The sequence below is a fragment of the Lysinibacillus sp. NPDC095746 genome (genome assembly GCF_044763535.1).
Taxonomy (GTDB): domain Bacteria; phylum Bacillota; class Bacilli; order Bacillales_A; family Planococcaceae; genus Lysinibacillus.
Genome location: NZ_JBIWGL010000001.1, coordinates 115,344 through 173,014, shown reverse-complemented (window position 1 = coordinate 173,014; position 57,671 = coordinate 115,344). Strand labels below are relative to the sequence as shown.

Below are 57,671 nucleotides of genomic sequence, written 5' to 3'. Positions count from 1 at the left end.
CAAGCGAATCTCGAAGTAAATAAAAACCGGCTAATCCCGCATACACATTTAAACGAGTTAGTGCCATTGCATGATCATGGTACCACAGAGTTGCGCCGGGTTGATGATTAGTATATTCATGTATTTCTTTAGTGAATTTTGGACCTGTTTGTGCATAATCTCTTGTATACCATGCATCGGGATGTCCGTCACTCTCCCAATCTACATTTGCGCCATGTAAATGTGTAACAGTTCTTACTTCCTTTGAATCGTTTGCCGCATGCAGTGAAAAATCAACGGGTAAAAAGTGATTTAAGGGCAATTGATTTATATATCTAACATAAATGCTTTTGTCTTTTGTAGCCTCAATTGTCGGTCCGGGATAAAGTCCGTTATAGCCCCATATGATTGATTTTGGGAAATCTTTATGGAAAGAATGCTCTGCTTGCATCATTTTAAGTTCATAATAATTTTTTCTCTGTTGGCCTTTATAATATTTAGGTTTAGCGGTAACCGGTTTTGGTAGCTCATCCACAAATTTTGGTATTGTCTCTGGATCTGTAGGATTAACTTCTTTAGTCAAAACATCACGTCCCTTTTCAATTCTTAAAATTGCTCATTACCTCATCATATGGGTAAAAACAATAGGCAACTAGGACAATAATGGAGATAATTGTACTTATAAAAAAATATCTCCATTTTAATTATTTCAGCAAATATCATTTGTGCCGAAAGCGAGGGATAGGACAATGTCTCCACCTCGATAGGTGGTGAGATAATTGCGAATAGAAGTTGCTTTTCAGACGGTGCCCTAACATTTGCTGAAATAGAAGAACTCAGTCTAAGAACGCCACGGCCCGTGGCAATTTATGTGTAAAAGCGAAGCGACAGCAACAGGTGTGGGCATGCCCGTTTGTATCAATTACAAAAAATTTTATATCAATGCTTGTAACAGTGCTAAATGACCGTCGTCCTACTTTGTTTTTTTATAGATTATCATAGGATTTTAGCGATAAATTTTGCTTCCTATTTGCAATTGTGAATAGGAATTTTTCCATTGAAAGGGTTTTCTTTCTTAAGGGCTGCACGAAAAAGAAAAAAATTACTATCCGAATCATTTGAAAACGTTATTCTATCAACGTACAATATATGAAATTAAGAAACACGACAGCACAAAATTGTTGTATAATGTTGTGGTATGAGGAAAGAAAGCAGGTTGGCAAAAATGGAAAGCAAAATGAATGTACACGCAGTTATAGACATGCAGAAGCATCAGGCAATCGTGTTAAAGAATACGCTAGATGTGAAACTTAAGGTGAATATATGAAAAACTGGTTGATTTTCATTTCTGTCTTTATGGTTTCATTGTCACTTGTCATTAGTATTTTAGTACTCTGGAAAGCCGAGGCTCCATTCCGTTCAATTGAAGAGCAGGCTGAACAGTTGGCACTCGATGCCAAAGCCCTCGCAATTGTCTCGGAGTCTTACACATATAATGGCAAACATTCGTATGTCACTGTGTTCGGGGCAGATGAATATGGTGATAAAAAAGCTGTCTTTGTTCCGACGAATCTAAAAGCAGATTCAATTAAGGAAGTACTTTTAAAAGATGGTATTACGGAAAAGCAGGCATTATCGGTTTTGAAAAAAGAAGGCAATGTACAAAAAGTCCTTAATATCAAATTAGGCTATGAGGAGCCAGGTGCTGTTTGGGAAATTACATACCTAAACGATCACGATAAGCTCAACTATGTCTATATTATGTTTAAGGACGGCGACTGGTGGAAGCGCATTACGAATTTATAAGAGGAGTAGATCTCGTATGAAAAATTTATTAGCAAACCGTGTAAAAACTTTAACACCTTCTTCAACTTTAGCAATTACTGCGAAAGCAAAGGAATTAAAAGAACAAGGTATTGACGTTATTGGTCTAGGTGCTGGTGAGCCTGACTTCAACACGCCACAAAATATTTTAAATGCTGCCATTGACTCGATGGAAAAAGGTTTAACAAAATATACACCTGCTGGCGGTCTTCCAGTACTTAAGAAAGCGATTATCGATAAACTTCAACGCGACAACAATCTTACATACAAGCCGAATGAAGTAATTGTAGGTGTTGGAGCAAAACATATTCTGTATACTTTATTCCAAGTGATTTTAAACGAGGGCGATGAAGTTATTATTCCAATTCCTTATTGGGTATCTTATCCTGAGCAAGTAAAATTAGCGGGCGGTGTACCTGTTTATGTTGAAGGAACACGTGAGCAAGACTATAAAATTACTGCGGATCAATTAAGAGCTGCTGTGACAGATAAAACAAAAGCAGTTATTATTAACTCTCCTAGCAACCCATCAGGTATGATTTATTCTCGTGAAGAGATTGCTGAAATTGCTGCTGTGGCAGAAGAAAAAGATATTTTAATCGTGTCAGATGAAATTTATGAGAAGCTTGTATACAATGGTATTGAGCATTTTTCAATTGCACAGCTATCTGATGCAGTGAAAGCACGTACAATCGTTGTAAATGGTGTTGCAAAATCTCACTCTATGACAGGCTGGCGTATCGGATATGCTGCAGGGGATGCGGACATTATTAAAGCAATGACCGATCTTGCATCGCACTCTACATCGAACGCAACAACAACTGCACAGTATGCAACAGTGGAAGCGTATAATGGACCACAAGACGCTGTAGAAGAAATGCGTCAAGCATTCGAATCTCGTCTTGAAAAAATTTATCCACAGTTAAGTGCAATTCCTGGCTTCAACGTTTTAAAACCGCAGGGTGCATTCTATTTATTACCAGATGTAGCAGAAGCTATGGCTCACACTGGTTATGATTCAGTAGATGCATTCGCTTCGGATATTTTAACAGAAGCAAACGTAGCAGTGATTCCAGGTTCTGGCTTTGGTGCACCAACTACAATGCGATTATCTTATGCTACATCTTTAGACTTATTAGAAGAGGCAGTCCGTCGAATTGATACATTTGTAAAATCAAAATGGCAAGACTAATCCTTTTAACATCTTTCAGCAGATCTTTTTTGTACCGAAAGCGTAGCGACAGGTACAGAAGTCGCCCACCTCTATAGGTGGTGAGATGAATGCGAATGTAAGCTATTTTTCAGAGGGGGTCCAAACGCCCGCTGAAATAGTGGAACTCAGTCTAAGAACGCCACGTCCTGTGGCAACGACTGAGTGACCAACATCTTGTTGGCCTAAAGCCTCCGGCGGATGTCATGGAATCGGAAAGGAGTTCTTAGGGGATGTTAGCCTAAAACCATCGCATCCATGCGATAACGGCTAACTGACCTGCGTCATGCAGGCCTAAGCACAAAGCCGATTCCAGACGCAATTATGCCAAGGCACAATTGATTGAACTTTGGAGGATTTCTATGAAAAAAATTATGATTCAAGATATGCCAAAGCATATCGGTGAAACCGTCAAGCTAGGAGCTTGGTTAGCAAACAAACGATCAAGTGGGAAAATTGCCTTCTTACAATTACGTGATGGGTCTGGCTTTGTTCAGGGCGTTGTTGTAAAAGAAGAAGTAGGCGAAGAAATTTTTGCCATTGCAAAAGGTATGTCCCAAGAAACTTCAATGTACATTACGGGCGAGGTTAAAGCAGATGAGCGTTCAAGCTTTGGCTGTGAAATTGCTGTAACTGGTATTGAAGTACTACATGCTGCAACTGATTTCCCTATTACGCCAAAAGAACATGGTCCAGAGTTTTTAATGGACAACCGCCACTTATGGCTACGTTCTCGTAAGCAACATGCGATCATGAAAATTCGTAACGAAATTATTCGTGCAACTTACGAGTTTTTCAACGACAATGGCTTTACAAAAATGGACCCACCGATTTTAACTGGGTCAGCTCCAGAAGGTACTTCTGAGCTATTCCACACAAAATATTTCGATGAGGATGCCTATCTTTCTCAATCTGGTCAACTTTATATGGAAGCGGCTGCGATGGCATTGGGTAAAGTGTTCTCATTCGGTCCTACATTCCGTGCAGAAAAATCTAAAACACGTCGTCACTTAATCGAGTTTTGGATGATTGAACCAGAAATGGCATTTGTGGAATTTGAAGAAAACCTAGAAGTGCAAGAACAGTATGTAGCGCACATTGTGCAATCAGTTCTGGCAAACTGCAAATTAGAATTAGAGCGACTTGGCCGTGATACTTCAACACTTGAAAATATCAAAGCACCATTCCCTCGTATTTCTTACGATGATGCTATTAAGTTATTACATGAGCAAGGATTTGACGATATTGAATGGGGCGATGATTTCGGTGCACCACATGAAACAGCAATTGCTAATTCATTTGATAAACCTGTATTCATCACTTGTTACCCAGTAGGCATTAAGCCATTCTACATGCAACCACATCCTGACCGTGATGATGTAGTATTATGTGCAGATTTAATTGCACCAGAAGGTTATGGTGAAATAATTGGTGGTTCTGAGCGTATTCACGACTATGATTTATTAAAAGCACGTCTTGAAGAACATCAATTATCTTTAGATGCTTATGCATGGTATTTAGAGCTACGTAAACAAGGTTCTGTACCACATTCAGGCTTCGGTCTAGGATTGGAGCGTACGGTGGCATGGATTTCTGGTACGGAGCATATTCGTGAAACGATTCCATTCCCACGTTTACTAAATCGTTTATACCCATAAGTAATACCTAGTTTTGGTTTAGGTTTTGCTGCACGTCAAAGCAGTTAAAATTAAAAAAAGTCGCGTAGTGATGTGTCTACGCGGCTTTTCTACTTACGATAGAAAAAGGAGTCAAGTATAATATGAGCACAAATAACGATCGACTCCGTACATGGACTGAGCAGAGAATGATTCAAATTCCTCAGCTGTTTTTTCAGTTTTATAAGGAGTTAAATATTGAGGATGATGAGGCACTTATTGTGATGCATTTACTTGCGTTCCATATGGAGGGGAATGATTTTCCTACGCCTAATGACCTGATGAATCGTCTGACAATGCCTGACAATGACATTACTTCACGACTACAGCGATTAATGCAAAAAGGTTTCCTTGAAATAACAAGCGATGTCGATGCAAATGGCAAACTATATGAAAAATATTCGGTATACCCACTTTGGGAGCGTATTATGCAGATGATTGAAATGAAGGAACATCAAAAATCAGCAGCTTCACTTCGACAAGAAGAGGGTGAAATATTCCGATTATTTGAAGAGGAAATGGGGCGTCTTTTATCTCCTTTAGAGCTAGAAAAAATCGGATCTTGGTTAGATGAGGATAAGCACAGTCCGGCGCTTATTAAGGAGGCGCTTAAGGAGGCTGTATTTGCTGGCAAGCTAAGTATTCGTTATATAGATCGAATATTACTGGAGTGGAAAAAGAAAAATATTGCGACACCACAGGCAGCACAGAAGCAAAGCGAACAGTTCCGGGAAAAACAAACATTTAACCGACCGCCAGTCCGAACAATGCAGCAAGAAACGCAGTCGACAAATAAAGTACCATTTTATAATTGGTTAGAAGAAAGAGAATAGGAGGCTTCCGACATGTTAACAAAAAAACAATGGGAGCATTGTCTAGCGGAAATGGATCGTATGTTTCCTGATGCACATTGTGAGTTAGTACATGACAATCCGTTTGAACTAACTATTGCCACGTTATTATCGGCACAATGTACAGATGTACTTGTAAACAAAGTAACGAAAACATTGTTTCAAAAATATAAAAAGCCGGAAGATTACTTAGCTGTATCCTTAGAAGAGCTACAACAGGACATTCGCTCCATTGGCTTGTATCGAAATAAGGCAAAGAATATTCAAGCATTATGTCAAAGGCTATTAGAGGAATACGAGGGAGAAATACCTGCAAGTCGAGAAACACTAGTCACATTGCCTGGTGTTGGTCGTAAGACTGCTAATGTCGTGTTGTCTGTTGCTTTTGAAATTCCTGCACTTGCAGTAGATACACATGTAGAGCGCGTCTCTAAGCGATTGGGGCTTTGTCGCTGGAAGGATTCAGTGCTTGAAGTCGAAGAAACAATTATGAAAAAAACACCGATGGACAAATGGTCGAAAACACATCACCAGTTAATTTTCTTCGGTCGTTATCATTGTAAAGCCCAAAACCCTAACTGTCACACTTGCCCTTTACTTGATGATTGTAGAGAAGGGCAAAAACGTTTAAAGAAAGGGTTGGTGAAGGAAGCGTGAATGTAGAGGCACTCGAAAAGGAAAAAGTAGATGCTTGGTTTGCAGAGTGGGCAGAACTAGAAGGCAAAATTCATGCAGCTCATGATACAAGGAATGGTGAAGCAAAAGGATTGATGGAAATGGCCATTTTATTGTTTGAGCGCTTAGTGCAAGGTGCAGGGGATGAAGTGTTGCCTATTAATGGTGTCGAACGCTTAACCTTTATAAAAGCAAAGCCTGGCCAATATGCTTGTTATCGTCAGATCGATGAATTATTTAAGGAAACAAAAAAGCGAGCAGCACGGCTACGCTTGCAGGCTGCAAAAAATAATACAGACAGATAGACCAAGCAAACTGAAAGATATAAAAAGAGGCTCACAAATGCATTTCAGCCAAAATACCGAACTATCCAATGAAACTCTTATGAAGTGTTTTGGAATAGTTCGGTTTTTCTGTTTATCGTATTTTGTTTTTTAGAATTATTCGGCTTTATGAAGGAACCATATAGTTATATCCCGGCTTTTTTTGTGATCAATTGATTGCATTAACTGTCAAAAAATCGTTAATACTTTCTTTATTCTCGACCGACGAAGAGACATACTTTTTTTGTGACTTAAAGACATATAGTTTTTCAACAACAAAAAAGCAGAGTAGCGTTATTGCTACTCTGCTTTATTTTATTCAGTACTACCGGTACCATCATCCGGTGCGGTTGGTTCAGTTGGCGTTGTTGGTGGCTTGCTACCATTATTGTTGCCGTTGTTGTTACCTGGGGGGGTACCGTTATTTCCTGTATTGCCGCTGTTACCGTTCCCACCGGCGTTACCATTGCCACCAGTGTTAGCATTGCCATTACCATTGTTGTTGTTATTGCCATTGTTACCATTTCCGTTACCATTGTGGTTACCGTTGTCCCCGTTGTTACCATTTTCATCAGGTGCTGTTGGCTCCTCAACATCAGGTTTATCCGGAGTATCTGGCTCTTTATCTTTATCCTCTTCATCAGTCGTACCTGCTATTTGGAAGGTAGCTGTACCTGGTTTACTGCGTGTATCCTCAACAACTGCTACGACAGAAATCGTGTAATTGCCATCTTCTAGTTCTTTGCTGCTAATTGATAAGTCTTTGCTTTCCGTTGTACCAAGAGAAATAGTTTTTCCGCCTTCTCGTTTAGCAGATACCTCGAAGGTAGTTGGTAGCGGTTCATTTGTTTCCGGATTAAGCATTGCATCATGCTCCCAAGAAATATTGATTGATTGACCTTCTATATCAAGGTTTGCACTTACATTGTAAGGTGAAGCAAGTTCCGGCATTGCGTATTCATCTGAAACATCCTTAGGCTCTGTACCACGGACAAATAGCTCTGTTCGACGTTTCTCACTTGGAGTAAAGTTACTTGCTAATTTAAGTGGCTTTGTGCCTGCTTCAATTGTAGCTTCCACAACTGAGCTTGGTTTTTTGAAACGTGGTGTTTCAACGTTCGCCGAAATCTCTTTCATAATTTGTTTAAATAAATGTTGTGGTAAACGACGTTCATCCCAAGTTGTAATAGGATCAAAGTGTTTTTCATAACCACTCCAAATAGCGATTGAATAGTTTGATGTGTAACCAGCAAACCATGAATCAGGTACACTTGTATCCGGTAAATTATGCTTGTTAAAATCAGCGCGTGAATAGTTTGTTGTACCTGTTTTACCTGCGATATCTAATCCAGGTACATTGGCTGCAGTACCTGACGCATCAGGTTTATTACCGACAACATCACGTAACATATCTGTCACCATATAAGCTGTATAATCGCTCATTGCTACATTAGACTCTGGTTTGTAGTCTTTTGTTGTTTTACCGTCACGGTAAACGATTTTTATAATTGAATGAGGATCAGTGTAAACACCATTATTCCCAAATGCTGCAAAGGAAGCAGCCATTTGCGTAGGAGACATCGTAATATCCCCACCACCGATCGCATCAGATTCGTAAACATTTTTAGCATCAATACCTAAACGGCCAATAAATTCTTTAGCTTTATCAATACCAACTTCTTGTAATGCTTTCACAGCTGGAACGTTACGTGAAGCATATAAAGCTTTACGTGCTGTTATTGCTCCCATATACTTATTATCCCAGTTTGTGATAGTTTGATCGGAACTTGAGTATTTCATAGGTTCATCCACAAGTGTTTGACCTGTTGACCATTTTAAATTTTCAATTGCTGGACCATAATCTAGTAATGGTTTCATAGTTGAGCCTGGTTGATGATGCAAGTCATATGCATAGTTCCAACCGCGTTCAGCCCCGTAATTGCGTCCGCCACCGATTGCTTGAATTTGACCACTTTTCGTATCAACGACAGTTACACCAGATTGAATCTCTTTAGTTGGGAAGTTACTGTCATCATTCATAATGTTTTCAACAATTTGTTGTGCTTTTGGATCAAGTGTTGTATAGACTTTAATTCCTTCAGCCATTGCACTACCGTCACCGTTTTTCTCGAGTTCATTAATAACAACATCAAGGAAGGCATCATATTTAGAGCCAGAAAATTTTTGACGTGTCGCATCGTCAGCTAGGCCAGCTTGTACGTTTACTTTCTTAGCTTCCTCCATTTGAGCTTTTGTAATTTTACCATGTTGATACATTAATCCTAGAACTGTATTACGACGTTTTTCTGCAAGTTCAGGATTTTTCAATGGATTGTAAGCATTTGGACGTTGTACTAAACCTGCAAGTAATGCCTCTTCATCTAAAGTTAAATCTTTTAGCTCTTTTCCATAGAAATATTGGGCTGCTGTACCGAAGCCATAAACACGACCTGACATCAGCATTTTGTTAAAGTACATTTCAAAAATTTCTTCTTTTGTATATTTACGTTCTAATTGGAAGGAAAGCCAAGCTTCCTGTGCCTTACGTTTTAATTTTTTCTCATTTTGTAAAAATGAGTTTTTAACAACTTGCTGTGTTAATGTTGAAGCCCCTTGTGCCCCGAAGCCATCACGGAAGTTAGCGAGTATTGCACCACCCAGGCGATAAAAATCCATACCACCGTGCTCGAAAAAACGTACATCTTCCGTTGCAAGGATCGCATTAATCATATCCTCTGGTATATCTTCATATTTTACATATTTACGATTTTCTGCACCAATTGTTGCAAATAAATCACCGTTTTTATCATAGAACTCTGAGGAAACTGGGTCCTTCAGTAAGTTTTCATCTAGTTCAGGTGCGCTACTTGCATAATAGGCGAATAACCCAGCACCTCCAATAAAACATGCAGCTATAACAGCTACTATTGTTAACGTAATGCGCTTGAACCATTTTTTCTTCGATGGTTTCGGAGCGCTTTTTTTATTTTTTTGAGCGAGAGCCTTTTGATGCTCACCGCGTGTTGGACGACGTTCAGTCATTCTACTATCTCCTCACTTTCAGAACCATGGCTTTTTGCTTCAATTAGCTTTTGAACAATCGGTAAATAATCGATCCGTGGATAATAGCTTGTAGGAATTTCAAAAGCTTCCTTTTCTATAGTAGTAAAGGGAATCGATTTACGTTCACCGTTTTCCATCGCTAGCCAGGCCTTTTGTAAAACATCGTATGGCACGATAAAATATCGTTCAAAAGCTGAGAAACGAACGATAATAAAAGCCACACCATTTTGTTCCGTCACTTGCTGCATATGTGTCATTTGATGTACGTGAATATTCTTTAGGGGAAAACTGGTCTTTGAAGCAGTTTCCTTTGCATCAAAATCAATATAATGCCCATTCCAAACACCATTGTAATCTGTTGTTGACGGTGCTCGGAAATAAGCCTCACGAATAACTGCAGCACTTCGTGATGGGTACTCTACTTTGACGATTTGCACGGGAACAGGTTTCTTATGAATGATAGCAAGTCGCCTTTTTACATAATAATCATTTGCTTCATTAATTTCATCTTCTAGTGTTTTCCCTCGATTACTAAAAGAAAAATCCTTGTCCTTTCCCTTTTTTGCTGTTTTTTGAACAGTTGGATTAGGGGAATATAATTTCCCATTCGGATAACGAATTGTCACTTAGTTCACCCTCTATAATACTGCTATTATACAATAGTTTACCATGATTAAGTAGCAGTTCTCCACTTCCAATAATAGTATGATTGATGCTAGATTAGCGGTAGTTTAAATTACCATTAAATAACCGATCTTTGGGCAATTTTCGCCTCTTAAAGTCGAAAAATATCATGTAATATAACTCGAGAATCGTCAAAATAACTGATGAAATTTCCAAACGAATTTATAGAAAAACCTGGTCTCTCGTTAGTTTCTCTACTTAATAGACGATTTTGAAGACTACGAAAATAGACTAGTTCAATTAAATTTTATCGAAATACTTCTTCTTTCAGCTAACTTACGCTTATTTTGTCACGCATGAAGGGTATTTTATACATGCGAGGAATACATAAATTAAAGCAAAGGAGGCGTTATTTTGAACAAGTTAAAACAATTAGTTGCGCAGTTGGATCTGGTCAATCAATTACTGTTAACGAGAGTGTCTTTGGAAAACAACGCACAGAGCATGAATTTTTTTATGCAGCTTAAATCTGTTAGCCAGAAAGTAAGCTTAGCAGAAAAGAACTGGCAAGTAAAGAATGCTTGTTCGCCTATTAGTAGTGAAAAATGATAGACTTTGGTACACTTATCTCATATGCAATATAAATAACCCAATATGAGTATTTTTCATACATTATCTACCACAATGAGTGATGTACCTTAAATAGTACTCATCACCAAAAGCTAGGGATGTCATTTTCTTGAAATATATGCCATTTATATGGGCAGATTTATGTGATGACTGGGCAACGCTTTAGTCACTGGTAAGACCTCGAGAATGCGCTAGTAGTGGACAAGACTAAAAACATTATATGTCCTGTGATAGCTCTTTTAAGACCAACATTGTGCGCTGTCGTTGCTCTTCCCACAGTCGAACGAAAATCAATCTCAAGTTTATGGTGATGAGCCATAAATAGAGCTTTTATTCATCATTGGGAGTAATATAACTCATATAATATAAATAATTTTGTAGACTAAGGTAGAACGAAATTTAGAATAATAGGTTCGCTTGCGCTCCTGTAAATGCAGGTGAATCTTTATTTTAAGGATGGATTCAACCTAAATACGATAAAATTCTAAGGTTCATCACCAAAAGTTGTGTTGAAACATGTGACATGTAATGCGTTAGAGGCTTCCGCACAGAAGAACCTTGGTTGTTCCATTCGGATGCTCAGGAAAGTGCTTAGCCGAAACGGATACAACCCAACTTTATGGTGATGAGCCTTCATTAATGAGATGAGGTGCGAAATTGTTGTTACTGCAGCAAACTTCCCAATTAATAGATGAATGTGAAAAATGTGTTTCACGCTTTTGGCAAATGCGTGAGGAGAATCGTTCTCCTGACTTTTTTGTGGAGGTTAAGCCACACGCTGATGTCATTCACCAGCTTTTAAAGGAATGGCAGCAAGAGGCGAATAAGTGGATTCAAAAAAATCAGCCAAAATATATGCATACACAACAAATTGCTTCAGCGGTGGAATCGATGGAGCAGTTTGTTGTGCAATCCTTTTATAAAGAAACGAGTAAAAAGCGTTTTTTAGATGCGATTCATTCAACGTCTTATACATTAAAAATTTTTGAAAGGTTAGTGAAGGAGATAGAAACAGATGTTATCGAAAAAAAGGACCATTAGTGAACTGTTAAACGAGTGGAGATATGATGAGGAGTTAAAGGAACGCATTTTACACTGGCAAACGCTTGAAGGGCGTGAAGCTAAATATGCACCTTTACCAGAGAATTTACATCCTTCACTTGTAAAGGCTCTTCGCACAAGAGGGATAGAACAACTGTATACCCATCAACGTCAGGCGTTTGATTATGCGATGGAGGGTGTTTCCTTTACTGCCGTTACACCAACAGCTTCTGGAAAATCATATTGCTACCATTTACCGGTACTACAAAAAATATTAAATGATAAAAATTCACGCGCGATTTATTTATTTCCAACGAAAGCTTTGGCGCAGGATCAGAAAAATGATTTAAATGAATTAATCGAACAAAGCGGTGAGGAAATTTTAAGTTATACGTATGACGGGGATACCGCGCCTGGCATTCGCCAAAAGGTTCGTAAGGCAGGGCATATTGTAATGACAAATCCTGATATGCTTCATTCAGGAATTTTGCCACATCATACGAAATGGGTTTCACTATTTGAAAATTTGCAGTATATCGTCATTGATGAGTTGCATACATATAAAGGTGTGTTTGGCTCGCATGTTGCGCACGTTATTCGAAGATTAAAACGTATTTGTGATTTTTATGGCAGTAAGCCGATTTTCATTTGTACATCAGCAACGATCAAAAATCCAAAAGAGTTAGCGGAAGCTTTAACGAATGAAAGCCATGCCTTAATTAGCGATTCTGGAGCGCCAGTTGGGAAAAAGACATTTCTTTTTTATAATCCACCAATCGTCCATAAAACATTTGGCGTACGTCGAAGTGCTGTTTTAGAGGTGAGCGATCTCGCGAAAAGATTATATACAGCAGGTATTCAAACGATTATTTTTGCTAAAAGTCGTGTGCGAGTAGAAATGATTGTGACGTATTTAAAAGAGCTTACACGCAATAAGCTTTTAGATGAATCGGTGAGAGGTTATCGTGGTGGTTATTTACCCTCTGAGCGACGTGTTATTGAACGAGGGCTTCGTGATGGTACTATTCAAACGGTGGTTAGTACAAATGCGCTGGAATTAGGCGTTGATATTGGCCAATTACAAGCATGTATCATGACAGGATACCCGGGAAATATCGCTAGTGCTTGGCAGCAAGCTGGGCGTGCTGGCCGTCGTCAGGACGAGGCGCTAATCATTTATGTAGCGCAATCGGCAGCACTTGACCAGTACGTAGTGAACCATCCACTTTTTTTACTTGGCAGTGCACCAGAGGAGGCGCGTATTTATCCTGAAAATATGTTGATTTTAATGGATCATTTGAAATGTGCAGCGTTTGAGCTACCATTTTCCGTACACGATATGTATGGTGAATATGAGATTCAGGAGTTACTGGCCTATTTAGCGGAGGAAGGCGTTATTTTTAAAACGAGTGAGAAGTGGCATTGGATGAGTGACCGTTTCCCGGCACATGACATTAGTCTTCGTTCTGCTTCACAAGAAAATGTTGTGATAATTGATATGACTGTTCCTGCACAAACAAAGGTAATCGGTGAAATGGATCGTCATAGTGCGATGACATTACTTCATGAAGAAGCGATTTATTTGCATCAGGGCATTCAATTTCAAGTAGAAAAGCTTGATTGGGAAGAAAAGAAAGCGTATGTACGGGAAGTAGATGTCGATTACTATACTGATGCAAATTTAGCAGTAGAGATGAAGGTGCTAGAAGAAGATCGGAGTCGAGATTATCAGGGTGGAGTTATTGGCTTCGGTGATGTAGGGTTAGTCGCACAGGCAACGATCTTTAAAAAAATACGCTTCGGTACACACGATAATATCGGCTCTGGTCCTATTCATTTACCACCAGATGAAATGCATACAAGCTCATCGTGGCTATCATTCTCTGCGCTAGAAAAATGGTCGGAGGCGGAACTAACAGACGCCATGACTGGAGCTGCCTATGCGATGAATGCGTTCATACCTTTGTTTATTCAGTGTGATAGTAGTGATGTAGCAGTTGTCCCACAAGTAAAGGCAACTCATAATGAGCAACCGACGTTTTTTGTTTATGACAAGTATCCTGGTGGTATTGGTCTGAGTGAAAAAGTTTATGAACTATGGGAAGAGCTATTATCGAGAACTCAGCACCATGTAGTAAGCTGTGCTTGTGAATCAGGTTGTCCATCGTGTATAGGAGCTCAAGATAGCTTGCAGCAGGGGAAGAAGAAAGTAATAGAGCTGCTTCAAGTTTTAAATTAAAGTACAAAGAGGGCTTGATAGGAAAAAGTCTAATACTATTCCTAAGTCCTCTTCTTTCATTCGTGTATAAACCAATTCCCGGTTGCTCAATTTCAGCGAAAAATCTACTCTTAGTCGAAATAGATTTTAATTATTAACTTTATCCACTAAATTGGCCTGTACTCTACGACGAAATCAAAACGACAAGAGTACTCGTCTAGCCCTTCTAAAAATCACGTCCTTTTTAGCTAAAAGTTGCACTATGATTACTATAAGTTATACTTGTGGTAAAAACTCAAAATAGTTTATAGCAAGCAAAGAAAAACGTACACAAATTTTAGCAATTTTACATGCAGAAAATGAGTGAAGGAAATGTCTTACGAAAATAAAATTTTACAAATGAAAAAAATGCTCGGTAAAAAAACGACAACAACTATAAAAAAAGAGGAAAAACCTGTTTATCAAAAGCCTATTGCTCCAAGCTATACAGAGCGGTGGGAAAAAGCGGGCTTAACGGTTGTAGAAAATGATTTCGGTCTTGTTTTTAAACGACAAGTGCGTTATCCATTTAGTTATCAGCATGGTCATTATAAATTGCAGTCATTTTTTGATGCATTAGGAAAATGGCAAAAGGCAAAGTTCGAACATCCATATGCGTTAGCAATGAATGAAAAAGTATTGTTTTTTGATACGGAAACGACTGGGTTAAAGGGTGTAGGTACACAAATTTTTCTTCTGGGCTTTTTAGAAGTGTCAAAAGAAGATGAAAGCTTTATTTTAACGCAATTTATTCTAGCCGATCCTGCTCATGAGGCGGCGTTACTTTTTGAATCGAAGCTTTGGCAAAAAACAGCAACGGTGATTACCTACAATGGAAAAAGCTTTGACTGGCCGCAACTTGAAACCCGTTGGACACTCCATCAAAAAGAATTACCTAAATTGCGTACACAGCGGCAAATTGATTTGTTGCATAGTTCAAAGCGTTTATGGAAAAATGATATGGAACGAATGAAATTAAAATCTGTGGAAGAAGAGAAGCTTGGCTTTTCCCGTATTGGAGATATACCTGGATATCTAGCACCAATCATTTATTTAGATGCCATTAAAAGCGGTGTACCAGATGCACTTATGAAAGTCCTTCTTCACAATGAATGGGATTTACTTTCACTGATTACGCTTTATGTCCATTCTACAAATTTGCTATTTGAGGAGGCAAGCGAAGAATCGGCAAAAACGTTTACAAATATCGGGAAATGGTATGCTGATTTAAAAGAGGGTTCACAGAGCGTAAAAGTTTTGGAAAAGGTAACGACCCAATTTGATGCACTTGAAGCAGGAAATGCACAATATTATTTAGCAATCCAGCATAAAAGAAATAAAAAGTTTAGTGAAGCAATCGATGCATTTGTGGCTGCTCTTCATTTCGTTGATTCACAAAAAAAGTTGCATGTATTAGAACAGCTCGCTATGATATATGAACATCAAATGAAAGATTATAACCAGGCCATTTATTATACGCAAGAGGGCATAAAATTAATTAAAAAGAATGAGCAATGGAGAGTAGAACAAAAGGAGAAATGGGAAATTTCTTGGGAAAAGAGGTTACTCAGATTAGGAAATAAGAAATAATTTCCCGGGTAAGCGCAAGAAACGACAAGTTTAGCCTTACATTTGATGTTTCCAAACGATATAATATGATGAAGTGTGCTATAATGTAACGTATGTAGTGTGAGGAAGGGCGATGTGAATGGATATTAAATTAACGTCAAAAATGATCCTTGAAAAGGAATTTAAGAAAAATTTTAAAGGCTACAATGTTGAAGAAGTCGATTCATTTCTTGATGAAATAATACAAGACTATGAAACGTTTGAAAAAGTGGTGGCCCAACTTCGTGAAGAAAATAAACAGTTAAAAGAAGAAATTGATAATACTCCTAAGAGACAACCTGTTGCATCTGCTACTGGTACGACAAACTTTGATATTTTAAAACGTCTTTCGAATTTAGAGAAACACGTATTTGGTAGTAAGTTGTACGAATAATTTTTTGTCAAATATATTGTATTTATCATAAAACTCTAGTATAATCTTTTTATCATCATGAAATTCTGGTAATCGCTGCGGCGCTAGACGTCGTAGAGGAAAGTCCATGCTCGCACGGTTCTGAGATGACCGTAGTGTTCGTGCTTACTGAAAAAATAAGGTAAGGCAGCTGTAAAGGCTGACGGCGGAAGGAAAACCTAAGTCTTAATGATATGGTTGAAACTTCCTGAAAGTGCCACAGTGACGTAGCTTGCTTGGAAACATGCAAGGTGGAACGAGGTAAACCCCACGAGTGAGAAACCCAAATTATGGTAGGGGCACTCTCTTGAAGGAATTGAACGGATAGAGGGACAGAGCTTGCTCTGTAGATAGATGATTACTACCCGGTCGTACGAGGCGATAGCTGTTTGAGTACTCGGGAACAAAACATGGCTTATGGAATTTTATTGATGCTTATTATGAAATGACAAGCGCTCTCCAATTTGGTGGAGAGCTTTTCTTTTGAATACAGTAAGAAAAAGTTACTTGTTAATCATGTCTAGACATGCGCGATATACGTTTGAGAATAAGGCTGTACACTATTGGTCATGCCCCTGTCCCTACGATTCAAAACATAAACATCTAATAAACTATTATCGCAACGATGTACATATTGTCTACATACGAGTAGACTGACGCAAAAGCGCTTTTCTGAAAAATAAGGGTAGTAAAGAGAGATAGGATGGAGCGGAAACATGAACGGAGTGAACGATAGTCTGGAGAAGCTAAATTCGATTTCCAAATATCCTACTGCTTTAATGACAAAAATCTTCGAAAATGTATCTGAAGGCATTATGATTACGGATAAAGAGAAAAGAATAGAATTGGTCAATCCTGCATTTGAATTTGTTACCGGCTATAAGCGTAATGAAGTTATTGGAAAAACGCCAGCCGTTCTACAGTCAGGTGTTCACGAATTGCAATTTTATTTAGATATGTGGCAAAAGATACGACAAGAAGGCAATTGGCAGGGGGAAATATGGAATCGTCGTAAAACAGGAGACGTATATCCAGAATGGTTAACAATTGTTGGTATAACCAATGATGAAGGAGAAATTACAAATTACTGTGGTATTTTCACAGATTTGTCTGAGAGAAAAATAGTAGAAAATGAACTAGAAAAGCGTTTATTAACTGACTCATTAACGGAAGTATCAAATCGATTTGCATATATTGAAAGAATGGATAATCTACTAGAATCAACTTCTACTATTTCTCATTCAGTACAGCATGCAGTCTATTTTTTAGATTTAGATCGATTTAAGCAAATTAATGATACGTTAGGTCATGCGGTCGGAGATACCATTCTAGTAGAAGTGGCAAAGCGCTTAAAAACATTATTGAAAAATAAAGATATCATTGCTAGATATGGCGGTGACGAATTTATTATAACGTTAACAAACGTGAAGAATGCCAAAGAAGCCGCAAATTTTGCTGAACAAATTATTGGGATTATTGAACAGCCTTTGGATATTAATGGTCAAGATATTTTTATTTCTACGAGTATTGGTATTAGTATGTATCCATTAGATGGTGAAGCAACGGAGCAATTGATTCATTGTGCTGACAAGGCAATGACATATTCAAAAAAGAATGGCCTTAACGACTATGCTTTTTATTTTGATGAATTGAAGACTGACTCTCAGCGTGTTTTATTATTAGATTCAGAACTACGAAGAGCAATCGAAAACCGGGAATTTGATCTGCACTTCCAACCTAAAGTATCTATGGAAAATGATGAAATTCAAGGGTTAGAGGCACTGGTTCGTTGGAATAGTGAAAGACTAGGATTTGTTTCTCCAGCAGAATTTATTCCGTATGCTGAGGAAACAGGATTAATCATTCCTTTAAGTGAAGTGATTATAGAAAAAGCTTGTGAGGCAGTTATAGAGATGCGTCAATGTGGCTACAAAACGCCAATTGCTATTAATATTTCAAGTATTCACTTTAAGCAACAAAACTTTTTAGACTCTGTTCAGTCAATATTAGAGCGTTATAACACGCCTGCTAACAATTTTGAAATCGAAGTTACAGAACGTACTGTGATGAACAGTGCCAATGAAACAGTTAGCAAACTTGTGCAACTGAAGAAAATGGGCTTTAAAATTTCTATTGATGATTTTGGGACAGGTTATTCATCCCTTAGTTATTTGGTGCGCTTCCCCCTGGATTATTTAAAAATCGACCGAAGCTTTATTCAGCATATTGGCTCACTCGATGAAAAACAGGCAGTAGTGGATGCAATTATTCAAATGTCGCATCGTCTAAAAATGAAAGTTGTTGCTGAAGGTGTAGAACAAGCACAACAAGTGGATATACTACGTAAAATGAACTGTGATATAATTCAAGGTTATTATTACAGCAAACCGTTGCCACTTCACGAACTTATTGAGTTTATGGAGTATTGGGAAATTGAACATCAAGGAAGGAATTAGTGTATGGCAAACTATAAATTAGTAGCAACTGCAGCAATGGGACTAGAGTCGATTGTAGCACAAGAGGTACAGGCATTAGGCTATGAAACAACAGTCGATAACGGCAAAGTGTATTTTGAAGGTGACGAAACGGCCATTGCACGGACAAACTTATGGCTACGTGTAGCTGACCGTGTAAAAATCGTTGTAGGACAGTTCCCCGCTAAATCTTTTGAACAATTATTTGAAAGTGTAAAAGCGCTACCTTGGGAAAAATACTTACCAGTTGATGCAGCTTTTCCGGTATCGGGGAAATCTGTTAAATCCAAATTATTTAGTGTACCCGATTGTCAGGCAATTACTAAAAAAGCAATTGTAGAGCGCATGAAACAACATTACAAGCGTTTAGGATTTTTAGATGAATCAGGTGCAACGTATAAAATAGAAGTTTCAATTTTAAAAGATGTGGCGACACTTACTATTGATACTTCGGGTGCTGGCTTGCATAAGCGTGGTTATCGTCAAGCACAGGGCGAAGCACCATTAAAAGAAACATTAGCAGCAGCACTTGTACAAATTTCAAAGTGGAATCCGAATCGACCATTTGTTGATCCATTCTGCGGTTCAGGGACAATTGCATTAGAAGCAGCAATGTTTGGCCAAAATATTGCACCAGGCTATAATCGTGAATTTATTTCAGAGAATTGGCCATGGATGAAGGCGAAAATTTGGGATGCAGTGCGAGATGAAGCGGATAGCTTAGCGAACTACGATCAGCCATTAGAAATTATCGGGTCTGATATAGATCATCGTATGGTGAGTATTGCACAAGAAAATGCATTAGAAGCGGGCTTTGGTGATATGATTACGTTCAAGCAAATGCAAGCACGTGATTTTACAACACAGCTAACAGATGGTGTTATGATTGGTAATCCACCATACGGAGAGCGTATTGGTGACATCGAAGTCGTGGAGCAGGTCATTCGTGATTTAGGAAAAGTCATGAAAAACTATCCGACTTGGTCTGTATACATGCTGTCTTCAATGAAAAACTTTGAGGAATTGTACGGTCGTCAATCGACGAAGAAGCGTAAATTATTCAATGGCTTTATTGAAACAAATTATTACCAGTTCTGGGGACAAAAGTCTAAAAGAGATTAACAAACGGTAACGGAAGATAAGATTTTTTCTTATCTTCCGTTTCGTCGCGTATAATAGGAGCAGATAGTTAGAGGGGGAACGTCAATTGCGTAAATCTTTACCATTTGTATTAACGAAGGACCGCTCATTTTTTGAGTCATTAGGTGACTGGATGGGGGACGTCCTTTACGATGAATTACCAGAAAAGGGCTTTGAATGCCGTGATGAACAAATTTTTATGGCATATCAAATTGAGCAAGCTCTAAAAGAAAAAAACGTGCTTTTTGCTGAGGCAGGTGTAGGAACTGGAAAAACAATTGCCTATTTACTACCAGCTGTATCCTATGCACGTTATACTGGAAAACCAGCCCTAATCGCATGTGCTGATGAAACATTAATCGATCAGCTAGTAAAAGAGGGCGGCGATATTTATAAGCTACAAAAAACGTTAGGTCTTGAAATTGATGTTCGCTTAGCAAAGTCACGAGATCAATATTTATGTTTAAAGCGTTTTGAGGATGCGGAAAAAGTGGTGTCCGATGAATGGATCGACGATATTGCGTTTTCTATACCTGATGGCGTATATGCACAGGGCTCGATGATTGCTATACAACCTTATGGTGAGCGTAGTGATTATCCAACAGTTAGTGATGAAGATTGGCAAAAAGTAAACTACAACTCGATTATGCAGTGTTCTGTATGTGAGCTACGTAATCGATGTGGTCAAACATTACATCGTGCACATTATCGTAAATCGGCGGATCTCATTATTTGTTCACAAGATTTTTTAATGGAACATTTAGCTACAAAGGAATCTCGTGAACGTGAAGGGCAATTAGCTTTATTGCCTGAAGTGTCAATGATTGTGCTAGATGAAGGCCATTTATTAGAATATGCCGCACAAAAAGCAATGACGTATAAAGTACAGGCGACAACAATTGTTACATTGTTAGAGCGTTTAATGGTAGATGGTGTGCGAGAACGTACATTATATGCGATGGAAAAATTACAAGATAACCATGAGTTATTTTTTGACCAGCTACGAGATGATCTAGTAGCTTCTGAAGAAGAGCGGAAACGTATTAATAAATCGCCAAATTTATTGAAATACGGTAAACAGCTTATTGCTAATGTTGAAACATTACTCGAAGAATTTGTCTTTGAATCTGAAATGTATATGATTCCAGAATATGAATTAAATATGGCAGAGGAGTATTTAGAACAATACGAGGCATCCTTACGTATTTTCATAGCGCAGGGAGATGCAGTCGATTGGTTAGAGGAAACTGATGGAGAGGAAACGCTCGTAATTATGCCGCGCCTCATCACAGAAGTTTTAGCAGAAAAATTATTCTCTAAAAAACTTCCAATAATATTCTCTTCAGCAACTTTATCAGTCAACAAAGATTTTTCCTATATTGCTTATAGCTTAGGAATTCGTGATTATCAATCATTTTCTGTTCCATCACCATTCGATTATGAAGAAGTTATGCGAATTTATTTACATGAGCTATCACAAAAAGGGAAAACGGCGCGTGTTCAACAGCTATTACGTGACGGAGAAAAAACATTAATTTTATTTAAATCAAAACAAGCGATGTTAGATTTCAAAGCAGAGTTACCTCTTATGGAACGGATGTATGTAGCGTTTGAGGGGGACCGTGAACTATCAGGAATTGTGCGTGATTTCCAAGAAGGCACGATCAAAACATTATGCTCCTATCATTTATGGGAAGGTCTAGATTTGCCAGAGGAGGCATTAACACGAGTTATTATTTATGATTTGCCTTTCCCTCCACATGATCCATTATTTGATGCGAAACGTACATTTGCTGAAAATCCATATGAAGAAGTGGAATTACCGTTTATGCAACTTCGATTACAGCAAGGAATGGGGCGTTTAATTCGTACTTCAAATGACCATGGAGATATTCATATTTTGTTAAATGAAGAAGAAGCAAAGCAACGTGAAACATTTGAAAATATATTAGCCGTTACACCAGAAATTAAGTAGAAAAAAGCGAGTTTGCATCTGATGCAAGCTCGCTTTTTTTGTATATTAAAATAATATTTCTATCGCAAGATAATGATGAAGTTGAAAAAAGTGTTGAATATTTCTCTTTTAAGCTATATAGTTCTTTGTAATGCAACGAAAATTATTAAAATAAATTATTTTTTATATTGAAAATAATTTTGCAAAAGGTTTATAATGATGACAAGAAATTTTAAGAATAATCAAAATTAATTTGTTTCAGCGGAAGACCAAACTCCCGCTGAAACAAATTAAAGTCTCCGGCGAATGTCACGGAATCGGAAAGGAGCTCTTTGTGCGAGCACAAAGCCAATTCCGGACGCAATTATACCGAGGCATAATTGATTTTTTGGTTATTCCGTGATAGGGGGGTTGAGCCTGTCGAACATTCAATCGCTGTGCCAAAAATATACGAGCTTATCTGCCACAGATGTAGAGAAGTTAATAGAAATAGAAGCTACATTATCGTATTATGCTGAGTTGACAGATTGTTATATGTTCATAGATTGTATGCTGGAAAACTTACCACATGCAATTGTTGTGGCAGAGGCTTTCCCAAAAACAGAAAGTGGCTTATACGAAAAATCTGTAATTGGCAAATTTGTCTTTGAAAGCTTCGAACCAGCAGTATTTGCTGCGTTTAAAAATAAAGAAAAATCATCAATTACTAGAGCGATCACACAAGAAGGTATAACGGTTGAACAAAACGTTGTCCCTCTCTTTAATGACCAACAACAGGTGATTGCAGTGTTAATTCAGGAAAAAAAGGTGGAAATGCAAACAACACCTATAGATGATTTTCGACATATGCCTTTTGCATTAATTGAGCATATTGTAGAGCCAAATTCTCAACCGATTCCAGTGGTTTCTGATTTACTAGTAGAATCAATTATTCTCACAAATCACGAAAACAAAGTGATCTATAGCAATCCTGCGGGTCACCGATTTATATCGGAACTATCAGGGCTAGAACGTTTTGACAATGTTGCATTGAATAAGATTTTGCCTTTTTTACAGGAGGTCTATGATAAAGGCGATGATGTCTTTTTCTTAGAAATTACGATTGATCGTAAATCCTTTATTGTAAAGAAAATTCCTATTCATGATCAAAAAGATAAAGTGACACTCCTTATTATTCACGATCTTACAGAGCTAAAGCTGAAAGAAAATGAACTAATGATGAAAACATTTGCTATACGAGAAATTCACCACCGTGTGAAAAATAATTTACAGACCGTTACAAGTCTATTGCGGCTGCAAATGAGAAATGACTTGTCAGCTTCTAGTGCAAATGTATTTCAAGAGGCATTAAACCGAATATATAGTATTTCATCTGTTTATGAACTTATTTTAGAAAATGAAGATAACGCTGAAGAGAAAGTAGACGTTATCGCATTGTCTAAAAAAATTGGACATAAAATGGTTGGGACATCCAACACACCATCTATTCAATTAACCTTTCATGACGATAATGTACAGTTATTTTGTCATGCTAAAAAAGCTGTTTCGCTCGCATTAATCATTTGTGAGCTACTGCAAAATGCACTGAAATATGCTTTTATTGGTCGTGAGGAGGGTACAATCGATATTCAATTTCAACAGGATGCTTTTTCTATTTCACTTTATATTTCTGACAACGGCGTTGGAATGCAAGAGGTGAAAGCATCATTTGGAATGGAGATTATTACAAGGCTTGTTGAATATGATTTAGCTGGCACATTTTCAATTATCCCTAGCGAACAAGGTACACATACTCATATTCAGTTCCCTGTAAGTGAGGAGGTATTTATCTTAAATGACTAGGAAAGTTATGATTGTCGAAGATGAGTCGCTTATTGCAATTGATTTGAAGTTTATGCTAGAGGATAACGGCTACGAAGTGGTAGCACAAGCAAATAATGGAGAATCAGCCATTGAGTTGGCTTTTACACATAAGCCACAGTTAATTTTAATGGACATAAAAATGCCAAAGCTGGATGGTTTAAAGGCAAGCAAAATTATTGAACAGCAACTCGGTATACCGGTGCTATTTATATCAGCTTATAGTGAAAAAGAATTGTTACTGTACATGAAGCAGGACAATATTTTAGGCTATGTTATGAAACCGTTTTCTGAGAAGAATGTCCTTCCGGCGTTGGAGGTGGCATTTCACCAGATTGATAAGTTCAACCGCTTAAACGGGGAATTGCTGTATAAACAGACAGAATTAGAAAAGCGAAAAATAATCGAACGAGCAAAAGGTTTGCTCATGCAGTCAGAAAACCTTAGTGAGGACGAGGCTTATAAAAAAATTCGCAATGAGAGTATGCAGACTCAACAGGAAATGGTGCTTATTGCAAGGCGCATTATCAATTCATTACAAGTAAATAGTTAAAGCAAAGACGCTTTAAAGAGATTTCCTCTTTAATGCGTCTTTTTTTTTATAATAACAAAATTTTTTAGCAAAACTAAAGGGGTGATGAGAAGGATGGCAATGATAGGAACGGTTATCGTTTATATTATTATGATTTGTGCAGTTTTAGGAGCAATCGGAGCAATTCGAGATGCTGAATATGGAATCGGGAAAGAGTTTATGAATGGTATTCATACGGTTGGACATATTTTTGTACCTGCTGCAGGGATCATGGCTGCAATACCTTACTTAACGTGGTTTATAAGTCATTTTATTAGTCCGATTTTTGAAATGATTGGTGCTGATCCAGCTATTGCAGCAACGACAATTTTAGCTTCGGACATGGGAGGATACCAATTAGCGAATGCGTTAAAAGAGTCGTATGAAGGATGGGTGATGGCTCTAGTTGTCGGATTTATGTCAGGCGCAACAATCGTGTTCTCTATTCCGATGGGACTTGCCATGTTAGATAAGCGAGATCATAAATATATGGCTTTAGGTATTATGGCGGGGGTTTTAACAATTCCGATTGGAGCATTTATTTCTTCCATCATGATTGTGACATTTAATACAGATGTTCGTGAAGTGATTAGTACAACAGCGGAACCAACATATGTTTTTGCCATTTCAGTTTTACAAATATTAATCAATTTATTGCCTTTATTTATTTTCGTAGTATTAATCGCGTTAGGTCTCAAGCTAGTTCCAAACGGCATGATCAAAGGTTTCATGATTTTTGGACGCGTGATGGATGCTGCTATCAAACTAGTACTAGTGTTCTCGATTGTAGAAATTTTCACAGGTATTTTTACAAAGATTTTCGGTGCATGGGGCTTTGATCCAATCATGGCAGATAAAGTCGATCAATTCCGGGCATTAGAAACCGCTGGGTATATCGGTATTATGCTAGCGGGAGCATTCCCAATGGTGTACTTAATTAGAAAATATGCATCGAAACCTCTAGAAGCAGTAGGAGGAAAATTAGGCTTATCATCAGTAGGAAGCGCAGGTATTTTAGCAACAATTGCTAATATTTTAGCCATGTTTACACTCGTTCGACATATGCCACCTAAAGATAAAGTTATTAACATTGCTTTTGGAGTGTGTTCAGCATTCCTTCTAGGAGACCATTTATCGTTTACGGCTAATTTCCAGCCGACAATTATTTTACCTGTTATTGCTGGTAAGTTTTTAGCTGGTGTGATCGCTATTATTTTAGCCTACAAGCTATCTGTTCCAACGGCTCTAAGGCTAGAACAAGAGGATCGTAAGGCAGGCATTATTAAAGAAGGTGAATATTTAACAGATAACAATGTTGAAAGAGGTGATGACGTGTGAGTGAAGAAAAGAAACGGTTTATTCAGGAATTTGTACCAGGTAAGCAACTAACATTGAGTCATCTAATCGCAAATCCTGATCCTGATATGTTTCAAAAGTTGGGCATTCAAGAAGCAGGTGCACTGGGTATCATGACATGTACACCGAGTGAGACGGTGATTATCGCAGGAGATTTAGCGACAAAGGCAGCCAATGTAAAACTAGGATTTCTAGATCGATTTACTGGCAGTCTCGTTATTGTTGGAAGTGTATCCGAGGTTGAAATGGCGATGTTAGAGATTAATCGTTTTCTATCAGAGATGCTAGGCTATACGCCATCAAAAATAACGAAGTCATAGGATGTGCCATATGAAAAATCGAGTAATGATTATAGGTGGTGTGCAAGCAGGTAAGTCGACACTGATGAATGCGTTATTGGGGAAAGATAGACAGGCCAATAAAACACAGGCGCTCGTTTATGATGACTGGATCGTTGATACACCCGGAGAATATATAGAAAATCCGATGTATTACAGAAACATTATGGCAACATCGCTTGAAGTGACACATGTGATTTATTTGCAGGATGCCACCTCATCAAAGAGTGTTTTTCCTCCGCAATTTAGCTTAGGAATTCCTAAATACCAAATTGGTGTTATCACAAAAATTGATGCACCACATGCAGATGTCGAAAGAGCAAAAGCGTTATTACAAAATGTCATGACGCATGGTCCGATTGTGAAAACCTCTTCGTGGCAAAAGCTTGGTATTGAGTTTATTGCGCCACTTATTCAGCTCAATTCTGACGAAGAAATTCGTCAGTTTGTAAAGGATCGTGACAGTCCTTATCTCATGTATTGTCCCTTAAGTGGCGAGAGGGGAGAGTAAGTTGAAGACAGAAAAAATTTATAGTGCAGGCATTGATATTGGTACAAGTACAACAAAGATGGTGGTCAGTAGTTTTCTATTGAAAAACGTTGCAGGTTTAGCGCATGTGCCCCGAATAGAAATTATTGAAAAAACAGTTCTCCATCAAAGTCCTATTATTAAAACACCGTTTATCAATAAAGAAATTATCGATATGGAAAAAATCGAGCAATTTATTTTTCAGCAATATCAATTGGCCCAAATTGCACCAGCAGATATTTCAACAGGTGCCATTATCATTACAGGCGAATCTGCCACAAAGGAAAATGCCAGCGAGGTTGTTCATGCGATTGCAGATACAGCCGGGCACTTTTTAGTTGCTACTGCTGGACCCGATTTGGAAGGCATCATTGCAGCAAAAGGAGCAGGTACATTACAGCAATCAAAAAATACTGCCAAAGTTATCGCTAACATCGATATCGGCGGTGGTACTGCAAATATTGCGGCAATGCAGTTTGGCGAAGTAATTGGTACGTGTACATTGCATGTCGGTGGAAGACTTATAGAATTTCAGAATGGCATTGTCCAATCGATTTCGCCACCCATTATGAAACTAATGGAGAGATGGCCAAAGCCATTAAAGGTTGGTGAGTCAGCAGAGGATGAACGTGTTACACAATTAATCCAAGAAATGGCGGATATAGTAGCGATGACGCTAAGCGGACAATTAACAGACGAACGGCATCCTTTATTACTAGGACATTTGCCAACTTGGGATAATCCGATTGATGCACTCGTTTTTTCCGGTGGGGTAGCCGCCTGTATTTATGAACATGAATGTACAAATCGTCAGTATGATGATATCGGTGAAAGGTTGGCAAAAAAGCTTTTAGAACATGAACAGCTACAATCCTTTTTGTGGCTAAAACCTAAGGAAACAGCAAGGGCAACAGTGACGGGTGCGGGGACGCAAACAACCGAGATCAGTGGTGCAACGATTCAAGTAGATGCGGAAGTATTACCTTTAAAAAATGTACCTGTTTTCCATTGCCATATGGATACGCACAGCAAAGAATTCGACGATGCGGTGAAAAAAGCCATTGAACGAGCCGATGTACTATTTTCTATCCAGGAGAATCGCTCGCCGTTTGCACTCTATTTTAGTCAGTTACCATATTTAAGCTTTCAGGATGTTCGTGTATTATGTGAGGCTATTTTGAAGCATTTAGCGACGAGAAGCTCCAAGGAAATACCAATTATCATAGTCATTCAATCAGATTATGCAAAAGTTATTGGGCAAACGATACAAGCGATCAATCAAACAGTTCCTATCATTTGCATCGATCAAATCAAAGTAGAAACAGGTGATTATATTGACATTGGGCAAGTACTGCCGTCAGGTGTTGTCCCAGTCGTTGTAAAAACACTTGCTTTCCACTCAAAGTAAGGAGGATGAATGTGAATCTATCGGTGATATTTGGTGGAGAAAAATATAATTTTAAGTCATTAAAGGATGTAATGGCTAAGGCCAATGAAGAAAAATCAGGAGATCAGTTAGCTGGAATTGCAGCTGAATCTGTACAGCAACGAATTGCGGCGAAAGCCGTTTTAAGTGAGCTATTAGTGAAGGATATAAGAGAAAATCCATTAGTTCCTTCTGAAAAAGATGAAGTATCACGCATTATTGAAGGTGATATTAATGAGCAAATTTATGAAGAAATTAAAAACTGGCGTATCGAACAACTAAGAGAATACATTTTATCCAATGAAACAGGCGATCGGGAATTAAAACGCTTAAGCAAGGGCATGAATTCAGAAATTATTGCGGCCGTAACAAAGCTAATGTCCAACTTAGATCTTGTCCATGCGGCCAATAAAGTGGAAATACTGTCAACTTGTAATAGTACGATCGGACAAAAGGGCACACTTTCCTCAAGATTACAGCCTAATCATCCAACAGACAATATCGACGGTATTATTGCCTCCTTAAAAGAAGGATTGTCCTATGGCATTGGCGATGCAGTCATAGGTATTAACCCAGTTGATGACTCAGTTGAAAGTGTAAAAAAAGTATTGCATGCCACAAAGGAGTTTATCAATGATTGGTCAATTCCTACACAAAACTGTGTGTTAGCACATATTACAACACAGATGAAAGCCATTAAACAAGGGGCGCCAGCCGATATGATTTTCCAAAGTATTGCTGGAACGGAAATTGCCAATCGCTCGTTCGGCATTTCTGCTGACCTAATAAGAGAAGCAGAAGAGCTTGTGAAAAAGCACGGAACAGGAACAGGCCCGAACTTATTCTATTTTGAAACAGGACAAGGTTCGGAGTTATCTGCTGAGGCCCATATGGGTATTGACCAAGTAACACTTGAATCGCGCAATTACGGCTTTGCTAGACATTTTAATCCGTATATTGTGAACACGGTTGTTGGCTTTATTGGACCTGAGTATTTATACAACAATAAACAGGTAATACGTGCTGGCCTTGAAGATCATTTCATGGGTAAAATGCACGGTCTCCCAATGGGCGTAGATATTTGTTACACAAACCATATTAAGGCAGACCAAAATGATATTGAAGATTTAAGTGTTTTGCTAACAGCAGCTGGTGTCAACTTTATTATCGCTGCCGCTATGGGCGACGATGTCATGCTGAACTATCAGTCCATGAGCTTCCATGATGTCGCAACATTACTTCAAACGTTTGGTAAAAAACCAGCTCCTGAATATCTAGCGTGGTTAGAAAAAATGGGCATCTATGAAAATGGTCGTCTATCTGCAAGAGCCAGCGATTTATCTATATTTGAAAGGTAGGTGAATCCATTGAATGAACAATTAGTATCGATGATTACACAGCTCGTTATGGAAAAGATGGGCAATAATGCGTCAGAAAAGTCTTCTCATGACACAGCTGTGCCAACAGAAAACCAAAAGGAAACACTTATTAAGTTTCACAATACGGTAGCTAATGCTAATGGTACTGATGAAGTAGCGAGCCCAAGCACAATAGAACAATCAAATGAACCATTAATTAAGCTTTATCATACTGAATTAAGTAATGATGAACAATCGTATTACAGCGCAAGTCATGATGAATCGACTTATACGTCAGTACCTATCACAGAATTTAAATTTGAAGAGGATGAAGTGTCTGAAAGTGTTCAAGCTGCAAAAAAGCATACACCAGCAAGAATTGGTGTTGGCAGAGCTGGGACAAGGCCTAAAACAAAAACTTGGCTAAAGTTCCGACTCGATCATGCAGCGGCAGTAGATGCGGTATATGGAGAAGTGACAGAAGAGCTACTACAAAAGCTTGAAGTCTTTCAAGTAACAACAAGAGTATCAGATAAAGAAGAATACATTACTAGACCAGATTTAGGTCGTCGTTTATCAGAAGAAGCAAAGACACTTATTCAAGCTAAATGTACAAAAAATCCAAAAGTACAAATCATTATTTCTAACGGATTAAGTGCAAGTGCGATTGAAGAAAATGTGCAAGACGTTTACTTAGCATTACAGCAAAGTCTTCGCAATTTAAATATTGAAATAGGAACTACTTTCTATATTGATAAAGGGCGTGTTGCTCTTATGGATGAAATTGGGGAGCTTTTACAAGCAGAAGTGATCGTTTATTTAATCGGTGAGCGCCCTGGACTTGTATCGGCTGAGTCTATGAGTGCCTATATATGCTATCAACCTAGAATTGGCACAGTAGAAGCTGATCGAATGGTCGTTTCGAACATTCATAAAGGTGGTATCCCGCCATTAGAGGCAGGTGCTTATTTAGGAACGGTCGTTCAAAAAATATTGCATTACAAGGCAAGTGGAGTAGGTCTTGTGGCAAAAGAAGGTTAGGGGGGGCGAACAATGAATCCTCAAAAACTTATGGCAGAAATTTTGGCTATGCAAATCATTCCAAGAGTGAATAATGAATTAGCAGAGCAATTAGATTTAAAGCCATATCACAATAGCATTGGCCTCGTAACGCTAACAATAGATGATGTTGGATATGTAGCGTTGGACGAGGCGACGAAAAAAGCAGATGTTGATGTTGTTTATGCGAAAAGCTTTTATGCTGGAGCGGCACATGCATCTGGCCCATTATCTGGTGAGGTCATTGGCATCATTGCTGGTAGCTCGCCGGATGAAATACGCAGTGGTTTTGATGCGATTCATCAGAAAATTCAGTTTGATACGTATTTTGAAGCCATTCTTCAAAATGAAAGCCACGCTCTTTTTGCACATACTGTAGCGAGTTGTGGTACGTATCTGGCTGAGCTAGCCAACGTTAAGGTTGGTACAGCCCTTGCTTATTTAATAGCACCGCCCCTTGAGGCTGTAGTCGGTTTAGATGCGGCATTAAAGGCGGCAGATGTAGAACTAAAGGTTTTCTTTGGTCCACCATCTGAAACCAATTTCGGTGGCGGTTTATTAAGTGGTAGCCAATCTTCCTGCCAAGCTGCTGCAAATGCTTTTAGAGAAGCTATTGAAAATTTAGCGAGAAACCCAGTTGTTTAGAAAGGAGGGGCTTTAGTGGCCACACTAGATAAAGATTTATTAGCAATTCAAGAAATGAGAGACGCGGTGAGACATGCCAATATTGCCCAGGCTGCTTACATGCAGTATTCACAGCAGCAAGTAGATCATATCGTTAAGGCTGTTGCAGATGCTGCATTTAAAGAGGCAGAACGTTTGGCAAATATGGCCGTTCAGGAAACAGGGATGGGCATACCTAATCATAAAAAAATGAAAAATGAGGTAGCCTCTAGAGATGTTTATGAAGATATTAAAGATTTAAAGACTGTTGGTGTCGTTGGTTTCGATCGAATGAAAAAAGTGACAGAGATTGCTAGTCCGTTTGGAGTCATCGCTGGCATCGTACCAACAACAAATCCAACATCAACAGCAATCTTTAAAACACTTATCTCATTGAAAACTAGAAATGGTCTCGTACTAAGCCCACACCCATATGCGGTCGATTGTACAAAGGAAGCTTTAGAGATTTGTAGAGTAGCTGCAGAACAAGCTGGAGCACCTGCAGGATTGCTACATTGTTTAACAATGTCTTCTATGGAAGCTACGCAGCAATTAATGAAGCACCCAGATATTCACTTAATTTTAGCGACTGGTGGCGGTGCTCTAGTAAAAGCAGCCTATAGTTCGGGCAAACCTGCTTACGGTGTAGGACCAGGAAATGTTCCAGCTTACATTGAAAAATCGGCGAATATATCCAAATCCGTTCGCCAGCTTGTGCAAAGTAAGTCTTTTGATAACGGCACAATTTGTGCTACAGAACAAACAATTATCGTAGATAAAGTCATCGCAGAGCAAGTGTTAACAGAGCTAAAGAAAAACAATGCTTATATTTTGAGTGATGAAGAGAAGGTGAAGATGGAGAAGCTGATTTCTCCAGTCCCTGGGAAGGTAAATCCTCAAATTGTAGGTAAGTCAGCAGCTTGCTTAGCAGATTCTATCGGTATTACCGTGCCGGAAGATACAAAAGTACTAGTTGGTATGGAAACGATGATTGGCAAGAACATTCCATTTTCACTGGAAAAACTATCACCGATATTTGCGTTATACACCGTCGAGGACAGCACAGAGGCAAAACAGGTAATGATTGATTTACTCAACATAGGTGGACGCGGGCATACATGCTCGATTCATACAGAAAATACAGCTTTAGCTGAGCAGTTTTCAGTGGAATTACCGGTATCTAGAATTGTTGTTAATACATTATCATCCATCGGCGCAGTGGGAGGAACTACTGGATTGGCACCATCCTTTACATTAGGGTGTGGTACTTTTGGTGGCAATATTACGTCCGATAACATTACGGCAAGACATTTATTGAATATTAAACGCATGGCTTATGGCATTAAAGATGTAGAAGTGCCAAAACCAGAATTTTTAGCAAAACCAGTAGTAGACAATATCAAGGCACACGATCCATCTTTGGATACAGCAGTAGTTCAACAAATTGTTGATCAAGTATTAAAACAAATAACATTACAAAATAAATAATTTGGAGGAATGACAAATGAGTACAGCATTAGGAATGGTAGAAACAAAAGGATTAGTAGGAGCAATTGAAGCAGCAGATGCAATGGTGAAGGCTGCTAGTGTTAATTTAGTAGGAAAAGTACATGTTGGTGGCGGTATTGTCACTGTATTAGTTCGTGGTGATGTAGGCGCAGTAAAAGCAGCTACTGATGCAGGTGCAGCAGCGGCCCAACGTGTTGGAGAACTTCTATCAGTTCATGTAATCCCACGCCCACACCATGAATTAGAATTAATTCTACCAAAAGCAGAGGCTTAATTTTATGTCGGTCCGGACAAGGGCGACGGAAAGTAGAGTCGAAGTGACGGAAAGAGGGTTCAAAGCGACGGAAAGAAGAGTCGAAGCGACGGAAGGAATCCTCGGAGTGACGGAAGGAAGTCAAAGCGACGTAAAGAAGAGCCGAAGTGACGGAAAGAAGAGCTGAAGCGACTGAAAGAAAATCGAAGCGACGGAAGGAAGTCAAAGCGACGGAAAGAAGAGCCGAAGCGACGGAAAGAACATAACATCATAAAGGTAAGGGCAGGATGTTACACATTACATTGCGCCTCATCCTGCTTCATTTCCAATAACAATATAGCGAAATAGATATAGAGGTGGCTAACTTGAATACAGCAACAAAAACATTTCCTGTGGCCATTTCAGCTCGTCATATACATGTCAGTGAAGAGGATTTGCAGGCACTTTTTGGTCCAAATGCGACGCTAACGAAGGATTTTGATCTTTCGCAGCCGGGGCAGTTTGCAGCCAAAGAGCGTGTCTCTATTGAGGGACCAAAAGGTGTTCTTCACAATGTTCGTGTATTAGGTCCAGTAAGAGCGGCGACACAGGTGGAAATTAGTCGAACAGATGCAATGAAATTAGGATTAACCCCTCCCTTGAGACAATCGGGTGATATCGAAAGTTCAGCTGGCATCAAATTAATCAATCAAGAACAAGAAATAATTATCAAGCAGGGAGTCATTATTGCACAGGCACATATTCATATGACGGAAGAAGATGCGTTAGCATTGGACGTTCAAAATAATGAATTAGTATCTGTTGAAGTTGATAGTGAGCGACCTGTGACATTTCGTGGGGTTGTAGTTCGTGTATCAAACGAGTTTAGTTTAGAGATGCATATCGATACAGATGAAGCAAATGCTGGCTTTATTGAACAGCAAGCCGAAGGAAAAATTATCAGATCATTGACATAAGGAGGAGGTTAGATGCAGGAAAATTTAATCCAAAAAATTGTTGAAGAAGTGTTACAGCAAGTTTTAAAAAATCAGCCTTCCTCTCATCATGACGGAAAAATTCCTGTCGGTGTATCAGCGCGACATGTACATCTTGCTCAAACGGAAGTGGAGCAGCTTTTTGGTGAAAACTATCAATTAACACCTAAGTTTGAGCTTTCACAACCAGGACAGTTTGCTGCTGAGGAAACGGTTGTTATTGCTGGTCCGAAGGGATCCATTGAACGAGTACGTATTTTAGGTCCAGCTCGTTCATTATCTCAAGTAGAAATTAGTTGGACAGACGCGATGAAATTAGGGGTTAAGCCACCTTTAAGGGTATCAGGAGATATTAAAGGCTCTAGTCCCGTTACACTTATTGGTCCAAAGGGCAGTGTCGTGCTAAATGAGGGACTCATTATAGCACAAGCACATATTCATATGTCACCGACTGACAGTGCTCGGTTCCAAGTAGCGGACGGACAATCGGTACAAATTAAAGTAGAAGGTATAAGACCGATTATTTTATCAAATGTAATGATTCGCGTTTCAGAGCGTTATCGATTGGAGATGCATATCGATACTGATGAGGCAAATGCAGGTTTAATTCAACAGGGTGCATTCGCAGAAATTGTCAATGCTCAAGCTAAGGAAAAAATAAACGTCAAAGAACTTCCGCCAATCGTCAGTCAAGCTGAAAAACCGTTAAGCTATCTATTTGATAAGAAGCTACTTTCACAAGTAGAAGTGCTTGAAATAGAAGCACAGGAAATTGTTGTTCCGAAGAAAACCATTGTGACGGCATTGGCTTATGACAAAATACGAGAGCTCAATAAGACGTTAACAATTCGCGCTGACTAATTATAGTCCATACGGGATAAAGAGGTGAAGTTCATGCAGATGGGAAGAGTTATCGGTAGTGTATGGGCAACACGTAAAGAAGAAGGGTTGAATGGCTTAAAATTATTAATTATTCAACCAATCGATTCTAATCAACAGCCGATTCGAACAGAAATTGTAGCAGCTGACCGTATCGGGGCAGGAATTGGAGATGATGTGCTCATTACGAGTGGTGGATCATCCCGATATATTATGAAAGAAAATCCATTGCCTATTGATGCTGTCGTTATAGGTATTATTGATTCTACGGAAGTAATGCGAGGTGAGGAAAATGGGTAGCGCAATAGGAATGATTGAGACGAAAGGATTAGTTGGTTCTTATGAGGCAGCAGACGCGATGATAAAGGCGGCAGATGTGACCATTGTCAAACAAGAATTTGTTGATGGTGGCATCGTTACTGTGGTAGTTAAAGGTGATGTTGGTTCAGTTCAAGCAGCTGTAGATGCTGGGAAAGAGGCGGCTAAGCGTGTTGGAGAACTATTAGGCGCTCACGTAATTCCAAGACCTGATGAAGAGGTTTTTCAGATGATTACAGGACCGGAAGCACCGAAGAAAAAGCCAATAGCAGCCACACGAGCTAAAAAAACGACGGAAGCAGCAGCCACTGACAATCGAGGTGATGAAAAATGACATTTCGAAAAAGTAAAATTGCTGTAATTGGTGCTGGTCATACTGGTGCAACTTTAAGCTTATTTTTGGCACAAAAAGAGCTAGGAGATGTTGTCCTGTTAGATATTCCGGAAGCGGAGAATCCGACAAAAGGAAAGGCGCTAGATTTATTACAAACAGGACCAATAGAAAAATTTAATGTTTCTATTAAAGGAACGAGCAATTATGAGGATATTGCTGGAGCAAATATTGTCATTATTACAGCTGGTATTCCTCGTAAACCAGGCATGAGCCGAGATGATTTAGTGACGACGAATGCAAAAATCATTCAACAAGTATCTAGACAAATAAAACAGTATGCCCCGAACAGCATAGTCCTTATATTAAGCAATCCAGTCGATGCCATGACCTATGTTTGCTATAAGGAAACAGGCTTTCCGAAAAATCGTATCATTGGTCAATCAGGTGTGTTAGATACAGCACGTTTTAATACATTTGTGGCACAAGAATTGCAAATTGCACCGGAGGATGTATCAGGATTCGTCTTAGGTGGACATGGTGACGAAATGGTTCCTTTAATTCGATATTCCTATGCTGGAGGGATCCCATTAGAAAAATTGATTCCTCAAGACAGACTGCAACTAATCGTAGAACGTACTCGTAAAGGTGGCGGAGAAATTGTTGGTTTGTTAGGCAATGGTAGTGCTTATTATGCACCAGCTGCCGCCTGTGCACAGATGGTCGAAATTATTATGAAAGATCAACGTAAAATAATTCCTTCTATCGCTCTTTTAGAAGGAGAGTATGGTTACCACGAATTATTTTTAGGAGTGCCGACAATATTAGGAGGCAATGGCATTGAGTCAGTTATTGAATTACACCTGACGAATGAAGAAAAAGCGGCGCTCCATCAATCAGCAGAAGCAGTGAAACAAGTATTAACAATTTGTCAAAACATTTAATATGTAGGATCCCCAACTATATATTTATTGTTATAAAATTTAGCGCTTAAAAATGTTTGATTGGAAACCGAACATTACACTTAAAAGCTAGTAAAATTTCCCCTAATTTATATAAAAGTAAGAAGCTTTCCTTGATCATGAAAATGATGAGGAGAGCTTCTTTTGATTGCTTTTTCCAAATGCGATAGTTCCTGTTTTATCGGGTACAGACAAGTTGCTCGGCTTCACAATGCAGAAACATTAATGTTCCTTTCTTTTATGTAAATAAGGGAATATTGATAGTAATCCAAAGGTAGCTAAACAAACGCCAATCCATAGTGGGGATGTATAGCCATATCCCTTACTAATTCCTAGACCGCCTAGTGATGAACCGATAACAACACCAAGCGTAATAAAAGAACTATGAATGGTATTGATCATCGTGCTATTAGTAGCTGTTTTCATCACTCTCGCTACCATAGCTGGGTTCATTGCAACACCAGTCAAGCCAATAAAAATAGTCATAATAACGGCAATGTATTTATTTTCAGCTCCTAAAGCAAATGAAGACATGGCTACGATTAAAATAATCAATCCACTCAAAAGTGTTTCCGTTGTATATTTATCAGCAAACTTGCCAATCACTATATTCCCGACTACTGTTACACTACCATAGAGAGCAAGTAAATAGGGAATGCTTGCGTTTGAAAAGCCTGTGATATTTGTGAAGATAGGCGTAAAATAACTGAACGCTGCAAACGTACCACCTATAATAAACATACTTGTTATGTACGCTGCCCAAAGATGAATGTTCTTAAAGTGCATAAGCTCATCTTTCCATTTTAATCGTTCTTTGTTTGGCACTGATGGTAGTAACGACTGAATCATAATCCCGGAAACTAGTACGAGAATAGAAACAAACCCAAAACTAATACGCCAGCCAAAGTTTTGCGAGATAATCGTTGTTATAGGTAAGCCTATGACTGTTGCAATCATTAAACCTGCAAGTACTATAGAGGCAGCTTTTCCCCTTGAATTAGGGGGAACCAATGTTGCGGAAAAGGAAATGGCAACACCCAATGCTGAAGATGAAGCAATACCAGTAATAATTCGTGAAACCATCATACTATCATAGTTCCAAGCAAAAGCTCCGAGCGATTGGCCGATTAAAAATACAAACATTAAAAATAATAAGGCTTGTTTACTGCGTATTCGTAGAAGGGCTGCAGTTAAAATAGGTCCTCCTACTACCATTGCTCCTGCATAAGCTGTAATTAAATACCCGATTAAAGATATAGGAACCTGAAATGCAAGGGCAAGTTCGTTCATCATACCTGCAACCATAAATTCTGAAGTAGTCATACAAAAAATTGCTAAAGCTAGTAAATAAATAATTGATGGCATAAAAACACTCCTAATTTTATTATTGTAACGTTCGGTACAAAAATGGTGCTGAAAAAGAGCGCACTAAGCGCCAAAAATAGATTCTAATGTTCCGTTCATAATCTGCTCAGACAACATCCGATTTTGCATCGAAACATTAAGAACACGAAACCCGTAATAACTGCTTAAAAATAGACTAGCTAATTCCTCGGCTGTTTGATTTTTTGAAATTTCGCCAGTTTGCAATCCTTCCTCCATTACTTTTTCAATAGCTTGTCTAAGGAGCTCAACATGCCTTGAGAAAATTTCTTGAACCATTTCGTCATTCTTAGCTCTTTCCACACTGGCATTGATTAACAAACAACCTTTTTGATCAATATTCTCAAAATCCTTCTTTAATGCCCATTCGAAAAAATTACTTACCCGTTCTTTGAATGCAGTTGGAGCATTTAACAATTCCTGCTGTTCTTTAATTCCTAACTCATGATAGCGTTCTAATACTTGTTGATATAGTTCATGTTTACTACCAAAAGTATTGTATAAGCTTCCTTTCCCAAGTCCAGTATCATTACATAAATCCTGTGTAGAACACCCCTCATACCCTCTTATCCAAAAAGTTTTCATGGCGACATCTACAATTGAGGAATAATCAAACTCTCGGGGTCTGCCTCGTTTATTCAAATTGATCCTCCTCTCATTTACATTACTAGAATATCTTTTTTGTACTAAACGGTCAATAAAAGATTTTAGAATAAAGCAAAGGTCTTGATTGACTTTGCCCTAAGGGGAAGGTGTATAAAGGAATGGTAGCAAGTAACAAATTAATAAGTGAGGTGGTTTTGTGCTATCAATAGGAGAATTCTCAAAAATATGTGGTGTCTCGACAAAAACACTTCGATATTACGATGAAATTGGATTAATTAACCCAGATGAGATTAATGCTGAAAGCGGTTATAGGTATTATTCCATCGATCAACTAAAAAGGATGCTTTATATCAACCGTTTAAAATCCTATCATTTTTCTCTTGAAGAAATTAAAGCAATGTTGGAATTAGAAGAGGATCAATCCGAAGAAATGCTTTTTTCTGCGCTTAAGCATAAAAGAAATGAGATGCAAGAAAAACTAAAGGCTTTTGAATATCTTGAAAAACAACTAAGTCATGATATTGCAAACTTAGAAAAGGGGATGTCAATCATGTCGTATCTTGACGATATCGAAGTACAGCTAGTTGAAACAAAGCCAATAAATATTCTTTTTACGCGTCTAATAATGAGCAGTGATGACTATTCATCAGGATACGGTAACTATTTTAGCAAGCTATATGAAAAGATTGCGACGGAGCAGCTCACTTTACTCGGTAAGCCGATGACGATTTATCACAGCCCTGAATTTAACCCTACTGGTAATGATACTGAGTTCGCTATTCCAATAGCTGAGTCTGTTAAAGGAACGAGAGATTTGCCTGGTAGTCTCTGTGCGAAATCCGTTTTAAAAGGAGCATATCCTGAATTAACATCTGTCTATGCTAATTTGATGAAGTGGATTGAAGTCGAGGGGTATGAATTGATATTGCCACCATATGAAATATATGTAACAGATCCAAATCAAGCAAACTCTCCTGAGGATTATATGACTGAGGTATATTTTCCTGTAAAGAAAAAATGACAAAACGACCATTAGGAGGTTCCTATGCAAACAACAATAAATTGGCACACGGTAAAGCCTGAAAGCATATATTTGAACAATGAAAAGCTTTCCGAGCTAGAGCACACGATAAAAAGTGAATATAACAATATAAATGGTATTGTTATCATTAAAAATGGTAATTTAGCATATGAAAAATATTTTAATGGGAAAAGTCCTGATGATTGTCAACATGTAGCATCTGTAACGAAAAGTGTACTATCTGCACTTATAGGCATCGCTATCGATAAAGGATATATCAAAAGCGTTGAAGAAAAGGTGTTAGATTTTTTCCCTAAATATGTTGCTGATGCTAATAAGCAGAAACAACAGATTACTATACGACATCTTCTCACGATGACAGTACCATATCCATATGAAGATTGGCATGAACCGCTAGATATTCTTTGTCAACAGCAGGATTGGATAAAATATACACTTGATATAATAGGTGAAAATGGGGATTTAGGCGCGTTTAAATACTCCACAGCTGGAGCACATTTATTGTCAGCTATTCTTACTGAAAGTACAGGCAAGAGTGCACGAGCGTTCGCGAATGAACATTTGTTTACACCGCTAGGCATGAAAGAAATTCCTGACTATCAAATGGACGCATATGGGTTTGATGATTTATTCGGAAAAAATGTTAAGGGGTGGATCCATGATCCAAACGGTCATTCGACAGGCGGATGGGGGCTAACATTAACTACACGTGATATGGCACGATTTGGCTACCTTTATTTAAACAATGGTATTTGGGATTATAAAAGGATTCTCTCGGAGGTATGGGTTCGTAAATCAACGGAGATGAATCATAACAATTACGGTTATTTATGGTGGCTACGGCAAGAAGATGGATTTTCTACCTTTTCAGCAATAGGGGATGGGGGCAATATGATTTGTTGTATACCAAACATGAATATGATTGTAGCAATTAGTTCACAATTCATTATGAATCCACGAGATAGATGGCCATTAATAAAAGACTATATAATCCCAGCGGTATTATAATTTTTCTATTGTACATAAAAGTAGGTATATGAGTTATCAAAATAACATCTACTTAAACCAATCTTACAATTAAGTTGATCCTCTCCGAGAAGAAATGAAAAGGTGGCGAAAGTCTTTTACATTCCTAACGGGGAGGTTTTTTTATTATCAGGGAAAATGCAATAATTTTCTATAGCGAAAACAAAGTGACAGCAGAAGTTTACCACCTCTATTGAGGTAAAGAAGAATGCGGTTTTAAGTCACTTTTGGAGCGGGTGTTCAAACATCCGCTTAAATAGAGGAACTGAGTGTAAATATGCTATGTCCTGTGGCAATAACTGAGTGACCAACTTCGTATTTACCTAAAGCCTTCTGCCGAGCCATAATGATATGCTACTTTTACTAAAAATTTATTAAATAAAGAGAGGGAAGAAATGAGTAGCTACTTGGTTGTCCTTATAGTCATGATTCTTCTTATGTTAAGGGAGAAAAAAGTTAGACCAACTAGAATGTGGATAATACCGATTTTGTTAATTGGGATAACGTGTACTTCTATTTTGAGTTCAGATAAATTATCACCGAGAAGCTATATGTTGTTCTTCATTTGTTTAACAATTGGCATAGGTATCGGAATTTGGAGAGGAAAATTAGAAAAAATCCGTGTTCATCATGAAAGAGGAATCGTAACTACACAAAGCTCTATCGCTGGAGTTATTGTATTTCTAGGAATTCTTATATTGCGCCTACTTGCAGTAAAATGGGGAAAAGAGCATGCTGTCATATCCTTAACGAATGCTCTTATGTTTATACCGCTTGGTAGTGTATGTGCTCGTCGGTTTATTATTTATAGGAGATACAAACAACTTACTGGATGAAAAATATGGATTTTAAAACATTTCTGTTCCTATCTTTGGTGCAGTTGATCGAACGAGAGCGGTTGTATATGCTATTCGCAATGGAATAGTTTTGTAGAAATAAAATTGTGAACAGTTACTATTCCTATAATAAATACTATAAAGTCCATAATATACAAAATTTTCGAAAATATGATAAACTAATAGCGTGAAAAGGAGGATGTTAGCATGACCGTACAACAATTTACTGACTATGTAAAAAAAATGAAGCACTACGGAGAAGCATTAAGTGTGATTTATTGGGATATGCGCACGGGTGCACCTAAGAAAGGATTAGCTCAGCGTTCAGAGGTAGTTGGAACATTATCGGCTTCTTTATTTGACATGCAAACGAGTGAAGAGTTAGGGCAATTACTTACAGATCTAGAGGGGCAAAAGGCAGATCTTGATTATGTTACGCTGCGTTTAGTTGAGGAAGTTCGTAAAGAGTATGATCAAAATAAAAAAATTCCGGCTGATGAATATAAGACATTTGTCATTTTACAATCTAAAGCGGAAACAGCATGGGAAGAAGCAAAAGCGACGAATAATTTTGCGTTATTCCTACCTTATCTAGAGGAAATGATAAGCTGGCAGAAGAAATTCATTCAATATTGGGGGATTAAAAACGGTTCTCCGTACAATACATTACTAGATTTATATGAACCTGATATGACGACTGATGTTTTAGATCAAGTTTTTAGTCAATTACTTGAAACAATCGTTTCGCTTGTGCAAAAGATTACAGCTTCACCAAATAAACCAGCTACAAGTATTTTATTTAAGCATTTCCCTCGTGAATCTCAGCGTGCATTATCATTAGAAATGTTAGCACAACTTGGCTATGATTTTGATGCAGGTCGCTTAGATGAAAGTGTGCATCCATTTATGATTGGCTTAAATCATGGAGATAATCGTATTACAACGAAATATGATGAAAATGATTTCCGCTCAGCAATTTTTGGAACTATACATGAGTGTGGACATGCTATGTATGAGCAAAATATCGATGTCAAGCTTGATGGTTTACCGTTAGCAACAGGTACATCTATGGGCATACATGAGTCCCAATCTTTATTTTATGAAAATTTTGTAGGTAGAAACGAAAAGTTCTGGGAGCATAACTACGCGCGACTTCAAAAGTATTCACCTGAGCAATTTGGGGATGTAGCATTAGCTGAATTCCTGCGAGCAATTAATATGGTGGAGCCATCGTTTATTCGTATTGAAGCAGATGAGTTAACGTATCCACTACATATTATGATTCGCTATGAAATTGAACGTGATTTATTCAATGGCGATCTTCAAGCGAAAGATCTTCCAGAAGTATGGAATGATAAATACGAAGAATATTTAGGCATTCGTCCTGACACAGATGCAAAAGGGGTACTACAAGATATGCACTGGTCAGGTGGCATGTTTGGCTATTTCCCATCCTATGCTTTAGGAATGATTTACGCTGCACAATGGAAGCATGCAATGGATAAAGATCTTCCAAACTTTGATGAGCTGTTAGAAAAGGGAGAGCTCATACCAATTCGAGAGTGGTTAACAGACAAAGTCCATCAATACGGCGCGCTGAAGAAGCCGTTCGAATTGCTACAGGAAGCAACAGGGGAAGGCCTAAATGCAAAATACTTAGCAAACTATTTACAAGAAAAGTATACAAAGCTGTATCAGCTCTAAAGGACAAAGCGATTTCTCTGTAGTAGAGGAATCGCTTTTCATAATGTCGAAAAACAAAATGAATGTTGTGGCGTTTTCGATGAGGGTGGATCTAAGTTACTCGCTCACCTGGGGGAGGGAGTTGTGCAACTTCCTCCGTTTAAGTATTTTGCTGATTCGCTTTGGCAGAAAAACACATCTTGTTGCTGCCGCTCCGTTTCGTACATAAAAAATATGCTATGTGAATTGGCTGATTGAAGTGGAGGCTGACGACTCTTGGGGATCCGCGTCACAGATAAGACCCTGGAGCGAACTTTCGCGAGTGAAACTGCTCATCGGACGCCCCCAGGAAGCTTTGCTCTGTGCGAAAGCGAAATGTTTTCTGTGGGAAAGCGAAGCGACAGCTGCAAAGCTCACAGCCGGAACTGAAATCAACCCCTCGTTTTGCATAAAAGCTTTTCTTTAATTAATACCTTAATTACATTTTTTCAGCAAAGTAAAAAGCGATTTCTCAGCTAGAGAAATCGCTTTTTTTAAGAAGATGGAAAACATTGTTACCAAAGTTTATAGCCTTTAGAGCCTGGAGGGGAATTAGAAATAATATCGATAATTGGAATAGTGTAAGCGAATAAAATTAATGCTACTAAAATAACAAGCCATACTTTAAAGTTCTCTAGAATAGCTGGAGTAGTACCACCATTTTCATGTACTTCACCAACTGGGAATTCCTCTTCGCCTTTTGGTGCAAACCATGCTAATTTCACCACAATATAAAGTATGATGATGATAGCGATGAACAGTATTGTACCACCGACAGCTTGAGCGATTTGATAAGGAATCCAATCATATGCTTGTTGAGCACCGCCATACTCAGAGTAATCAGATCGACGAGGTGCACCGAACAGACCTGCGATATGCATAGCGGAAGACATAATTGTCATACCAGTTGCCCATAAAATAGCGGCAAAATTACCAAGATTGTTTAAAGATTTAGTCAATGTACGACCTGTTAAATATGGTATTAACCAAAATGCTGCACCGAAATAAGTTAAAACGGCTGTTGTTGCAATTGTTAAATGGAAATGCCCTGTAACCCAAATAGTATTATGGATTAATTGGTTCATTTGGTAAGAAGCATTGATGATACCGCCAGCGCCACCAGGAATAAACGCTAGCATACCGATAAATGGTACGAAGAAACGAGCATCTTTCCAAGGTAACTTTTTGAACCAGCCATAAAGACCTTTCCCACCTAATTCGCGACCACGTAATTCAAACATGGCAAACATCGAAAAGGCAGTCATTAAGGATGGTACGATTACGGCAAATGTTAAAACAACTTGTATGAATTTCCATGTGCCAGTAATACCAGGCTCTGTTAATTGGTGATGAATCCCAACTGGTACAGAGAAAATTAAGAATAGCATAAATGACAGTCTTGCTAAAGAGTCAGAGAAAATTTTCCCGCCAATAACCTTCGGAATAATAACATACCAAACCATATATGCTGGTAATAACCAGAAATAAACAAGCGCATGACCGAAATACCAGAATAATGTACGGGATAGTGCTATGTCGACACGTTCAACAAAACCTAAGGACCATGGTAGTAACTGGAATAAAACAGAAGCAGCTACACCTAGAGTTGCTACAAACCACATTAAATTATTTACAACAACCATAAATGATAGTAATGGGCTTCGTTGTCCGCTTCCCTTGTTTTCTTTACGCCACTGTGTATAGCGTAATATTTGACCCGCGCCGCCAACCCAAGAACCAACAACGACTAATGTTAGGCCAAAATAGAATATCCAGTGAGCTTTCAATGGAGCATAGAATGTATATAAAACAGATGCCTCATTAAGTAGAACCATTGTTGCAGCTGCTGCTGTACCGATAGTCATTAACCAGAAGCCGATCCAACCAAGGCGACGTTGACCGTCTGAAAAAGTCCCTGACGTACGGCTAACACTAGCAATTTGGAAACCAAAAATAAAGAATGTTGTTAAAATAAGACCGAGTAAAACACCATGTACGGTTAAAACTTGATAGTAACCAATGCCTGCTGGTAATGTAAATTGACCAGAACGAACGAAAACTTGTAATAAACCAGCAAGACCCCCTAATAACAATGCGATGAATGCCACATAAATATGTGCCATCGCAAGCTTCGCATCACGACGATCCACTTTTGTCAAATTATTGTTGAGACTCATTTGGCTTCACCACCTTTAGCATAGAGTGCATCATCGTATGTCCTGTACCACAGTATTCATTACATACGATTAAAAACTCGCCTTCTTTATTTACTGTAGTTACATATTCAGAAATGTAACCTGGTTCAAGCATCATATTAATATTTGTACCTGCAACTTCAAAACCGTGCATTACATCTGCACTCGTTGCAATAAATTTCACTTTAGCTCCAAGTGGCACTTCAATTTCTGGAGGATTGTAGTTAAATGCTGATGCTAAAACAACTACTTCGTAATCCCAATCTTTACCTTCTACTTTATGTACACCCGGGTTATCGAAAGGTGCAAATTCTCTTACTTTCTCATAATCTAGTGTTTTTTTACCATTGTTCGGATGTGAGCCTTGATGGAATGCACCGATGCCTAGAATGATAAGGAATGCTACTAAAGTAGTAACTCCAAACACAAGCCAATATTTTTCATACTTATGTAAGTGCATATGTCTCTGTCCTTTCTTAGTAGAATCATTATGCCTCGGCATAATTGCCGCTGTCGCTACGCTTTCGCGCAAATAAACAATGCTTCTGAAATCGGCTTTGTGCTTGCACAAACGATTCCGTGACATCCGCCGGAGGCTTTAACTTCTTTCAGCGGGCGTTTGAATACTCGCTGAAAAATCCGCATTCATCCACCACTTATAGAGGTGAAGACTTCTGTACCTGACGCTTCGTTTTTGCTACAAAAAACAATTGCTGAAAGAAGTTAAAAACGATTGATGAACAAATCGAAGCAGTACACCCAAAGCAAGATAATGATGATTCCTACTCCAAATACCGCATAGAGTGAACCTTTTAAATTTTCATCTGACTTTTTTTTATTTGCCATTTTTGCTCCTCCTACGCTTTTATTGTGTCTTTCTAATTGCCATGATATATAAATAAATTTCTTTTAGATGTGAAAAAAATCACATATATTGGCGAAATGTGTGAAAAAAATGTGAAGAATTGAGGGTGGAATAAAAAATAGCTAACTCAATAGTCATTGAGATAGCCACTTATTGGTTAAAATTAGAGGAATTATTATTAAAATATCTTTATTTTCAAGAAAATTTACTAATTGTATTTTGGACTTAAGCCTAATGGGGTATCCACTGTTAATTATAGAGAATGACAAAGTGTGTTCATAAATGTTTAATGAATTGGCATAGGATATATCATTTGGGATAGTTCGATATTCTAGTACTCTATTCTCCTTCAATTGTTAAAAGAACTGTCAGCGGACCAACACTTGGAATTGTAACAGGGAGTATAAATGCCTTTTCAAAGCCGTATAACTTCGTGTTGCCAACCATCACTGTTGGCGGTGTGATATCAATTTCTAAGCTTTCTTGTCCTACAGTAGTGCATAAATTTCCTGCAATCATATTCCCGAATTCTCCTGTAAAGGATTCCAACATTTCTCCTTCAAGAGGCATGCCAAACATTATATTGCCGATACCACTAAAAATTTCAGGAGAGGAATCAATGATTACACGGCCCTTTAAATCTCCTATTAAACCGATTAAAACACCCATTTGCTGTTGTTGAAATGGTTCAGAAATAATACTAGGTGTTTTTACCTCTATATCCATAGGAAGGATCGATTTTAAAGCGTGAATTGTCCCGTTTAAAATAGTTTGAAAGTACTTCGAATTACTCATCATTATCGCATCCTTTTTCCGACTTTTCTACATCTTACCATGTTAAATGGGTAAGATGAAAGTATGTCTTGACGAATTAATGGGAAATTTATATTATATTAATGAGAATGATTTTCAAAATCAATAAATGGACGTAAGACTTTTCGAATACAAATATTTATTTATTAAAAGGAGCGGTTAGCGATGACATTCGTATTTATTGGAGCGGCAGTGGTTATCTATATTGGAGTGGGAAAACACGTTATGAAACAGGCGACTGCACATTTGAAATAAGAGGATATCAATTAAGACAATTATTATATAGGTAGAGCATGATCTAAGTAATTTTGAGATCATGCTTTTTTTATCGATCTTTCATAAAAAGGGGAGAGTTGTTTGTTTTTTCTGAAATATATTGTAAATGGGAGTCGCTTTTTGTAGAATTAAAAAAATTAGTTATATGGTGCAATGTGGGTCATTGATGAATACAGTCGTTATTTAGGTTACAGAATTCGCACTAGAAATAACAATAATAAAAAAGGATGGGCAATCAAGCGATGTCCTATAGAAATTAAGGTGAAGATAACATGACAAAAATATTGTTAACAGGGTTTGTACCATTTCTTGAGTATAAAATTAATCCAACAATGCAAATTGTAGAAAACTTACATGGAGAAATGATGGATGGCTATGAAATTATAGGACGCATTTTGTCAGTAGATTTTCAGCAATCTGCTCAGCAGCTAAAACAATATATTGCTGAGATAAAGCCAGAAATCATTATTTCATTAGGCTTAGCTGGAGGACGTTTTAAAATAACACCTGAGCGAATAGCGATTAATATTAAAGATGGCGAAGCGGATAATAATGGTTATACACCAACAGATGAGAGCATTTATGATGGCGGTGAAGACGCGTATATAACGAATTTACCTATTAGAAATATGGTGAATCGATTATGCAAAGAGGGGTATCCAGCGGAAATATCAAATACGGCGGGTACCTATTTATGCAACAATATTATGTATGAAGGGCTAGTTTATGCAAAGCAACATAAAGGAGTCCGCGCTGGATTTATTCATATTCCTGCGTCATTTGATTTGGCGATTCAGCATGGAAAAATCCCGGGATGGAATATTCAAGATTTAATAACATCTATTAGGCTCTGTATCGAGGAGACAATTCGTGCAACAAATGATTGACTTTCCTATTAGTGAGTCGATCAAATGCATTGATTCAAAACAGGCTTGTACATGTCAAAAGTATTCTAACATCAAATGGAGTGATGTCATGTCAGTATAGCAAAAGAAAAAAGTGCACTGGATTATGAAAATGGAAAATAACAATAATGGATGCTCTTAAATTTTATAAGGCATCCATTATTGTTATTATATGAAGATTATTTTAGATTCGTATAACAACATCCATTTCTTTCTCTTCCCAATTTCCCGAAGCTGATTAAAGTGTAGTCACTAATTCAACAGCCTCAACAATAATTGGTGTTCCTGCTGGTAAAGTGCCTGTAACAGTTTGGAATGTTAATTCTGTTGCAGAAACTGAATAGGAACCACCCTCCTGAAGCACCCCATTTATATATAAATTATAGTACCCGTTTGTTACGATTGGGAAAGTAGTTGCAGCAGAACCGCTATCATTTAAAAAGGTAGTAGCTGCAAGTGTTGTACCATCAGAGATCGTTAAAGGTGTTGCTAAAACATTGAAAAATCTAGTCGAAGTACCTGTAACATTGACATGAATATTAATAATAGAAAGTGCCACTTATTTTCACCCCCTTTCAGGTTTGTTTCTTACATTGCAGTAAATCCTAATGATTCTATGATGATTGGAGTTCCTTTATAAATTGTTGATTTATCTGGACTTAAGGTTAATGAGGTTGGGATTATAGTATAAATGCCACCTTCCTGCATTACGGCATTGATATAAAGATTAACGTAGCCATTCGGATTAAAAATCTTAAATTCAGTTGCTAGGTTTCCATCATCATCCCAAAATTGGCTAGCAAGTAGTGTCACCCCATTCGTTAAATGAATATCTGATGTAGCAATAAAGAAATATCTATTTACTGTTGGAATGATTGTTCCAATAGGTTTAATAACCGGGGGAGGCTCTACCGAAGGAATGGTACTAGCTTTTATTCGAGGCCAAATAAACCGATCTTCACACCCACATTTACATTCTTGCTCGATTTTACCGTGACCTCTATAATTCACCATTTTTTTATCACCTCATTTAATTGTTTGTCCCTCATTTCGTTTTGTAGTTATAATTTCCACTGCATTTAGAAATTTTAGTATGGCAATCGCATAATATCTCTTTTTAAAACTTAATTTTCCTTACCTTAAAATATGGAGAAAATTATTATTTACTTAGTTGTGCAACCATTGTGGAATAGAAACTAGTAGTTTAATAAATGGCCTACCTTTGTTAGAGACTCTGGAGCGAAGCGGCTTATCGGACGCCCCCAGGAAGGTTTGCTCGGTAGCGACAGCAACAATGATTTACCTATGCGAAAGCGGAGCGACAGCAACAATGTATTAACTGTGCGAAAGCGAAGCGACAGCAACAATGTATTAACTGTGTGATAGCGAAGCGACAGCAACAATGTTTTACCTGTGCGAAAGCGAAGCGACAGCAACAATGTTTTACCTGTGCGAAAGCGAAGCGACAGCAACAAAGCGCCGAGTTGGAACGTAAATCAACCACACGTTTTGAGAGTGAGCCTGAATAATGCATTTTTTTTGATTAAACAGGACGATATGGATGAATATGGCGTCTGAAACCTTTATATATGTGCTTTTCAAAGTAAATTAGTGTTATACTTTGCTTGTCGAATAAGGTAGAATACTAATTATGACTATCTTCATTCAGAAAAATACCACCTCTGAAGTGGTAAGATGAATGCGGATATTGTTACTTTCTAAACATTACTGTAATAGAGGAACTCAGTCTAAGAACGTCACGTCCTATGGCAATGACTGAGTGACCAACATCGTGTTGCTGCCGTTGCGTTAGCACTTGCTTTCTCCTGCGGATGTCATGGATTTTTAAAGGAGTGAAATTGTGCATTGTTGATCGGCGCGAAAGCGAAGTGACAGCGGCAATTACGCCAAGGCGAAATTGATTAATATGAATAAAGGGGTTACTGGTTTTATGAATGATTTTGAACAACAGTTGGAGGCGCTATTAAAGCAAGCTTCGTTACAATACATAATTTATCAGCATAATGGTGATACAGAGCGTATGGATAAGACATCACTTTTTGCGCGTAAAATACAGCAAAAAGAATATGTTATCGGCTTTGCTGGCCATTTCTCTGCTGGTAAGTCTAGTATGATTAACGCGCTATCAGGTGAAGATTTACTTGCGTCAAGTCCTATTCCAACGAGTGCCAATATCGTCAAAGTCCATAAATCAGATGAAGACTTTGCGATTGTCTATATGCACAATGAAAAACCTGTAAAATTTGAAGCAGGTTATGATTTTAAAACAGTGAAAGAGCTTAGTAAAAATGGGGACCTAGTGTCTCAAATTGAAATTGGTCATAGTACATCGACATTACCATTAGGCGTTACAGTGATGGATACGCCAGGTGTCGACTCGACAGATGATGCACACCGTATGTCAACAGAGTCAGCCCTTCATATTGCTGATATCGTATTTTATACAATGGACTACAATCACGTGCAATCAGAATTGAATTTTCAATTTACAAAGCAATTAATGAAGTACAATCCAAACGTTTATTTAATCGTAAATATGATTGATAAGCATAATGAAAATGAATTAAGCTTCGAGGAATTTAAAGCAACTGTTCACAATTCCTTTGCAGCTTGGGGAGTAGTACCTAAAGGTGTATTTTTCACTTCATTAAGAGAGCCTGAGCACCCTCATAATGATTTTAAAGCTGTTAAAAAAATTGTTATGGATAGTATGAATGATTGGCAGGATCAACTTGTACAGACAGCATCAAATACACTGCGTTTATTACAAAGTGAACATGACACTTATTTATCAGAAGAAAGAGAAGATCGTTTAGACATCGATGAAGATGTATTAAGTGCCGATGACTGGGCAAACCATAAAGATATTTTAGAGCAGTACAATAAACTAAATCGTCAAGTTGAATTGTTCTCGATTGAGGCATGGAATGAAACGTTCGAGGACCAGCGTAAAGAACTTCTTGCGAATGCTGCCATTATGCCAGCTGATTTACGCGATAAATTACGTCTATATTTAGAGAGTCAGCAAGAGGGTTTCAAGGTAGGAGGCTTATTTACTGCTAAGAAAAAAACAGAGGAAGAGCGTAACCGCCGCAAAGAGGATGCCTATAGTGCCTATCAAAATGTTGTGCATGCACAAATTACTGGACATTTAAAGGGGCTAATGAAAAAGGTCTTAAAGGATGTTAGTGCATTAAATGAAGAACGTGCTACCGCTATTGATGCCTATGCCTTTGAATTGCCATTCGCCCTTATTGAGCAGCAGGTACAAGTTGGTGCTCTATTAACTGGAGATGCAGTTCTAAACTTCGCAAACCGTGTAGCAGAGGCAACAAAACGCTACTTCATCCAGGAAACAGATAATTGGAAGGATGCACAAGCGACAATTTTAGAAGCAGTGGCTACTGAAATAGCTGCACCATCTAAATTAAAAATGGCTGGGATGCAAGCGAAAGTTGATGCTATTCAGGCAGTGCTTGAAATCGAGGGTTATCAACAATATAGTGCGAGTATTATGCATCAGGCAAGCAATGAAATACGTCAGCTAGCAAATCAACAGCTTACAAGATGGAATCAAGCCTTTAAGCAAGATTTAGCGGATATTCGATTGTTTGATGAATCGATGTTAAAGCCAAAAGAGGAAGCGTTACAACAGGAAGAGGCACAGCAAGCAGTAAGTGCAACAAGCCTACCTATTGAGGGTGTAGTGAAGCGTGCACTTCATACGGCAAACTCGGTAAAGGATGTACAAGGCTTTGCGGAAGTAGCAACTTACTTAGAAAATAAAGTAGAACGATTACAGAAAAAAGATTTCACAATCGCGCTTTTCGGTGCATTTAGTGCAGGGAAATCTTCATTCTCTAATGCGTTAATGGGTGCTAAAGTTTTACCAGTATCACCAAACCCAACTACAGCGGCTATTAATAAAATTCGTCCTGTGACACCAGAGCATCCGCATGAAACAGCCGATGTACTGTTAAAAACAGCTGACCAAATGCTAGAGGATATTCAAGCTTCATATGCAGCAGTTGGTTTATCAGTTTCTTCTTTAGAAGAAGCATTTACTCGTGCAGATGAAGGGCTTGCGGTACAGCTATCGGACGAACGCTTAAATGTGCATAAATCATTTATTCGTGCATATAAAGAAGGATTCCCAACATTTAAGTCTGAGCTTGGAAAAGTATTACGTGTTAACCGTGAAGAGTTCGAAAAATTTGTTGCGCAGGAAAATAAATCATGCTTTGTCGATAATATTGATTTCTATTATGATAGTCCGTTAACACGCATGGGTGTCACACTCGTTGACACACCAGGAGCAGATTCTATTAATGCGCGTCATACAGGAGTTGCGTTTGAATATATTCGTAATGCTGATGCAATCTTGTTTATTACTTATTATAATCATGCTTTTGCTAAAGCTGACCGTGAGTTTTTAATTCAGCTAGGGCGTGTGAAGGATGCCTTCGAACTTGATAAGATGTTCTTTATCGTCAATGCGATTGATTTAGCGACAACAGAAGAAGAGCAGGAAGATGTAAAAGGCTATGTACGTTCAGAGCTACAACGCTTTGGCATTCGCTTCCCTCGACTTTACGGTGTATCAAGCTTATTGGCATTGAAGGAAAAAGTAGAGGGTGCTGATTTAACATCAGGTATGCCACCTTTCGAAGATGCCTTCCATACATTCTTAAATGATGAATTAAGTGCATTGGCTGTTCAGGCACTTGCAGAAGAAGTTGATAAAACGGAGCAACGTTTAGGTGACTTAATTGCGCAGACTGAAGAGAACTTAAAGCGTAAGGATGAGCGTTTAGAGGAATTAACAACTCTTGAACAGCATATAACATCGAAGTTTAATTCACTTAATACAAGTATGTTAGAAAGTGAAACGAAGCAAGAACTTGATGAATTATTATATTATGTTCTTCAGCGTGTGTATTATCGTTATCCAGAGTTCTTTAAGGAAGGCTACAATCCTTCAATATTTGCAGCAATGCCAGCACAGCAAGCATTAGAGCATGCTTTAAAAGAAGTCATGCAAAGTTTACGCTTTGACTTTACACAAGAAATGCGAGTAACAAACTTCCGTTTATCACAGTTTATTAATAAGAAGATGCAATTACGCTTTAAAGATGAAGTACGTGAGCTGAAAGAATTAAACCGTAGCTTCTCGTTCCTAGCGTTTGAATCTTCCGAGCCAGATTTACTTGATTTTGAAGGACCATTTACAGATATCGCAAAATATTCGAGTGTTAAATCACACTTCCGCAATCAAAAGGCATTCTTTGAGAAGAATGAAAAAGTGAAGCTAAGTGAGGCACTTGAAGTATTAACAAAACCAGATGCGCAAAACTATTTAGATTCACAGAAAGTATCCCTTATGACATGGGCTATTACCTATATTGCTGAGGAGGCAGAGCAATTACGTCTGCATATTTACCATCAGGCACTTGAACAAATTGCAACAGAAAGACTTGCACTTCAGGAAGAAAGTCGTTTAGCTTCTTGGAAAGCTATTTACGAACAATTACAATACGCATGAGGTGATTCGTTTGGGAAAAGTATTCAAATCAGTTGAGGAAATTCAGTTAGATGGAGTCCGTTTCGTAGATGCTCGCTTTGATTTACAAAACAAAGAGGCAGGGAATAAACTATTCGAAGAGGGACACGCACCAGGAGCGGTTTATATCGATCTAGAGCAGGATCTATCAGATATGAGGTCAAGCAATGGCCGCCATCCTATGCCAAATAAAGAAAAGCTATCGGCATTATTTCAAGGATTAGGATTACACTATGAAGATCAAATTGTCGTTTACGATCAAGGCGCTGCACCATTTGCACCACGTGCCTGGTGGATGCTGACATATGCGGGCTTTCCAAATGTAGTGATTGTGAATGGTGGTGCACCTGCACTCGAGGAAAAAATATCTTTTACAAAAGACATTATAAAATACCCACCGTCTACGATTGAATTTGTTTGGCGAGATGAACTGTATGCTCCACGTGAAGCAGTAAAAGCCATTGTCGATGGAGAAGTCAAAGCAACGTTGCTTGATGCACGTGCCGCAGCTCGCTACCGTGGTGACATAGAGCCTCTTGATATGGTAGCTGGGCATATACCAACGGCTAAAAACTTTGACTGGGAACAATTAAAGTCAGATGGTCGTCTACAAGCGAATGATGAGTTACGCAGCAAGGTTTCTCAAGACGAGCACGTTGTTGTGTATTGCGGCAGCGGTGTTACAGCATCGCCATTGTATGCAGTACTAGCAGATGAAGGTTATGAAAATATTCAACTGTATGTAGGTAGCTTTAGTGACTGGATTACACAATATGATGTAGAAAAAGGAACTAATGAATAAATGATTGAGGAAGAAACGCTCACTTTTGTGGGCGTTTTTTGTTTTTTATTGGAGTGGAAAGGGGAGTAAGGGCGGAGCGACGGAACGAAAAAACGAAGGGAGGTAAAGGAAGGCAAGTTTGACTGATTGAAAAACAGAAGTGACGGAAAGAAAGGTAAGAGCGACGTAAGGAAGTCAAAGCAACGGAAAGAAGAGCCGAAGTGACGGAAGGAAAGAGTGAAACGACGGAAAGAATCCCCAGAATGACGGAAAGAAAGCCCGAAGCGACGGAAAGAAGTGACGGAAGGAAGTCAAAGCGATGGAAAGAAGATCCGAAGTGACGGAAATAAGAGTCAAAGCGACGGAAAGAAGAGCCGAAGTGACGGATCGCGAACATCTCTGATAAAAGTGCAAGAATCGCTGATAAAATCGCAAACATCGCTGATAAAACCGTGAACATCGCTGATAGAACCGCATACATCGCTGATAAAACCGTGAACATCGCTGATAGAACCGCATACATCGCTGATAAAACCGTGAACATCGCTGATAGAACCACAAACACACATCGCTGATAGAATCGCGAAAAAGCTTGTTAGCAGCGTTCTTTGTGTGGTTAGCGGCGAAACTCAAAGTTTTAGCGGCGAATTCCAACGTAAGATGTAAAATTCAGGAAAACTAAAATCAGGGTTGAAAAACTTTGTATAGAATTTTACACAATATTAAGGACTTGACGCGGAAGGGAAGTCAAAGCGACGGAAAGAAGAGCCGAGGTGACGGAAAGAAATCCAAAGTCGCCCCGCCCAAAACGTGGATAGAATCGTCAAAAACGTGGATAGTCCCGCTCAAATCGTGGATAGAAATGTCAAAATCATGGATAGCCCCCCCAGGATAGAATCGTCAAAATGATGGATAGTCCCACCAAAACGTGGATAGACCCGTCAGAGCGACGGAAAGAAAAGCTGAAGCGACGGAAAGAAGAGCCGAGGTGACGGATAGAAATCCAAAGTCGTGGATAGCCCCCCAATCGTGGATAGAATCGTCAAAATGATGGATAGCCCCCAATCATGGATAGCCCCACCCAAAACATGGATAGAATCGTCAAAAACGTGGATAGCCCCACCCAAATCATGGATAGCCCCATCAAAGCGAACAATTATGAAACAATATATGAGGATTGTACCCTCTGCTACCGTAATCTGGACTTTTCTAATGAATCCATGGTCTCTCTAAATGCTAGGAGGTTTAACGAGTTGTGATGTATTCATAAAATGACTGGTTATTCATTTTATGCTACACTCTTTTTACAAAGGGGGAAAAGGATGATTAAACGAGAGAAAAGTATAGAGATTCAACAAAATCGTGATGTGCAATGTGCTCACGGTAAAGTGGCAGTTCATGGGATAGGAATGAGTGTTTATAGTTTTTTTGTGGATGGTTTACTAATTGATACAGGCTCATATTCACTTTCACGGGAGTTCCAATCCTTTTTTAACGAAATACCGATTGAGCAATTGGCGCTCACACATTCTCATGAGGATCACTCAGGAAATGCAGCGTGGATTCAGCAACACAAGGGTGTACCTATCTATGTTCATCGTGATTCGGTGAGCCTTTGTGCAAAGGATGGGGAGTATCCTTTTTATCGGCAGGCATTATGGGGTGAGCGACCAGCGTTTATTGCCCAACCATTTAGCAATACATTACAAACGAAATCAGCTAAATGGGACGTTATCGAAACACCAGGGCATACGACAGATCATGTATCATTTTACAATCGAGAAACAGGTGCTATGTTTACAGGTGATCTGTATATACAGACGAAAACTAAGGTTGTCCTTGATGAAGAAAATATCGTACATACCTTGGCGTCATTGAAGAAAATATTAAACTATGATTTCGAAGAAGTTTATTGCTGTCATGCGGGCTTATTAGCGGATGGTCGAGCGAAAATACAAGAAAAAATTGCTTATTTAGAAGAAATGGAACGCAATGTAAGGCAATTATTTGATAAAGGTTATTCGGTAGAAGAAATAACAAAATCAATCTTTTCTCGTGATTACCCGATTACCAAAGTATCGGAAGAACAGTGGTCTTCCAAGCATATTATCACTGCTTTTATAAATAAGTTTGCGCAAGAGTCCTTAAAATAAGGGCTCTTTTTTTGGGCTTTGAAACGAGTGATTCATACTTGAGGATGCATAAACTTTGTGAAAAAATGTGAAGAAAATGTGACGGAACCAGCTGGGATAATGGATACGCTTACATTAGTTTGTGAAAAAATTCTCATTTACACAAGAAAAATACTATGTGAAAAGTTGAACAGGCTTAGTGGCGGTATTTGTACATTTTTTATAAAGCTAATTGATTTAAATGTTATATTAAAATAATTGATTGTGAACTTAATAACAAAGGGTGAAATTAGTAGAACTAATAATAAATAGCGTTATTTCGAAGGAAAATTAAAATTGACAGAAAATTCGTTGACTTTATTTTCACAAAGTATTATGATTCTGGAATATATAATAATTGAAAAGAAAAGGATGGGATTGAATGGATATTATGAAAAAGGCTTTAGAAATGCACGAGTATTATAGTGGGAAATTAGAGGTGATTTCTAAAGTACCTGTGCAAGATTCATATGATTTAAGTCTCGCGTATTCGCCAGGGGTAGCTGCGCCTTGTGTAGAGATTGAAAGAAATCCATCGCTTGTTTACGACTATACAATGAAAGGGAATATGGTAGCGGTTGTTTCAGATGGTACGGCGGTATTAGGGTTAGGGGATATTGGCCCGAAGGCAGCATTACCAGTAATGGAGGGGAAGGCTATTTTATTAAAGCGTTTTGCCAATGTTGATGCTTTTCCTATTTGTTTAGATACGAAAAATGCGGATGAAATCGTCAGCATTGTGAAGGCGCTTGCTCCCACTTTTGGTGCTGTAAATTTAGAAGATATATCAGCGCCAAGATGCTTTGAAATTGAAGATCGTCTGCGCCAAGAATGTGATATTCCTGTGTTCCATGATGATCAGCATGGAACGGCGATTGTAGTAGGTGCAGGGATGATTAATGCCAATCGTATTGTGAAGAAAGATGTGGCAACGATGAAGGTCGTTATTAATGGTGCAGGAGCAGCCGGTATTGCTATTTTGCGTATTCTTGTGCAAATGGGCTATAAAAATATTTATATGTGCGATACAAAAGGTCTCATTTATGAAGGTCGCGCTGAAGGTATGAATCCAATTAAAGACACAGTGGCCCATTTAACAAATCCTGAAAAAATACACGGAACATTGGAAGATGCCATTAAAGGTGCTGATGTCTTTATCGGCGTATCGGTTGCTAATTTATTAACAGAAGCACATATTGCTTCAATGAATGATGATCCAGTCGTGTTTGCACTAGCAAATCCAAATCCTGAAATTACGTATGAAAATGCTAAAGCATGGGGTGTACGTATTATGGGGACAGGACGCTCCGATTATCCAAATCAAATTAACAATGTGCTTGCT

General features: G+C 38.4%; 52 protein-coding genes and 1 other RNA gene (2 of these 53 cut by a window edge). 41 read left to right on the top strand and 12 right to left on the bottom strand.

Annotated elements, in window-relative coordinates; all coding sequences use genetic code 11:
- Nucleotides 1–562 carry the 5' end (the start) of a multicopper oxidase family protein gene (locus tag ACIQ7N_RS00850; RefSeq protein WP_402929593.1) on the bottom strand. 1,445 nt of this gene lie to the left of the window's left edge, so 562 of the gene's 2,007 nt are visible here — the first part of the coding sequence; it begins with the start codon at nt 560–562; its stop codon lies beyond the left edge, outside the window.
- A gap of 740 nt (nt 563–1,302) precedes the next feature.
- On the opposite strand from ACIQ7N_RS00850, the gene ACIQ7N_RS00845 reads away from it, so the two are divergent.
- The 6 genes from ACIQ7N_RS00845 to ACIQ7N_RS00820 all read left to right on the top strand — a co-directional run bounded on the left by ACIQ7N_RS00845 (nt 1,303) and on the right by ACIQ7N_RS00820 (nt 6,520).
- Nucleotides 1,303–1,785 carry a cell wall elongation regulator TseB-like domain-containing protein gene (locus ACIQ7N_RS00845; RefSeq protein WP_402883205.1) on the top strand — a complete coding sequence of 161 codons (483 nt, stop codon included), beginning with the start codon at nt 1,303–1,305 and terminating at the stop codon, nt 1,783–1,785.
- Nucleotides 1,786–1,801: 16 nt separating this feature from the next.
- On the top strand, nt 1,802–2,995 hold the full coding sequence (locus ACIQ7N_RS00840) for a pyridoxal phosphate-dependent aminotransferase (protein ID WP_402929591.1): 1,194 nt from the start codon (nt 1,802–1,804) through the stop codon (nt 2,993–2,995).
- A 380-nt stretch (nt 2,996–3,375) separates the two neighbouring features.
- Nucleotides 3,376–4,671: an asparagine--tRNA ligase gene (asnS, locus tag ACIQ7N_RS00835; protein ID WP_402929589.1), complete on the top strand. Its 1,296-nt coding sequence runs from the start codon at nt 3,376–3,378 to the stop codon at nt 4,669–4,671.
- Between the two features lie 122 nt (nt 4,672–4,793).
- Complete coding sequence (locus tag ACIQ7N_RS00830; protein WP_402929587.1) at nt 4,794–5,522, top strand: DnaD domain-containing protein; 729 nt, start codon at nt 4,794–4,796, stop codon at nt 5,520–5,522.
- Between the two features lie 12 nt (nt 5,523–5,534).
- On the top strand, nt 5,535–6,197 hold the full coding sequence (nth, locus tag ACIQ7N_RS00825; protein ID WP_402929585.1) for an endonuclease III: 663 nt from the start codon (nt 5,535–5,537) through the stop codon (nt 6,195–6,197).
- Nucleotides 6,194–6,520, top strand: a complete 327-nt coding sequence (locus ACIQ7N_RS00820; protein WP_402929583.1) for a YpoC family protein — start codon at nt 6,194–6,196, stop codon at nt 6,518–6,520. Before nth ends, ACIQ7N_RS00820 begins: the two co-directional genes overlap by 4 nt.
- 333 nt (nt 6,521–6,853) lie before the next feature.
- Here ACIQ7N_RS00820 and ACIQ7N_RS00815 read toward each other — a convergent pair whose 3' ends face one another.
- Together ACIQ7N_RS00815 and recU are read right to left on the bottom strand one after the other, a co-directional pair.
- Complete coding sequence (locus ACIQ7N_RS00815) at nt 6,854–9,580, bottom strand: transglycosylase domain-containing protein (protein WP_402929581.1); 2,727 nt, start codon at nt 9,578–9,580, stop codon at nt 6,854–6,856.
- On the bottom strand, nt 9,577–10,227 hold the full coding sequence (gene recU / locus ACIQ7N_RS00810) for a Holliday junction resolvase RecU (protein WP_402929579.1): 651 nt from the start codon (nt 10,225–10,227) through the stop codon (nt 9,577–9,579). Before recU ends, ACIQ7N_RS00815 begins: the two co-directional genes overlap by 4 nt.
- Before the next feature lie 412 nt (nt 10,228–10,639).
- Between recU and ACIQ7N_RS00805 the strand changes: the two genes are divergently transcribed.
- From ACIQ7N_RS00805 to mdh, 25 genes are all read left to right on the top strand, one after another.
- Nucleotides 10,640–10,834 (top strand): hypothetical protein, encoded by a 195-nt coding sequence (locus tag ACIQ7N_RS00805; RefSeq protein ID WP_053482465.1) that lies wholly within the window; start codon nt 10,640–10,642, stop codon nt 10,832–10,834.
- Between the two features lie 678 nt (nt 10,835–11,512).
- Nucleotides 11,513–11,896 carry a YppE family protein gene (locus tag ACIQ7N_RS00800; protein ID WP_132359083.1) on the top strand — a complete coding sequence of 128 codons (384 nt, stop codon included), beginning with the start codon at nt 11,513–11,515 and terminating at the stop codon, nt 11,894–11,896.
- Complete coding sequence (locus tag ACIQ7N_RS00795; protein WP_402929577.1) at nt 11,871–14,135, top strand: DEAD/DEAH box helicase; 2,265 nt, start codon at nt 11,871–11,873, stop codon at nt 14,133–14,135. The genes ACIQ7N_RS00800 and ACIQ7N_RS00795 overlap by 26 nt, the downstream gene beginning before the upstream one ends.
- A gap of 351 nt (nt 14,136–14,486) precedes the next feature.
- The gene (locus ACIQ7N_RS00790) at nt 14,487–15,743 is read left to right on the top strand and encodes a ribonuclease H-like domain-containing protein (RefSeq protein WP_402929575.1); all 1,257 of its coding nucleotides are present in this window, start codon (nt 14,487–14,489) and stop codon (nt 15,741–15,743) included.
- A gap of 118 nt (nt 15,744–15,861) precedes the next feature.
- On the top strand, nt 15,862–16,155 hold the full coding sequence (gpsB, locus tag ACIQ7N_RS00785; RefSeq protein WP_132359074.1) for a cell division regulator GpsB: 294 nt from the start codon (nt 15,862–15,864) through the stop codon (nt 16,153–16,155).
- 60 nt (nt 16,156–16,215) lie between these two features.
- Nucleotides 16,216–16,596: RNase P RNA component class B (gene rnpB, locus ACIQ7N_RS00780), an RNA gene on the top strand.
- 293 nt (nt 16,597–16,889) lie between these two features.
- Nucleotides 16,890–18,629: a GGDEF domain-containing phosphodiesterase gene (locus tag ACIQ7N_RS00775; protein ID WP_248718519.1), complete on the top strand. Its 1,740-nt coding sequence runs from the start codon at nt 16,890–16,892 to the stop codon at nt 18,627–18,629.
- A 3-nt stretch (nt 18,630–18,632) separates the two neighbouring features.
- A complete protein-coding gene (locus tag ACIQ7N_RS00770) occupies nt 18,633–19,769 on the top strand; it encodes a THUMP domain-containing class I SAM-dependent RNA methyltransferase (protein WP_132359068.1) in 1,137 nt (378 codons plus the stop codon).
- A gap of 85 nt (nt 19,770–19,854) precedes the next feature.
- Entirely contained in the window at nt 19,855–21,762 is a 1,908-nt protein-coding gene (locus ACIQ7N_RS00765) for an ATP-dependent DNA helicase (RefSeq protein ID WP_402929572.1), read from the top strand.
- A gap of 390 nt (nt 21,763–22,152) precedes the next feature.
- The gene (locus ACIQ7N_RS00760) at nt 22,153–23,583 is read left to right on the top strand and encodes a sensor histidine kinase (protein ID WP_402929570.1); all 1,431 of its coding nucleotides are present in this window, start codon (nt 22,153–22,155) and stop codon (nt 23,581–23,583) included.
- Nucleotides 23,576–24,154, top strand: a complete 579-nt coding sequence (locus ACIQ7N_RS00755; protein WP_132359062.1) for an ANTAR domain-containing response regulator — start codon at nt 23,576–23,578, stop codon at nt 24,152–24,154. Before ACIQ7N_RS00760 ends, ACIQ7N_RS00755 begins: the two co-directional genes overlap by 8 nt.
- 93 nt (nt 24,155–24,247) lie before the next feature.
- On the top strand, nt 24,248–25,510 hold the full coding sequence (gene eutH / locus ACIQ7N_RS00750) for an ethanolamine utilization protein EutH (RefSeq protein ID WP_248718522.1): 1,263 nt from the start codon (nt 24,248–24,250) through the stop codon (nt 25,508–25,510).
- A complete protein-coding gene (gene eutS, locus ACIQ7N_RS00745; RefSeq protein WP_024363381.1) occupies nt 25,507–25,848 on the top strand; it encodes an ethanolamine utilization microcompartment protein EutS in 342 nt (113 codons plus the stop codon). Before eutH ends, eutS begins: the two co-directional genes overlap by 4 nt.
- Before the next feature lie 10 nt (nt 25,849–25,858).
- Nucleotides 25,859–26,377: a EutP/PduV family microcompartment system protein gene (locus ACIQ7N_RS00740; protein WP_402929568.1), complete on the top strand. Its 519-nt coding sequence runs from the start codon at nt 25,859–25,861 to the stop codon at nt 26,375–26,377.
- Between the two features lies 1 nt (nt 26,378).
- Nucleotides 26,379–27,803, top strand: coding sequence for an ethanolamine ammonia-lyase reactivating factor EutA (locus ACIQ7N_RS00735; protein WP_402929566.1), 1,425 nt, complete (start codon nt 26,379–26,381; stop codon nt 27,801–27,803).
- 5 nt (nt 27,804–27,808) lie between these two features.
- A complete protein-coding gene (locus ACIQ7N_RS00730) occupies nt 27,809–29,179 on the top strand; it encodes an ethanolamine ammonia-lyase subunit EutB (protein ID WP_402929565.1) in 1,371 nt (456 codons plus the stop codon).
- Between the two features lie 9 nt (nt 29,180–29,188).
- Complete coding sequence (eutC, locus tag ACIQ7N_RS00725; protein WP_402929563.1) at nt 29,189–30,220, top strand: ethanolamine ammonia-lyase subunit EutC; 1,032 nt, start codon at nt 29,189–29,191, stop codon at nt 30,218–30,220.
- Between the two features lie 12 nt (nt 30,221–30,232).
- Entirely contained in the window at nt 30,233–30,883 is a 651-nt protein-coding gene (gene eutL / locus ACIQ7N_RS00720) for an ethanolamine utilization microcompartment protein EutL (RefSeq protein WP_402929561.1), read from the top strand.
- Between the two features lie 15 nt (nt 30,884–30,898).
- On the top strand, nt 30,899–32,389 hold the full coding sequence (locus ACIQ7N_RS00715; protein ID WP_402929560.1) for an aldehyde dehydrogenase family protein: 1,491 nt from the start codon (nt 30,899–30,901) through the stop codon (nt 32,387–32,389).
- A gap of 16 nt (nt 32,390–32,405) precedes the next feature.
- Complete coding sequence (locus ACIQ7N_RS00710; RefSeq protein ID WP_053482447.1) at nt 32,406–32,684, top strand: BMC domain-containing protein; 279 nt, start codon at nt 32,406–32,408, stop codon at nt 32,682–32,684.
- A 344-nt stretch (nt 32,685–33,028) separates the two neighbouring features.
- Nucleotides 33,029–33,619 carry a phosphate propanoyltransferase gene (pduL, locus tag ACIQ7N_RS00705; protein ID WP_402929558.1) on the top strand — a complete coding sequence of 197 codons (591 nt, stop codon included), beginning with the start codon at nt 33,029–33,031 and terminating at the stop codon, nt 33,617–33,619.
- Between the two features lie 12 nt (nt 33,620–33,631).
- On the top strand, nt 33,632–34,498 hold the full coding sequence (locus ACIQ7N_RS00700; protein ID WP_402929556.1) for a phosphate propanoyltransferase: 867 nt from the start codon (nt 33,632–33,634) through the stop codon (nt 34,496–34,498).
- Nucleotides 34,499–34,531: 33 nt separating this feature from the next.
- The gene (locus ACIQ7N_RS00695; RefSeq protein WP_132359031.1) at nt 34,532–34,816 is read left to right on the top strand and encodes a EutN/CcmL family microcompartment protein; all 285 of its coding nucleotides are present in this window, start codon (nt 34,532–34,534) and stop codon (nt 34,814–34,816) included.
- Nucleotides 34,809–35,168: a BMC domain-containing protein gene (locus ACIQ7N_RS00690; RefSeq protein WP_402929554.1), complete on the top strand. Its 360-nt coding sequence runs from the start codon at nt 34,809–34,811 to the stop codon at nt 35,166–35,168. Before ACIQ7N_RS00695 ends, ACIQ7N_RS00690 begins: the two co-directional genes overlap by 8 nt.
- On the top strand, nt 35,165–36,109 hold the full coding sequence (gene mdh / locus ACIQ7N_RS00685; protein ID WP_402929552.1) for a malate dehydrogenase: 945 nt from the start codon (nt 35,165–35,167) through the stop codon (nt 36,107–36,109). The genes ACIQ7N_RS00690 and mdh overlap by 4 nt, the downstream gene beginning before the upstream one ends.
- A 240-nt stretch (nt 36,110–36,349) precedes the next feature.
- Here the strand turns inward: mdh and ACIQ7N_RS00680 are convergent, their stop codons facing one another.
- Both ACIQ7N_RS00680 and ACIQ7N_RS00675 read right to left on the bottom strand, forming a co-directional pair.
- Nucleotides 36,350–37,492 (bottom strand): MFS transporter, encoded by a 1,143-nt coding sequence (locus ACIQ7N_RS00680; protein ID WP_402929550.1) that lies wholly within the window; start codon nt 37,490–37,492, stop codon nt 36,350–36,352.
- A 63-nt stretch (nt 37,493–37,555) separates the two neighbouring features.
- Nucleotides 37,556–38,152 (bottom strand): TetR/AcrR family transcriptional regulator, encoded by a 597-nt coding sequence (locus ACIQ7N_RS00675; protein ID WP_402929549.1) that lies wholly within the window; start codon nt 38,150–38,152, stop codon nt 37,556–37,558.
- 160 nt (nt 38,153–38,312) lie between these two features.
- Here ACIQ7N_RS00675 and ACIQ7N_RS00670 point away from each other — a divergent pair, with 160 nt between their 5' ends.
- The 4 genes from ACIQ7N_RS00670 (at nt 38,313) to ACIQ7N_RS00655 (ending at nt 42,724) form a co-directional block, all read left to right on the top strand.
- Entirely contained in the window at nt 38,313–39,137 is an 825-nt protein-coding gene (locus ACIQ7N_RS00670) for a MerR family transcriptional regulator (protein ID WP_402929547.1), read from the top strand.
- Nucleotides 39,138–39,161: 24 nt separating this feature from the next.
- Nucleotides 39,162–40,166 (top strand): serine hydrolase domain-containing protein, encoded by a 1,005-nt coding sequence (locus ACIQ7N_RS00665; protein WP_402929545.1) that lies wholly within the window; start codon nt 39,162–39,164, stop codon nt 40,164–40,166.
- A 413-nt stretch (nt 40,167–40,579) separates the two neighbouring features.
- A complete protein-coding gene (locus tag ACIQ7N_RS00660) occupies nt 40,580–41,020 on the top strand; it encodes a CcdC protein domain-containing protein (RefSeq protein ID WP_402929543.1) in 441 nt (146 codons plus the stop codon).
- Nucleotides 41,021–41,227: 207 nt separating this feature from the next.
- The gene (locus ACIQ7N_RS00655) at nt 41,228–42,724 is read left to right on the top strand and encodes a carboxypeptidase M32 (RefSeq protein ID WP_402929542.1); all 1,497 of its coding nucleotides are present in this window, start codon (nt 41,228–41,230) and stop codon (nt 42,722–42,724) included.
- A gap of 533 nt (nt 42,725–43,257) precedes the next feature.
- Here the strand turns inward: ACIQ7N_RS00655 and ACIQ7N_RS00650 are convergent.
- The 4 genes from ACIQ7N_RS00650 to ACIQ7N_RS00635 all read right to left on the bottom strand — a co-directional run bounded on the left by ACIQ7N_RS00650 (nt 43,258) and on the right by ACIQ7N_RS00635 (nt 46,597).
- Nucleotides 43,258–44,919, bottom strand: coding sequence for a b(o/a)3-type cytochrome-c oxidase subunit 1 (locus ACIQ7N_RS00650; protein ID WP_132359010.1), 1,662 nt, complete (start codon nt 44,917–44,919; stop codon nt 43,258–43,260).
- Nucleotides 44,903–45,397, bottom strand: a complete 495-nt coding sequence (locus tag ACIQ7N_RS00645; protein WP_132359007.1) for a cytochrome c oxidase subunit II — start codon at nt 45,395–45,397, stop codon at nt 44,903–44,905. The genes ACIQ7N_RS00650 and ACIQ7N_RS00645 overlap by 17 nt, the downstream gene beginning before the upstream one ends.
- Nucleotides 45,398–45,660: 263 nt before the next feature.
- Complete coding sequence (locus ACIQ7N_RS00640) at nt 45,661–45,783, bottom strand: hypothetical protein (RefSeq protein WP_255505077.1); 123 nt, start codon at nt 45,781–45,783, stop codon at nt 45,661–45,663.
- A 358-nt stretch (nt 45,784–46,141) separates the two neighbouring features.
- On the bottom strand, nt 46,142–46,597 hold the full coding sequence (locus tag ACIQ7N_RS00635) for a chemotaxis protein CheX (protein WP_142508472.1): 456 nt from the start codon (nt 46,595–46,597) through the stop codon (nt 46,142–46,144).
- Nucleotides 46,598–47,163: 566 nt separating this feature from the next.
- On the opposite strand from ACIQ7N_RS00635, the gene ACIQ7N_RS00630 reads away from it, so the two are divergent.
- Nucleotides 47,164–47,778 carry a pyroglutamyl-peptidase I gene (locus ACIQ7N_RS00630; protein ID WP_248718539.1) on the top strand — a complete coding sequence of 205 codons (615 nt, stop codon included), beginning with the start codon at nt 47,164–47,166 and terminating at the stop codon, nt 47,776–47,778.
- A gap of 256 nt (nt 47,779–48,034) precedes the next feature.
- Here ACIQ7N_RS00630 and ACIQ7N_RS00625 read toward each other — a convergent pair whose 3' ends face one another.
- Both ACIQ7N_RS00625 and ACIQ7N_RS00620 read right to left on the bottom strand, forming a co-directional pair.
- A complete protein-coding gene (locus tag ACIQ7N_RS00625; protein ID WP_402929540.1) occupies nt 48,035–48,355 on the bottom strand; it encodes a DUF4183 domain-containing protein in 321 nt (106 codons plus the stop codon).
- A gap of 29 nt (nt 48,356–48,384) precedes the next feature.
- Entirely contained in the window at nt 48,385–48,810 is a 426-nt protein-coding gene (locus ACIQ7N_RS00620; protein WP_402929538.1) for a DUF4183 domain-containing protein, read from the bottom strand.
- Nucleotides 48,811–49,747: 937 nt separating this feature from the next.
- On the opposite strand from ACIQ7N_RS00620, the gene ACIQ7N_RS00615 reads away from it, so the two are divergent.
- Entirely contained in the window at nt 49,748–53,359 is a 3,612-nt protein-coding gene (locus ACIQ7N_RS00615) for a dynamin family protein (RefSeq protein ID WP_402929536.1), read from the top strand.
- Between the two features lie 10 nt (nt 53,360–53,369).
- Complete coding sequence (locus tag ACIQ7N_RS00610; protein ID WP_402929534.1) at nt 53,370–54,179, top strand: sulfurtransferase; 810 nt, start codon at nt 53,370–53,372, stop codon at nt 54,177–54,179.
- A gap of 19 nt (nt 54,180–54,198) precedes the next feature.
- On the opposite strand, the gene ACIQ7N_RS00605 is transcribed toward ACIQ7N_RS00610, so the two are convergent.
- Entirely contained in the window at nt 54,199–54,702 is a 504-nt protein-coding gene (locus tag ACIQ7N_RS00605) for a hypothetical protein (RefSeq protein WP_402929533.1), read from the bottom strand.
- A 778-nt stretch (nt 54,703–55,480) separates the two neighbouring features.
- Between ACIQ7N_RS00605 and ACIQ7N_RS00600 the strand changes: the two genes are divergently transcribed.
- The 3 genes from ACIQ7N_RS00600 to ACIQ7N_RS00590 form a co-directional block, all read left to right on the top strand.
- On the top strand, nt 55,481–56,311 hold the full coding sequence (locus ACIQ7N_RS00600) for an MBL fold metallo-hydrolase (protein ID WP_402929532.1): 831 nt from the start codon (nt 55,481–55,483) through the stop codon (nt 56,309–56,311).
- 57 nt (nt 56,312–56,368) lie between these two features.
- Nucleotides 56,369–56,548 carry a hypothetical protein gene (locus tag ACIQ7N_RS00595; protein WP_402929530.1) on the top strand — a complete coding sequence of 60 codons (180 nt, stop codon included), beginning with the start codon at nt 56,369–56,371 and terminating at the stop codon, nt 56,546–56,548.
- A 163-nt stretch (nt 56,549–56,711) separates the two neighbouring features.
- Nucleotides 56,712–57,671: the 5' portion of an NAD(P)-dependent malic enzyme gene (locus tag ACIQ7N_RS00590; protein WP_402929529.1), read on the top strand. It continues 243 nt past the right edge of the window; 960 of the gene's 1,203 nt are visible here — the first part of the coding sequence; the start codon lies at nt 56,712–56,714; its stop codon lies off the right edge, out of view.

Excerpts from the sequence above, each read along its gene's own strand:
- ACIQ7N_RS00680 (WP_402929550.1), bottom strand. The coding sequence starts at position 37,492 with ATGCCATCAATTATTTATTTACTAGCTTTAGCAATTTTTTGTATGACT.
- ACIQ7N_RS00775 (WP_248718519.1), top strand. The coding sequence starts at position 16,890 with ATGAACGGAGTGAACGATAGTCTGGAGAAGCTAAATTCGATTTCCAAA.
- ACIQ7N_RS00710 (WP_053482447.1), top strand. The coding sequence starts at position 32,406 with ATGAGTACAGCATTAGGAATGGTAGAAACAAAAGGATTAGTAGGAGCA.
- ACIQ7N_RS00660 (WP_402929543.1), top strand. The coding sequence starts at position 40,580 with ATGAGTAGCTACTTGGTTGTCCTTATAGTCATGATTCTTCTTATGTTA.
- ACIQ7N_RS00690 (WP_402929554.1), top strand. The coding sequence starts at position 34,809 with ATGGGTAGCGCAATAGGAATGATTGAGACGAAAGGATTAGTTGGTTCT.
- asnS (WP_402929589.1), top strand. The coding sequence starts at position 3,376 with ATGAAAAAAATTATGATTCAAGATATGCCAAAGCATATCGGTGAAACC.
- ACIQ7N_RS00630 (WP_248718539.1), top strand. The coding sequence starts at position 47,164 with ATGACAAAAATATTGTTAACAGGGTTTGTACCATTTCTTGAGTATAAA.
- ACIQ7N_RS00655 (WP_402929542.1), top strand. The coding sequence starts at position 41,228 with ATGACCGTACAACAATTTACTGACTATGTAAAAAAAATGAAGCACTAC.
- ACIQ7N_RS00840 (WP_402929591.1), top strand. The coding sequence starts at position 1,802 with ATGAAAAATTTATTAGCAAACCGTGTAAAAACTTTAACACCTTCTTCA.
- ACIQ7N_RS00600 (WP_402929532.1), top strand. The coding sequence starts at position 55,481 with ATGATTAAACGAGAGAAAAGTATAGAGATTCAACAAAATCGTGATGTG.
- ACIQ7N_RS00620 (WP_402929538.1), bottom strand. The coding sequence starts at position 48,810 with ATGGTGAATTATAGAGGTCACGGTAAAATCGAGCAAGAATGTAAATGT.
- ACIQ7N_RS00645 (WP_132359007.1), bottom strand. The coding sequence starts at position 45,397 with ATGCACTTACATAAGTATGAAAAATATTGGCTTGTGTTTGGAGTTACT.
- ACIQ7N_RS00845 (WP_402883205.1), top strand. The coding sequence starts at position 1,303 with ATGAAAAACTGGTTGATTTTCATTTCTGTCTTTATGGTTTCATTGTCA.
- ACIQ7N_RS00770 (WP_132359068.1), top strand. The coding sequence starts at position 18,633 with ATGGCAAACTATAAATTAGTAGCAACTGCAGCAATGGGACTAGAGTCG.
- nth (WP_402929585.1), top strand. The coding sequence starts at position 5,535 with ATGTTAACAAAAAAACAATGGGAGCATTGTCTAGCGGAAATGGATCGT.
- ACIQ7N_RS00790 (WP_402929575.1), top strand. The coding sequence starts at position 14,487 with ATGTCTTACGAAAATAAAATTTTACAAATGAAAAAAATGCTCGGTAAA.
- mdh (WP_402929552.1), top strand. The coding sequence starts at position 35,165 with ATGACATTTCGAAAAAGTAAAATTGCTGTAATTGGTGCTGGTCATACT.
- ACIQ7N_RS00700 (WP_402929556.1), top strand. The coding sequence starts at position 33,632 with ATGCAGGAAAATTTAATCCAAAAAATTGTTGAAGAAGTGTTACAGCAA.
- ACIQ7N_RS00695 (WP_132359031.1), top strand. The coding sequence starts at position 34,532 with ATGCAGATGGGAAGAGTTATCGGTAGTGTATGGGCAACACGTAAAGAA.
- ACIQ7N_RS00730 (WP_402929565.1), top strand. The coding sequence starts at position 27,809 with ATGAATGTGAATCTATCGGTGATATTTGGTGGAGAAAAATATAATTTT.
- ACIQ7N_RS00635 (WP_142508472.1), bottom strand. The coding sequence starts at position 46,597 with ATGAGTAATTCGAAGTACTTTCAAACTATTTTAAACGGGACAATTCAC.
- ACIQ7N_RS00665 (WP_402929545.1), top strand. The coding sequence starts at position 39,162 with ATGCAAACAACAATAAATTGGCACACGGTAAAGCCTGAAAGCATATAT.
- ACIQ7N_RS00640 (WP_255505077.1), bottom strand. The coding sequence starts at position 45,783 with ATGGCAAATAAAAAAAAGTCAGATGAAAATTTAAAAGGTTCACTCTAT.
- ACIQ7N_RS00615 (WP_402929536.1), top strand. The coding sequence starts at position 49,748 with ATGAATGATTTTGAACAACAGTTGGAGGCGCTATTAAAGCAAGCTTCG.
- eutH (WP_248718522.1), top strand. The coding sequence starts at position 24,248 with ATGGCAATGATAGGAACGGTTATCGTTTATATTATTATGATTTGTGCA.
- eutL (WP_402929561.1), top strand. The coding sequence starts at position 30,233 with ATGAATCCTCAAAAACTTATGGCAGAAATTTTGGCTATGCAAATCATT.
- gpsB (WP_132359074.1), top strand. The coding sequence starts at position 15,862 with ATGGATATTAAATTAACGTCAAAAATGATCCTTGAAAAGGAATTTAAG.
- ACIQ7N_RS00815 (WP_402929581.1), bottom strand. The coding sequence starts at position 9,580 with ATGACTGAACGTCGTCCAACACGCGGTGAGCATCAAAAGGCTCTCGCT.
- ACIQ7N_RS00795 (WP_402929577.1), top strand. The coding sequence starts at position 11,871 with ATGTTATCGAAAAAAAGGACCATTAGTGAACTGTTAAACGAGTGGAGA.
- ACIQ7N_RS00755 (WP_132359062.1), top strand. The coding sequence starts at position 23,576 with ATGACTAGGAAAGTTATGATTGTCGAAGATGAGTCGCTTATTGCAATT.
- ACIQ7N_RS00830 (WP_402929587.1), top strand. The coding sequence starts at position 4,794 with ATGAGCACAAATAACGATCGACTCCGTACATGGACTGAGCAGAGAATG.
- ACIQ7N_RS00740 (WP_402929568.1), top strand. The coding sequence starts at position 25,859 with ATGAAAAATCGAGTAATGATTATAGGTGGTGTGCAAGCAGGTAAGTCG.
- ACIQ7N_RS00605 (WP_402929533.1), bottom strand. The coding sequence starts at position 54,702 with ATGTTCACGGTTTTATCAGCGATGTATGCGGTTCTATCAGCGATGTTC.
- ACIQ7N_RS00650 (WP_132359010.1), bottom strand. The coding sequence starts at position 44,919 with ATGAGTCTCAACAATAATTTGACAAAAGTGGATCGTCGTGATGCGAAG.